General features: G+C 61.7%; 59 protein-coding genes and 2 riboswitches (2 of these 61 running past the window's edge). Of the genes, 31 read left to right on the forward strand and 28 right to left on the reverse strand.

Features of this window, described 5'->3' with window-relative positions:
- A protein-coding gene (locus EV286_RS16870; RefSeq protein ID WP_132958305.1) for a hypothetical protein crosses the window boundary here: on the forward strand, positions 1-103 show its end. It extends 236 nt beyond the left edge of the window; the window shows 103 of its 339 coding nt (coding positions 237-339); its start codon lies off the left edge, out of view; the stop codon is at positions 101-103.
- 144 nt (positions 104-247) lie between these two features.
- Positions 248-484 (forward strand): WGR domain-containing protein, encoded by a 237-nt coding sequence (locus EV286_RS16875; RefSeq protein ID WP_132958306.1) that lies wholly within the window; start codon positions 248-250, stop codon positions 482-484.
- A gap of 55 nt (positions 485-539) precedes the next feature.
- Here EV286_RS16875 and minE read toward each other — a convergent pair whose 3' ends face one another.
- The 4 genes from minE to EV286_RS16895 all read right to left on the reverse strand — a co-directional run bounded on the left by minE (position 540) and on the right by EV286_RS16895 (position 3,565).
- The gene (minE, locus tag EV286_RS16880; RefSeq protein ID WP_132958307.1) at positions 540-800 is read right to left on the reverse strand and encodes a cell division topological specificity factor MinE; all 261 of its coding nucleotides are present in this window, start codon (positions 798-800) and stop codon (positions 540-542) included.
- Complete coding sequence (gene minD / locus EV286_RS16885) at positions 797-1,612, reverse strand: septum site-determining protein MinD (protein WP_132958308.1); 816 nt, start codon at positions 1,610-1,612, stop codon at positions 797-799. The genes minE and minD overlap by 4 nt, the downstream gene beginning before the upstream one ends.
- A gap of 34 nt (positions 1,613-1,646) precedes the next feature.
- Positions 1,647-2,375, reverse strand: coding sequence for a septum site-determining protein MinC (gene minC / locus EV286_RS16890; protein ID WP_132958309.1), 729 nt, complete (start codon positions 2,373-2,375; stop codon positions 1,647-1,649).
- A gap of 224 nt (positions 2,376-2,599) precedes the next feature.
- A complete protein-coding gene (locus EV286_RS16895; protein ID WP_132958310.1) occupies positions 2,600-3,565 on the reverse strand; it encodes a trypsin-like peptidase domain-containing protein in 966 nt (321 codons plus the stop codon).
- A gap of 330 nt (positions 3,566-3,895) precedes the next feature.
- On the opposite strand from EV286_RS16895, the gene EV286_RS16900 reads away from it, so the two are divergent.
- The gene (locus EV286_RS16900; protein ID WP_132958521.1) at positions 3,896-4,918 is read left to right on the forward strand and encodes an LLM class flavin-dependent oxidoreductase; all 1,023 of its coding nucleotides are present in this window, start codon (positions 3,896-3,898) and stop codon (positions 4,916-4,918) included.
- Between the two features lie 60 nt (positions 4,919-4,978).
- Here the strand turns inward: EV286_RS16900 and EV286_RS16905 are convergent, their stop codons facing one another.
- Positions 4,979-5,845, reverse strand: a complete 867-nt coding sequence (locus EV286_RS16905) for an MBL fold metallo-hydrolase (RefSeq protein ID WP_132958311.1) — start codon at positions 5,843-5,845, stop codon at positions 4,979-4,981.
- A 502-nt stretch (positions 5,846-6,347) separates the two neighbouring features.
- Here EV286_RS16905 and EV286_RS32505 point away from each other — a divergent pair.
- The 5 genes from EV286_RS32505 to EV286_RS16930 all read left to right on the forward strand — a co-directional run bounded on the left by EV286_RS32505 (position 6,348) and on the right by EV286_RS16930 (position 9,566).
- The gene (locus EV286_RS32505; protein ID WP_132958312.1) at positions 6,348-6,587 is read left to right on the forward strand and encodes a hypothetical protein; all 240 of its coding nucleotides are present in this window, start codon (positions 6,348-6,350) and stop codon (positions 6,585-6,587) included.
- A gap of 35 nt (positions 6,588-6,622) precedes the next feature.
- Positions 6,623-7,381 carry an AraC family transcriptional regulator gene (locus EV286_RS16915; protein ID WP_245500733.1) on the forward strand — a complete coding sequence of 253 codons (759 nt, stop codon included), beginning with the start codon at positions 6,623-6,625 and terminating at the stop codon, positions 7,379-7,381.
- A 124-nt stretch (positions 7,382-7,505) separates the two neighbouring features.
- A complete protein-coding gene (locus tag EV286_RS16920) occupies positions 7,506-8,468 on the forward strand; it encodes an alpha/beta hydrolase (protein ID WP_132958313.1) in 963 nt (320 codons plus the stop codon).
- A 28-nt stretch (positions 8,469-8,496) separates the two neighbouring features.
- On the forward strand, positions 8,497-9,024 hold the full coding sequence (locus EV286_RS16925; RefSeq protein ID WP_245500734.1) for a nuclear transport factor 2 family protein: 528 nt from the start codon (positions 8,497-8,499) through the stop codon (positions 9,022-9,024).
- A 41-nt stretch (positions 9,025-9,065) separates the two neighbouring features.
- Positions 9,066-9,566, forward strand: coding sequence for a nuclear transport factor 2 family protein (locus EV286_RS16930; protein ID WP_165932866.1), 501 nt, complete (start codon positions 9,066-9,068; stop codon positions 9,564-9,566).
- Positions 9,567-9,770: 204 nt separating this feature from the next.
- Here EV286_RS16930 and atzF read toward each other — a convergent pair whose 3' ends face one another.
- From atzF to EV286_RS16970, 8 genes are all read right to left on the reverse strand, one after another.
- Positions 9,771-11,579, reverse strand: a complete 1,809-nt coding sequence (gene atzF, locus EV286_RS16935) for an allophanate hydrolase (protein WP_132958314.1) — start codon at positions 11,577-11,579, stop codon at positions 9,771-9,773.
- Positions 11,579-15,115, reverse strand: coding sequence for an urea carboxylase (uca, locus tag EV286_RS16940; RefSeq protein WP_132958315.1), 3,537 nt, complete (start codon positions 15,113-15,115; stop codon positions 11,579-11,581). The genes atzF and uca overlap by 1 nt, the downstream gene beginning before the upstream one ends.
- Before the next feature lie 3 nt (positions 15,116-15,118).
- Positions 15,119-15,769 (reverse strand): urea amidolyase associated protein UAAP2, encoded by a 651-nt coding sequence (locus tag EV286_RS16945; protein ID WP_132958316.1) that lies wholly within the window; start codon positions 15,767-15,769, stop codon positions 15,119-15,121.
- Between the two features lie 10 nt (positions 15,770-15,779).
- On the reverse strand, positions 15,780-16,607 hold the full coding sequence (locus EV286_RS16950) for an urea amidolyase associated protein UAAP1 (RefSeq protein WP_132958317.1): 828 nt from the start codon (positions 16,605-16,607) through the stop codon (positions 15,780-15,782).
- Between the two features lie 38 nt (positions 16,608-16,645).
- Positions 16,646-17,431: an ABC transporter ATP-binding protein gene (locus tag EV286_RS16955; protein ID WP_132958318.1), complete on the reverse strand. Its 786-nt coding sequence runs from the start codon at positions 17,429-17,431 to the stop codon at positions 16,646-16,648.
- Positions 17,428-18,246 (reverse strand): ABC transporter permease, encoded by an 819-nt coding sequence (locus EV286_RS16960; RefSeq protein WP_132958319.1) that lies wholly within the window; start codon positions 18,244-18,246, stop codon positions 17,428-17,430. Before EV286_RS16960 ends, EV286_RS16955 begins: the two co-directional genes overlap by 4 nt.
- Before the next feature lie 70 nt (positions 18,247-18,316).
- Positions 18,317-19,390 carry a putative urea ABC transporter substrate-binding protein gene (locus tag EV286_RS16965; protein WP_132958320.1) on the reverse strand — a complete coding sequence of 358 codons (1,074 nt, stop codon included), beginning with the start codon at positions 19,388-19,390 and terminating at the stop codon, positions 18,317-18,319.
- Positions 19,391-19,461: 71 nt separating this feature from the next.
- Positions 19,462-19,569: riboswitch (guanidine-I (ykkC/yxkD leader) on the reverse strand.
- A gap of 428 nt (positions 19,570-19,997) precedes the next feature.
- A complete protein-coding gene (locus EV286_RS16970; protein WP_132958321.1) occupies positions 19,998-20,939 on the reverse strand; it encodes a sugar-binding transcriptional regulator in 942 nt (313 codons plus the stop codon).
- 192 nt (positions 20,940-21,131) lie between these two features.
- Here EV286_RS16970 and EV286_RS16975 point away from each other — a divergent pair, with 192 nt between their 5' ends.
- The 8 genes from EV286_RS16975 to EV286_RS17010 all read left to right on the forward strand — a co-directional run bounded on the left by EV286_RS16975 (position 21,132) and on the right by EV286_RS17010 (position 29,273).
- Positions 21,132-21,851, forward strand: coding sequence for an HAD family hydrolase (locus tag EV286_RS16975; protein ID WP_132958322.1), 720 nt, complete (start codon positions 21,132-21,134; stop codon positions 21,849-21,851).
- Positions 21,852-21,987: 136 nt separating this feature from the next.
- Positions 21,988-23,622 (forward strand): ABC transporter substrate-binding protein, encoded by a 1,635-nt coding sequence (locus tag EV286_RS16980; RefSeq protein ID WP_132958323.1) that lies wholly within the window; start codon positions 21,988-21,990, stop codon positions 23,620-23,622.
- Between the two features lie 109 nt (positions 23,623-23,731).
- A complete protein-coding gene (locus EV286_RS16985; RefSeq protein WP_132958324.1) occupies positions 23,732-24,730 on the forward strand; it encodes an ABC transporter ATP-binding protein in 999 nt (332 codons plus the stop codon).
- 2 nt (positions 24,731-24,732) lie between these two features.
- Positions 24,733-25,716, forward strand: a complete 984-nt coding sequence (locus tag EV286_RS16990; protein WP_132958525.1) for an ABC transporter ATP-binding protein — start codon at positions 24,733-24,735, stop codon at positions 25,714-25,716.
- 10 nt (positions 25,717-25,726) lie between these two features.
- The gene (locus EV286_RS16995; protein WP_132958325.1) at positions 25,727-26,641 is read left to right on the forward strand and encodes an ABC transporter permease; all 915 of its coding nucleotides are present in this window, start codon (positions 25,727-25,729) and stop codon (positions 26,639-26,641) included.
- 23 nt (positions 26,642-26,664) lie between these two features.
- Positions 26,665-27,546, forward strand: a complete 882-nt coding sequence (locus EV286_RS17000; RefSeq protein WP_132958326.1) for an ABC transporter permease — start codon at positions 26,665-26,667, stop codon at positions 27,544-27,546.
- Positions 27,547-27,576: 30 nt separating this feature from the next.
- Positions 27,577-28,326, forward strand: a complete 750-nt coding sequence (locus EV286_RS17005) for a glycerophosphodiester phosphodiesterase family protein (protein ID WP_132958327.1) — start codon at positions 27,577-27,579, stop codon at positions 28,324-28,326.
- A gap of 29 nt (positions 28,327-28,355) precedes the next feature.
- Complete coding sequence (locus EV286_RS17010) at positions 28,356-29,273, forward strand: TIM barrel protein (protein WP_132958328.1); 918 nt, start codon at positions 28,356-28,358, stop codon at positions 29,271-29,273.
- Positions 29,274-29,798: 525 nt separating this feature from the next.
- Here the strand turns inward: EV286_RS17010 and EV286_RS17015 are convergent.
- Entirely contained in the window at positions 29,799-30,302 is a 504-nt protein-coding gene (locus tag EV286_RS17015) for a hypothetical protein (RefSeq protein WP_132958329.1), read from the reverse strand.
- A 232-nt stretch (positions 30,303-30,534) separates the two neighbouring features.
- Between EV286_RS17015 and EV286_RS17020 the strand changes: the two genes are divergently transcribed.
- On the forward strand, positions 30,535-30,744 hold the full coding sequence (locus EV286_RS17020) for a DUF2945 domain-containing protein (RefSeq protein ID WP_132958330.1): 210 nt from the start codon (positions 30,535-30,537) through the stop codon (positions 30,742-30,744).
- Positions 30,745-30,746: 2 nt separating this feature from the next.
- Positions 30,747-31,310 (forward strand): DUF488 domain-containing protein, encoded by a 564-nt coding sequence (locus EV286_RS17025; protein ID WP_348633552.1) that lies wholly within the window; start codon positions 30,747-30,749, stop codon positions 31,308-31,310.
- Between the two features lie 83 nt (positions 31,311-31,393).
- On the opposite strand, the gene EV286_RS17030 is transcribed toward EV286_RS17025, so the two are convergent.
- Together EV286_RS17030 and EV286_RS17035 are read right to left on the reverse strand one after the other, a co-directional pair.
- Positions 31,394-32,314 (reverse strand): NAD(P)H-binding protein, encoded by a 921-nt coding sequence (locus EV286_RS17030; RefSeq protein ID WP_132958332.1) that lies wholly within the window; start codon positions 32,312-32,314, stop codon positions 31,394-31,396.
- 103 nt (positions 32,315-32,417) lie between these two features.
- Entirely contained in the window at positions 32,418-32,879 is a 462-nt protein-coding gene (locus EV286_RS17035; RefSeq protein ID WP_245500735.1) for a MarR family transcriptional regulator, read from the reverse strand.
- A gap of 333 nt (positions 32,880-33,212) precedes the next feature.
- Between EV286_RS17035 and EV286_RS17040 the strand changes: the two genes are divergently transcribed.
- Positions 33,213-33,647, forward strand: coding sequence for a DUF6130 family protein (locus EV286_RS17040; RefSeq protein ID WP_132958334.1), 435 nt, complete (start codon positions 33,213-33,215; stop codon positions 33,645-33,647).
- Positions 33,648-33,868: 221 nt separating this feature from the next.
- Here EV286_RS17040 and EV286_RS17045 read toward each other — a convergent pair whose 3' ends face one another.
- Together EV286_RS17045 and EV286_RS17050 are read right to left on the reverse strand one after the other, a co-directional pair.
- Positions 33,869-34,270 (reverse strand): cupin domain-containing protein, encoded by a 402-nt coding sequence (locus EV286_RS17045; RefSeq protein WP_132958335.1) that lies wholly within the window; start codon positions 34,268-34,270, stop codon positions 33,869-33,871.
- A 336-nt stretch (positions 34,271-34,606) separates the two neighbouring features.
- Complete coding sequence (locus tag EV286_RS17050) at positions 34,607-35,230, reverse strand: TetR/AcrR family transcriptional regulator (RefSeq protein WP_132958336.1); 624 nt, start codon at positions 35,228-35,230, stop codon at positions 34,607-34,609.
- A gap of 538 nt (positions 35,231-35,768) precedes the next feature.
- Between EV286_RS17050 and EV286_RS17055 the strand changes: the two genes are divergently transcribed.
- From EV286_RS17055 to EV286_RS17080, 6 genes are all read left to right on the forward strand, one after another.
- The gene (locus EV286_RS17055) at positions 35,769-36,299 is read left to right on the forward strand and encodes a DUF417 family protein (protein WP_132958337.1); all 531 of its coding nucleotides are present in this window, start codon (positions 35,769-35,771) and stop codon (positions 36,297-36,299) included.
- Positions 36,300-36,645: 346 nt separating this feature from the next.
- Positions 36,646-37,119 (forward strand): VOC family protein, encoded by a 474-nt coding sequence (locus EV286_RS17060; protein ID WP_132958338.1) that lies wholly within the window; start codon positions 36,646-36,648, stop codon positions 37,117-37,119.
- Positions 37,120-37,324: 205 nt separating this feature from the next.
- Positions 37,325-38,173, forward strand: coding sequence for a YeeE/YedE thiosulfate transporter family protein (locus tag EV286_RS17065; RefSeq protein ID WP_245500747.1), 849 nt, complete (start codon positions 37,325-37,327; stop codon positions 38,171-38,173).
- Positions 38,174-38,474: 301 nt separating this feature from the next.
- On the forward strand, positions 38,475-38,891 hold the full coding sequence (locus EV286_RS17070; protein WP_132958340.1) for a VOC family protein: 417 nt from the start codon (positions 38,475-38,477) through the stop codon (positions 38,889-38,891).
- Positions 38,892-39,158: 267 nt separating this feature from the next.
- Positions 39,159-39,626: a nuclear transport factor 2 family protein gene (locus tag EV286_RS17075; protein ID WP_132958341.1), complete on the forward strand. Its 468-nt coding sequence runs from the start codon at positions 39,159-39,161 to the stop codon at positions 39,624-39,626.
- 235 nt (positions 39,627-39,861) lie between these two features.
- A complete protein-coding gene (locus tag EV286_RS17080; RefSeq protein WP_132958342.1) occupies positions 39,862-40,983 on the forward strand; it encodes a branched-chain amino acid ABC transporter substrate-binding protein in 1,122 nt (373 codons plus the stop codon).
- 185 nt (positions 40,984-41,168) lie between these two features.
- Here the strand turns inward: EV286_RS17080 and EV286_RS17085 are convergent, their stop codons facing one another.
- From EV286_RS17085 to EV286_RS17115, 7 genes are all read right to left on the reverse strand, one after another.
- The gene (locus EV286_RS17085) at positions 41,169-41,933 is read right to left on the reverse strand and encodes an SDR family oxidoreductase (protein ID WP_132958343.1); all 765 of its coding nucleotides are present in this window, start codon (positions 41,931-41,933) and stop codon (positions 41,169-41,171) included.
- Between the two features lie 19 nt (positions 41,934-41,952).
- On the reverse strand, positions 41,953-43,482 hold the full coding sequence (locus EV286_RS17090) for a sugar ABC transporter ATP-binding protein (RefSeq protein ID WP_132958344.1): 1,530 nt from the start codon (positions 43,480-43,482) through the stop codon (positions 41,953-41,955).
- Between the two features lie 62 nt (positions 43,483-43,544).
- Positions 43,545-44,423, reverse strand: coding sequence for a substrate-binding domain-containing protein (locus EV286_RS17095; RefSeq protein ID WP_245500748.1), 879 nt, complete (start codon positions 44,421-44,423; stop codon positions 43,545-43,547).
- Positions 44,424-44,549: 126 nt separating this feature from the next.
- Positions 44,550-45,530, reverse strand: a complete 981-nt coding sequence (locus EV286_RS17100; RefSeq protein ID WP_132958346.1) for an ABC transporter permease — start codon at positions 45,528-45,530, stop codon at positions 44,550-44,552.
- A 48-nt stretch (positions 45,531-45,578) separates the two neighbouring features.
- Entirely contained in the window at positions 45,579-47,096 is a 1,518-nt protein-coding gene (locus EV286_RS17105) for an FGGY family carbohydrate kinase (RefSeq protein ID WP_132958347.1), read from the reverse strand.
- 3 nt (positions 47,097-47,099) lie between these two features.
- Positions 47,100-48,056 carry a transketolase C-terminal domain-containing protein gene (locus EV286_RS17110; RefSeq protein WP_132958348.1) on the reverse strand — a complete coding sequence of 319 codons (957 nt, stop codon included), beginning with the start codon at positions 48,054-48,056 and terminating at the stop codon, positions 47,100-47,102.
- Entirely contained in the window at positions 48,056-48,928 is an 873-nt protein-coding gene (locus EV286_RS17115) for a transketolase (RefSeq protein WP_132958349.1), read from the reverse strand. Before EV286_RS17115 ends, EV286_RS17110 begins: the two co-directional genes overlap by 1 nt.
- A gap of 276 nt (positions 48,929-49,204) precedes the next feature.
- Here EV286_RS17115 and EV286_RS17120 point away from each other — a divergent pair, with 276 nt between their 5' ends.
- The 3 genes from EV286_RS17120 (at position 49,205) to ribB (ending at position 52,020) form a co-directional block, all read left to right on the forward strand.
- A complete protein-coding gene (locus tag EV286_RS17120) occupies positions 49,205-50,161 on the forward strand; it encodes a sugar-binding transcriptional regulator (protein WP_132958350.1) in 957 nt (318 codons plus the stop codon).
- Between the two features lie 36 nt (positions 50,162-50,197).
- On the forward strand, positions 50,198-50,980 hold the full coding sequence (locus EV286_RS17125) for a glucose 1-dehydrogenase (protein WP_132958351.1): 783 nt from the start codon (positions 50,198-50,200) through the stop codon (positions 50,978-50,980).
- A gap of 108 nt (positions 50,981-51,088) precedes the next feature.
- Positions 51,089-51,234, forward strand: a riboswitch (FMN riboswitch).
- 123 nt (positions 51,235-51,357) lie between these two features.
- A complete protein-coding gene (gene ribB / locus EV286_RS17130; protein WP_132958352.1) occupies positions 51,358-52,020 on the forward strand; it encodes a 3,4-dihydroxy-2-butanone-4-phosphate synthase in 663 nt (220 codons plus the stop codon).
- A 99-nt stretch (positions 52,021-52,119) separates the two neighbouring features.
- Here the strand turns inward: ribB and EV286_RS17135 are convergent, their stop codons facing one another.
- Entirely contained in the window at positions 52,120-52,875 is a 756-nt protein-coding gene (locus tag EV286_RS17135; RefSeq protein WP_132958353.1) for an SDR family oxidoreductase, read from the reverse strand.
- A 134-nt stretch (positions 52,876-53,009) separates the two neighbouring features.
- Between EV286_RS17135 and EV286_RS17140 the strand changes: the two genes are divergently transcribed.
- From EV286_RS17140 to EV286_RS17150, 3 genes are all read left to right on the forward strand, one after another.
- Positions 53,010-53,903 (forward strand): AraC family transcriptional regulator, encoded by an 894-nt coding sequence (locus EV286_RS17140; RefSeq protein WP_132958354.1) that lies wholly within the window; start codon positions 53,010-53,012, stop codon positions 53,901-53,903.
- Positions 53,904-54,098: 195 nt separating this feature from the next.
- On the forward strand, positions 54,099-54,611 hold the full coding sequence (locus EV286_RS17145; protein WP_132958355.1) for a cytochrome P460 family protein: 513 nt from the start codon (positions 54,099-54,101) through the stop codon (positions 54,609-54,611).
- A 370-nt stretch (positions 54,612-54,981) separates the two neighbouring features.
- Positions 54,982-55,713 carry a phosphatase PAP2 family protein gene (locus EV286_RS17150; protein ID WP_132958356.1) on the forward strand — a complete coding sequence of 244 codons (732 nt, stop codon included), beginning with the start codon at positions 54,982-54,984 and terminating at the stop codon, positions 55,711-55,713.
- Between the two features lie 28 nt (positions 55,714-55,741).
- Here EV286_RS17150 and EV286_RS31990 read toward each other — a convergent pair whose 3' ends face one another.
- Complete coding sequence (locus EV286_RS31990; protein ID WP_165932867.1) at positions 55,742-55,912, reverse strand: hypothetical protein; 171 nt, start codon at positions 55,910-55,912, stop codon at positions 55,742-55,744.
- A 193-nt stretch (positions 55,913-56,105) separates the two neighbouring features.
- Positions 56,106-56,231: the end of a c-type cytochrome gene (locus tag EV286_RS17155; protein WP_132958357.1), read on the reverse strand. Its footprint extends 414 nt past the window's final position; the window shows 126 of its 540 coding nt (coding positions 415-540); its start codon lies off the right edge, out of view; it ends in the stop codon at positions 56,106-56,108.

The raw sequence follows: 56,231 nt of genomic DNA on the forward strand, positions 1-56,231 counted from the left end.
GCTGAGCGCGGAAGAAACCGCGGCGATCGACGCACTGAAGGCGATGCTGGAGCAGATCGCCGAAATCAAGGAGCGTCACGCGCGCCCCGCGCTTCGCCCGTAGCAGAGCGGAGATGCGCCCTGTCTTGCCTTTGTTGCAGGGTATCCCGCTACCGCTCCGCCAATCATCAGCAACATGAATCGATGCAGCTTGATCGATTCCGATTAGTCGTTGGACGTGCCGCGCGCTCAGTGGGACTCTCTTCCCATGACAACCGGCTCCAACGACTTGCTCCTCACGCGCATCGATCCCGCATGCAACATGGCGCGTTTCTATTACCTTTCGGTCGAACCGTCCTTGTTCGGCGGCTGCTCGCTCGTGCGCTCATGGGGAAGGATCGGCACGCGCGGCCGCATCCGCGTGGAGCTCTATCAACGGCTTGCGGAGGCGAAACACCGGTTCGGCGAGCTCGCCGCGGCAAAGCGGCGGCGAGGCTACTGCTAGGATTTGATCGCCGGCTCAAACATTTCGAGACGGCGATCTGTCCTTTGCGGGAGGTCTAAGCGGCGCGCGTGGCCGAGCTCAGGGGGATCTCGACATCGATCTCGAGCGTCGAGACATGTTCGCCACGATCCATTCTCACCTGCACCCGGTCGCCGTCCACCTGGACGTGCTTCGCAATGACGGCCAGGATTTCGTCCCGAAGGAGCGAGGCGAGGTCCGCCCCGAACGTGGACCTTTCATGGGCGAGCAGCACCTGGAGACGCTCGCGCGCCATGGGTGCCGATTTTTTCTTGTTGAAGAAACGGAACACGTTCATGCAGCCCTCCGCCCGAAGATCTTGCCGAACAATCCACGCTTCTCGCCCGGAATGGTAACCGGCAGCGTCTCGCCGGCGAGCCGGCGGGCAGCGTCGAAATAAGCCATCGCAGGCGCGCTGCGGCTATCGGCAAGCGTTACCGGCGCCCCGATATTGGAAGCGCGAAGCACATCCATGCTTTCCGGGATGATGCCCAGGAGCGGAATGGACAGGATCTCCAGCACGTCGTCCACCTTGAGCATGTCGCCACGCTCGGCGCGGGTCGCATCGTAGCGGGTCAGGAGCAGGTGCTTCTCGATGCGCTCGCCGCGTTCGGCCTTTTCCGTTTTCGAGTCGAGGAGGCCGATGATGCGATCGGAGTCGCGCACGGACGAGACTTCGGGGTTTGTGACGACGACGGCCATATCGGCGTGGCGCATGGCAAGAGTGGCGCCGCGTTCGATTCCCGCCGGGCTGTCGCAGATGATCCAGTCGAAATGCCTTCTCAGGTCGTTGACGACCCGCTCGACACCCTCTGTCGTCAATGCATCCTTATCGCGTGTCTGCGATGCGGGAAGGAGAAACAGCGTCTCCAATCGCTTGTCGCGGATCAATGCCTGGGGAAGCTTGGCATCGCCCTGGACGACGTTGATCAGGTCGTAGACGACTCTGCGCTCCGCGCCCATGACAAGATCGAGGTTCCGCAGCCCGACGTCGAAATCGACGACGACAGTCTTTTCATTCCGCTGCGCCAGGGCCGCCCCGAGCGCAGCCGTCGAGGTCGTTTTGCCGACGCCACCCTTCCCCGAAGTTACGACAATTACCTTGCCCATTCTTTCCCTCTCCTGTGTGATGCCGGCGTTCGGCTCAGATAATTTTCTCTGCCATGATCGCGTCGTCCTCGAGCCAAAGCTGCACCGCCTGCCCACGCAGGTCGGTCGCGAGGTCATCCGCGGTCTTGTAAATTCCGTCTATGGCCAGAAGCTCGGCCTCGAGCTTGCGGCAGAAGATTCGTGCGGACGCATTGCCCACGGAGCCAGCGAGAACCCGCCCGCGCAGCGATCCGTAAACATGGACGGATCCGCCCGCTATGATCTCGGCGCCCGAGGCGACCGATCCGATGACGGTCACGTCGCCATCGGGAAAGATGACGGATTGGCCGGAGCGGACGGGCTCGCGGATGACGATCGAGGCAGACGACGGACGTTGCACCTGAATCTGCACCTCGGGACTAGCCTTCGGCGTCTCCGCCGGCGCGTCAGCGTTCACGTCGAAATCGGAGACGGGGCGCCCGCCTTTCATCGCGGGCGGCATGCCTGCCTCCAGCTGCGAAGGGCGCGCGCCCTCGATGCCCATGATTCGGACATTCCGGCTCGAAAGGTCCGCAATCAACTGCCGAAGCTGCGATCTGTCGATCGAAAGATCCGATATGTCCAGAACGACCGGGCGGCCGAGGAAGAACCCTGCGGAGCGTGCCGCAAGATCGTCCAGCCGGGTCAGCCAGTCGTCGAAGGGAAGGTCCGGGGAAAGGACGACCGCCAGGAATGAACGGCCTTTGATACGAATCGAGCGGGCGGCTGTTAACACTTTGGTCATCTACGTTAATTTTCCGTTGCGACGGTCTATTCCGTGCATGGTTAACGAATAGTTAACGTCGGACCCTGCCCGAAGCTTGCCTGGAGCTAGTGTCCGGGAAGCCACATAGGCGGCGGGCAGCTTCGCCCGCCGGTCTCGGCATAGGTTTTTGCCGCTTGAGCGGCGCTACAGTGGGGGCAAATGATGAGAGGCTGCGGTGGGCAAGCCCATCGCAGCGCCTGCCGTCAGTTGGATGCGGGTCGGGTGGCCGGGCGCACCAAACGCCGTTCGATGCGTCCCGCGACGGAGAAGATGAGGAACTCGCTGTCCTTGCCGATCTTCTCGCCATCCATGAGCCTGACCACGTCATCGATTCCGGAAACCGACTGACCGTCGATGGCGAGCAGATAGTCGCCCTCCTCCAGGCCGGCCTGCTTTGCAGGACCGTCCGGCTCGACTCGGCGGAGACGCACGGCCGTCGATTGGGAAACGCCCGCCTCAAGCGCGATGCGGCGCTGCAGATCGACCGTGTCGGCAGCAATGCCGATATAGGCGCGGCGAACCTGTCCGAAACGGAGCAGTTCGGAAACCACATGCTTTGCCGTATTGGAGGCGACCGAGAAGGCAATGCTTTGAGCACCCTGGATGACAGCGGTGTTGACGCCGATGATCTCGCCGGCGGACGACACGAGCGGGCCACCGGAGTTGCCGGGGTTGAGCGCAGCGTCAGTCTGGATGATGTCGTCCATCAGACGCCCGCTCGCCGCGCGCATGGAGCGCCCGAGCGCCGATACGATGCCGGCCGTCACGGTCCATTCGAAGCCAAGAGGATTGCCGATGGCAATGGCGATATGGCCACGCTTCAGGGTTTTCGAATCGCCAAGCTTTGCCCAGGCGCCCGACCAATCGTTGGCGCGGATGAGCGCAAGGTCCGTGTCCGGATCCCGGCCGAGAACCCTGCCCTCGACGACCGTTCCTTCGGGGGTCGTGATCCTGACGTTCCTGGCGTCGTCCACCACGTGGTTGTTCGTAACGACAAGGCCGTCGGGCGAGATTGCAAAGCCGGAACCATGGCCCGCGCGGCCACCGATCCTTTCGATCCGGCTGACTGCGGGGCCGACGAGATCGACCGCCGCGGATACAGAATGAGAATAGGCATCGAGCAGCCCGGCATCGGAAGACGGCTGGATGTCACGATCAATGAAGCCCATTGAAAACTCCTCGGACGCTTGTGGCGTCGCAGTGAGGAACGGCAGCGGCTGCGGAAAAGCGAGAAGCTGTCAGTTCGACAGGTTAAAGTTAACACTGAGGTGATGTGGCCGAGGCCAATATTCAAGACTCGCGCCGGCGGCGCTCGTTGCGAGGCGAGCCGGCGGCGGACGCCAATCGATCTCCCGGCAAGATCTTGCACGACTCTCGCCCGCGCCTCGTCCATGCTGCGCATCGCGATTCCGACGGTCAGCACATTGCCGGCTATATCCAGAGCCCGAACTGTGCCATGAACGGGAATTGTTTCGGCCCTCCTGTTGACGTAGGTGATGATGAAAAAGATCGGTTTTCTCTCGTTCGGACACTGGACGCCCTCGCCCCAATCGCAAACGCGCTCGGCGTCGGACACGCTGCTGCAGTCCATCGACCTTGCCGTCGCGGCCGAGGAACTGGGCGCGGACGGAGCCTATTTCCGGGTGCATCACTTCGCCCGCCAACTTGCTTCGCCGTTTCCGTTGCTCGCGGCCGTCGGCGCCAGGACGAGCCGCATCGAGATCGGCACCGCCGTCATCGACATGCGCTACGAGAACCCGCTTTACATGGCCGAGGATGCCAGCGCCGCGGACCTTATCGCCGGCGGGCGCCTGCAGCTTGGCATAAGCCGCGGTTCGCCCGAGCAGGTGATCGATGGCTGGCGTTATTTCGGCTATGCTCCGGAGGAGGGCCAGACCGACGCAGACATGGGCCGCCGCCACGCGGAGGTGTTCCTCGATGTGCTCAAGGGCGAGGGTTTCGCCCAGCCGAATCCGCGGCCGATGTTCCCCAATCCACCCGGCCTGCTGCGCCTCGAACCCCATTCCGAGGGGCTTCGCGAGCGAATCTGGTGGGGTGCCGGCTCCAATGCCACCGCGGTCTGGGCAGCCAAGTTAGGCATGTACCTGCAGAGCTCCACCTTGAAGGATGACGAGACTGGCGAGGCCTTCCACATCCAGCAAGCCAAGCAGATCCGTGCCTATCGAGAGGCCTGGAAGGAAGCGGGCCATGCCCGCGAACCGCGTGTCTCGGTCAGCCGCAGCGTCTTCGCCCTGGTGAACGATCGCGACCGGGCCTATTTCGGCCATGGCAACAAGGAACAGGATTCGATCGGCTTCATTGACGAGAACACCCGGGCGATCTTCGGCCGTTCCTATGCCGCCGAGCCGGATGCACTCATCGAGGAACTGCGAAAGGACGAGGCGATCGCGGAGGCCGATACCCTGCTTCTGACCGTCCCTAACCAGCTCGGCGTCGAATACAACGCGCATGTCATCGAGGCGATTCTCAAGCATGTGGCCCCGGCCCTCGGCTGGCGCTGAGGCACAACCTCAAAGCCGCACCGCAGAGCCGCTGCCCGCGGCTCTACCCCGGGCGCGACATCAACGGACTTTCTTGGCCGCGTTCGCTCCGCTCCACAGCGAACCCGGGTTGGCGCGATTCGGATGAAGTTCGAGCATGGCGTCGTAGAGTTCGCGCGGTGTTTTCGTTGTTTCATCAAGACGGTTGAAATCTCGAAGATATTGCCGCGTTTCGGCAATGTTGCGCGGGTCGTCGTCATTCTCAGGTATCTTGTGGCCGGCCACCACCGCCTTGGGCTCGAGTGCTTCGAGTTTGTCCAGCGCGGCAATCCACTCCAGCCGGCTTTGCTTGGTGGTCTCTGCGAGATAGGGATGAATTCCGTTGTAGACGACGTCACCGGCGACGATCAGCCCGATCGAGGGGACATGCAGGCTCGTGGAAAAGGCCGTGTCGGTCTGGCCGGTATCGACGACGACGAGCTTGTGCCCTTCCAGTTCCAGCATGTTGCCGTCGAGCGGCTCTGCGGCCCGCAGCCGTTCGGGTATCTGGCCCGGCACGCGCTTGCGCCAGAAGCCGTCGATCGTTTCCGGCGTCAGTTGCGCCTTCATTGCCTCAACAATCACCGGCGCCGCAACAGCCCTCGCGTGCGGAAAGCGCTCGAGGAGCGTGGCAATACCGAAGAAGTGGTCGCCATGGGCATGGGTTATGTAGATGGCCGTGAGGTTCTTGCCGCTTGCAGCCACCCAGTCTGCCAGCCTTTGTGACTGATCGGTCGTCAGAAACGTGTCGACCAGGACCGCATCACGCTCACCGTGGATGAGGGTCGACGAATTAGCGACCCAGGCCCATTCTTCCTGGCCGGGCGGCACGTCAGGCGTCAGCCCAGGACGTCGTATTGTAAACACTTGCCAGCCAAGAGCGGTGTCGCTTGCTGAATACACTGCCATCTCCGTGGTTATCGATTGGACGTTCAAGGTCGAACCATGTGGATCCGCAGGTCTTCGCGCGAGTTTAAATGTGCGAAGAATTGATAATGCGAAGACGGCGCCTCGGTTCCTTTGGCTTGGGATCGACAGATATGGACCGGCTTGCGCGAGTGAGCATCCCGCACAAAAAGACCCCCAGTCACGAAGGCTGGGGGCATCGCAGGCAATAGCTTAGGGGGACCGTCGGCCTGCAAAGCCCAAACCACCTTGTCGGGGGACCCGTGGCTTGGGATCTATAAATTCTCCAATACCTTGCGGCGCTGGTTGCTGTACTGTCCTCACCAATACAATAGCACCGAAGGTGTTCACGAACTCGTCACACCTAAGCGAGCGACATGTGAGCGTCCGGCAGTCCCTTGACTCCCGAAAAAATTAGAACATAATAGGAACACTGCCGTCCACCGTGCGGCCATCAACAGAAATCGTCAAAACTGGAGGCCGCGCATCCGCGCGGAGTTGTCGCGTGCGCAAGCTGGTGTGGCAGGAAAGACATGACGAGGATCTGAAGTGGGAGGTGGAAGCCGTACTCGCCTGGCACGACGAAGACGCGCGGGCAGCGATCGCCACGCTACTGCTCGACTGCCAGCATCTGCGTTTGCAACTCGCCTTGGCGGAGGACACAAACCGACAGCAACACACGGCTGATGGCGTTGGACCAAGGCCGTTTGAATTTCCGCGGAGCCGGCATAGATTGGAGCCATGAGCGGATTGGGCGCGCGATCAGCGCGGAACCGAATATTGGCTGACAGTCTGGACGTGCCTGCCGGCGGCGGTGCGTTTTCATTGCCTCGCGTTGCAATCGGTATTTTCCTGGTGGACCAGGCCCGGCACCGCATAGCGCTCGGATCGGACAGGAAGAGGCAGATACCGCTCTCGGCAGGTGAAGGCTGGATCCTGCCGGCTCACGCCTCTGGCACGTGCGAATACGACGAGGCTCTCTCCTATCTCAAGCTGGAATTGCCCGACACGCTGCTCGATGAGGTCGGTTTCGAGAATGCGCGCGGCTTTGAACCGCTTGTGGGTCGGCTCGACCCCCTTCTTGCGCAGTTCGCCCATCAGATGGTGATGAATGAGCAGGCGCCACGATCGCTCTATCGAGAGACAATGGAACTCGCCATCGCGGCCCATCTGGCGCATCTGCTGGCGCCCTCCTACCCGATCCCCGCTCGCGCGGGAGACCGGCGCCTGCGGCGGGCAATCGCCTACATCCACGACAACATCTCGGCCGATCTGTCGCTCGACGAGATGGCCGCGGAGGCGGCAATCAGCAGGTTTCATTTCATCCGCGCCTTCACCAAGGCGTTCGGAAAGTCACCGTTGCAATACGTCATCCATGAGCGAATGAAACTCGCCCGCGTCTTGCTCACGACGACGGACGCGCCAGTTGCGGTGGTGGCAGCCAGAGTCGGCTACGAGGACCCTTCGCGTTTCGGCCGGCATTTCAGGCGGCACACCGGCCTGACGCCCGCGGCGTTCCGGCAGAGCCAGCGCAGCTGAAGACGGTATCACAACAGCAATAAACGCCTCGCGATCGGCACGAAACGCTCCTGCGCGTTCCCGCCGGTCCTGCGATGCTCCTCCCATGATCGCCCGGTGGGCGTGGTGACGGGAGATGCCTTCAATGAGACTAGTGGCGCTATCTGCAATCGGTGCGGCGATGATGAATGCTGGCGCCTTCGCAGCCGATATCCAAACCCGGGAGGTCTCGTTTCGGAATGAAGGAGCGACGCTGGCTGGCACGCTCTATCTTCCGCCTGACTACAAGCCAGGCGAAAGACTGCCCGGCGTCGTGGTCACAGGCGCCTGGACCTCGGTCAAGGAGCAGATGGCCGGCCTCTATGCCCGGGAGATGGCGGAGCGCGGTTTTGCAGCACTTGCCTTCGATTTCCGCGGCTGGGGCCAATCGGGTGGCGAGATCCGCTACAAGGAGGACCCGGCGGCCAAGACAGCCGATATCATCGCTGCCGCCGACTACATGGCGACGCGGCCGGAAATCGATCGAGCGAGCATCACCGGGCTCGGAATCTGCGCATCGGCCGGGTACATGGCTGCCGCGGCCGCAGATAACGACACGTTCAAGGCCGTGTCGCTGGTCGCGCCTTGGCTGCATAACACCGAGATCGTCGAGCAGGTCTATGGCGGCGGTGATGGCGTCGCCAAACTCATTGCCACGTCGAGGAGCGCGGAGGAAGCCGAGCGCGGCGGCCAACCGCAGATCATCACGGCCGCCAGCATGACGGACCGGGCATCGCTGATGCATCAGATCCCCTATTACACGGAGAGCGGCCGCGGCCTAATTCCGGAATACGACAACAAGTTCAATCTTGCCTCGTGGGAGCCTTGGCTGACCTACGATTCCGTGTCGATCGGCAGCCGCCTCGACAAGCCCATCCTCATCGTCCACTCAGAGGCGGCGGCCGTCCCGCAGGGAGCCCATGCCTTCTTCTCGCGCCTTCGCGGCAATGCAACTGAAGTCTGGCTCGATGATGTCACCCAGTTCGACTTCTACGACAGGCCGGAGGACGTAACGCGCGCTGCCGATGCCACTGCGGACCATTTTACGCGAATCCTCAAAGGCCACTGAGCTACGCTATCTCTCGGAGGAAATTATCATGAATGGCCTTGCCCTCATGAGCGCAATTGGCGCGCTGTCCGCCTGCCCCGCGTTGGCGTACGCTGAGAAGATCAGCCTTCACGACCGGATGGCAATCATCGACACCATCACCGACATCGCTGCCGGCGCCGATCGCCATCAGTGGGAGCGCGTGCGCGGTGCCTTCGCCGACAAGGTGACGCTCGACTACACCAGCCTCTGGGGCGGCGAGCCGGTCACACAGCCGGCCGAAGAGGTCGTCACGCAGTGGTCGGGCTTCCTGCCGGGGTTCGACGAAACCCTGCATCTGCTCTCCAATTGCACGATCGTGGATAGCGGTGACGGGGCCGCCGTGGCGGAAGCCGATTTCCAGGCCTTGCATCGCATCGACCAGGACAGGTGGAGCCTGATGGGTCACTACCGCTACGAGCTCACAAGGATCGACGGGGCATGGAAGGTAACCCATCTCGTCATGCGCCACAGCTTCGAGAGCGGTGACCGTGGGCTGGTGGGCCGTGCCGCGGCGCGGGCCGGTCGGATCCGGTGACCTGAGACAGTTGCCCTATAACACCAACCATGGAGATCAACATGCGCACTGCCCGTGCTGTTCAAACCCTGCTCATTTCCGCCGCAGTCACCTTGGGAGAAAATGCCGTGGCCGCCAGCCCCGAGGAAAACCGACAGGTGATCGCCGACTACTACGCGACCTATGCCACCGGCGACATGGAACGGGTTGCGAACTTCTTTGCAGACGACATCGAATGGCATATTCCCGGACATCATCCGCTGGCCGGGACGAAACGCGGCAAGGCGGAAGTAGCCGCGTTCTTCAGGGAGCTCGGGAAGGCCGGCTTCAAGGCCGAGCTCATGGCCCTCATGGCCGACGAGAACTGGGTGATCGACATGCATCGTGGATGGTCGAACCGCGAGGGAGCTTCCAACGTTGATACGACCTGGGTGCTCGCCTTCCGGATAGAGGACGGCAAGATCCGCGAGGCACGCAACTTCGCCTACGATCAGGCCGCCGCCGACAGCTTCTTCTGGCATGCCTATCCGCTGAAGCCGCTTCCGAGCCGGCTGTTAGACTGAACGCGCCGCGACATGTGCCCTTCGTCGACGCGCAATGAAGCCTTGTTCGAGCCTTCTGTCATGTCTCCGCAGGCGACCGACCCTCACGCGTCCCATGCGGCGGCGCTGTCGTATCATGTCTCAGAGAGGCTCTCGCATAGAGGCCGTCACGCAAGAGCATTCCGGTCCACATGATGAGCTTCCTGATGGACCGGAGCATCTGTCTCACCTTCCAGAGAGAGTTTTGATGTAGGCGCGCCATCCGCCGAGTTCGGTGATCTCCTGTGCACCGGCGACGGCATGCGCTTCGCACAGGAAACCGGAAACCTGGGAACCATCCGCCAGGGTGACCTTGCCGATGCCGAGAGGCGCCGGGATTTTCTGCACGAACTGGCCGAAGACCGCCGGGCTCACCTTCCAGACCTCGACCTCCACTCCCCTACCATCGAAGCCTGGATCACGAACGAGGCCCGGCTTGGGCGGCATCGTATCCGGCAGTACGAAGAGGCGATAGTCGCCGGCCGTCCGGCAGGTTCTTGCGAGCTTGCCATCGTTTGCGCTGAGCTCGTGGTTGAGCGGCATGCCCGTCAGGTGCGCGCCAACGACCATGACCGTGACCAGCCCATCATCCAGCTCGGCAACGCGGCTTGCCTCGGGGAGCAGGGCCGTGCGGTCCTTGCCCATGCCGACGCCAAGCGCGCGATGCAATGCATCGGCGAAGGGCGCCAGCGCGTCGTCGCTGAAGGCGGGGCCGAACAGGGTGACGCCTCCGGGCAGGTGGCCATCGGCGTCGAAACCGGCGGGGATGGCGATCGCCGCATAGCCGAAGAGGTTGGCGAAGTTCGTGTACCGGCCGAAGTGGCCGTTCTTCACGATGGGATCGGCAAGCATCGCCTCGACCGTGTAGGTCGTCGGCGAGGTCGGCAGCATCAGCACATCGACCTTTTCCCATTCGACCAGCGTCTTCTGGCGCAGGGCCTCCAGCCTGTAGCGGCCCTCGAAGGCGGCAACGGCGTCATAGCCGCTCGCCCCCTCGATGATCGTCCGCACGGTCGGATCGAAGTCGGCGGCATTGGTGGCGATGAAGTCCTTCACTGCCGCCAGTCGCTCGGCGACCCATGGGCCGTTATAGAGCAACTCGGCCGCCTGGCGGAACGGCGTGTAGTCGAAGGACACGATCGTCGCGCCGAGCGCTTTCGCCCGCTCGATCGCGGCATCATACAGAGCTTCATAGGCCTTGTTGCCGAAGAACTCTCGCTCCTTGTCGCCGAGAATACCGACCCTGAGGCCTGATGCCGGCAGGCTTGCGGGTTCTGCCGGCCGTGAGAAGGGATCGGCGGCATCATAGCCGTCCACCACCTGCCGGATTGCAACGCCATCGCCGACCGTCGCGGCAAAGACGGTGACCACATCGACGCTGCGGCAGGCCGGCACCACGCCGACATTCGGAACAAGCCCCGGAGTCGGCTTGATGCCGACGAGATTATTGAAGGCTGCCGGCACGCGGCCGGACCCTGCCGTATCCGTGCCCAGCGAGAAGCTGGCGAGGCCGGAGGCGACCGCGACCGCCGAACCCGAGCTTGACCCCCCGGAGACATAGGCCTTGTCGAACACCGAACGCGGCGCGCCATGCGGCGAGCGCGTGCCGTTGAGGCCCGTGGCAAACTGGTCGAGATTGGTCTTGCCGATGACGAGTGCGCCTGCTGCCTTCAGCCGAGCGATGACCGTAGCGTCTTTCTCCGGGTGATAGGCGTAGGCTGGGCAGGCCGCGGTCGTCGGCAATTCGGCGACATCGATATTGTCCTTCACGGCAAACGGGATACCCCACAGCGGTAGGCTGTTCGGTTTCGGCGCGCGCGCAATCAGGTCCCTCGCCGCCGCCCGAAGGTCGTTCTCCGGCGTTTCCGTGATGAAGATCGCGGGATCGTCGGAGGCCTTGCGGCGGGCGATAACCTCTTCCACGAGGTCGAGCGGCGAAAGTCCGTTTGCGTAAGCGGCCTTGACCGAAGCGAGATCGAGAATGGCAGGGAGCATCAGATTTCCTCTAGCACGACCAGCACATCGCCGGCCTTGATATTGCGGCCCGGACCGACGCGGAGATCGCGAACGGTTCCTGCGGCATGGGCGGTGACATTGATTTCCATCTTCATGGATTCGATGATAGCGAGCGTGTCGCCTGCGGAAACAGGCTGGCCTTCCTCTACCAGAACTTTCCAGACATTTCCGGGCACGGCGCTCTCCACCCCAAAGCAACCCTGGGGAATGTCGCCGTCGAGACCGTTGCCGGTTCCTTCGTCTGTGACGAAGCTGTCGAGGCCTTGCTCCTTCCAGCGCCGGCGTTCTGCCTCGAACGCAGCCTGCTGCATCGATTTGAAAGCGGAGATGCCGGGCGCGCCGGCGGCGAGTTCCGCCTCGTAGGCCGCGTATGAAAATTCGCCTTCCTCGATGCGTACGGGATAGCCGCCGTGCGGAAAAGCAGCGCGCGCCTCCGTCAGTTCCTCATGGCTGACGGGGAAGAACCGGATCTGGTCGAAGAAGTCGAGAAGCCACGGCTTGCCCTTGGTAAAAAGCGGCGTCTGACGCCAGCTATTCCAGACCTGGATCGTCCGACCGAACAGTTGGTAGCCGCCGGGGCCTTCCATTCCATAGATGCACATATAGGCGCCGCCGATGCCGACGGCGTTTTCGGGCGTCCAAGTACGCGCCGGGTTGTACTTGGTCGTGACCAGACGGTGGCGCGGATCGAGCGGCGTTGCGACCGGAGCACCCAGATAGACGTCGCCCAGCCCCATCACCATATAGCTTGCCCCGAGGATCGTATCCTTGACCGCCTGCTCATCCTTCAACCCGTTGATGCGGCGAATGAATTCGATGTTGGAAGGGCACCAGGGCGCATTCGGTCGCACGAGCTCCTGGTATTTCCGCATGGCGAGCTGCGCGTCAGGATCATTCCAGGAGAGCGGCAGGTGGATCGTGCGGCTCGGGACCTTGACGTCCTGCACCGCCGGCAGGCTTGCCTCTATCTCGCCCAGCAGCCCGAGCAGCCGCCTGCGTGTCAGTGCCGTCCCGTCATAGTGGACCTGCAGCGAACGGATGCCCGGCGTCAGGTCGATGAGGCCGTCGAGCCTGGCTTCCCCAACCGCCTGCATCAGAAGATGCGTCCGAAGCCTGAGCGCGATGTCGAGCTGCATTGGGCCGTATTCGACGAGCAGGTTGTCGTCCCCCTGCCGGCGATAGACCACCGGCACCGGTCCGTCCTCGCTCTTGCCGATGATGGCGGAGCCGGCCTCTTCGCCGATGCGCCTTACCGCGGGACCGGCGATGGGGTCGTCGGGTCGCGTGACGGCGTGGAACCGGATCGTGTCGCCCGGCTTGAACTGCCCCATCTTCCATTGCTCGTCGCGGGCGACCACCGCCGGGCAGACGAAGCCGCCAAGGCTCGGGCCGTCAGGGCCGAGAATGATCGGCATGTCGCCGGTGAAATCGATGGCGCCGACCGCATAGGCATTGTCGTGCAGGTTGGAGGGGTGAAGTCCCGCCTCGCCGCCGTCGGCACGCGCCCATTTCGGAGCGGGGCCGATGAGGCGCACGCCGGTGCGCGCGCTGTTGAAGTGCACCTCGTACTCGGTAGCGAAAAGTGTCCCGATATCCTCCTCGAGAAAGAAATCCGGCGCACCGTGCGGCCCATAGACCACGCCAACCGACCATTCCCGCGTCAGCTGGGCGGGATCGTCGGCGCGTTTTGGTGCCGCCTGTTCGGCGCGTGCAAGCCTCAGCACATGGCCCGCACGCAGGGTGCCCGTGGCATTGCCGCCGAACTGGCCGAGCCCGAATGTGGCGCGCGATCCAAGCACGACGGGAGCCGCAAACCCGCCCGCCACGGCGAGATAGGCCCGCTGGCCAGGACCCTGGATCGTTCCGACCGAGAGCGTCTGGCCGGCATTTACCGGAACTGCGACGTCATGCGAAATCGGCAAGCCATCGAGCGTCATCGGCATATGCGCTCCCGCCAGCGCGATCACCGCATCCGAGAAGAAGCGCAGGACGGGACCCGAGACCGTCAGCTCAAGCGCCGCCGTCTCATCGCTATTGCCAACCAGGCGATTGGCGTGACGGAAGGAGCGTTCGTCCATCGGACCGCTCGGCGGCACGCCGACATGCCAGAGGCCGAGGCGTCCCGGCAGCTCCTGCAGGCTCGAATGCGCGCCGGGTGCGATCACCTCGACGACATCGGGAACGAAGGCGAAGTCCTTCAACGCCGTCGTCGCGACATCCCCGCTTACGAAAAGGTCGGAAGCGGCGATAGCTCGCAGATAGTCCAGATTGGTCTCGATGCCGGAGAGCGCTGTCTTTTCAAGCGCGTCCGACAGCGCCGCAATGGCTGATGGCCTGTCGCACGCCGAAACGATCACTTTGGCAAGCATCGGATCGTAGAATGCAGTCACCTCCGTACCGGTCTCGACCCAGCCGTCGACGCGGACGCCATCCGGGAAGACGACCTCGGTCAGCAGGCCCGCGCTCGGACGAAAGCCGGCATGGGGCATTTCTGCATAGACACGCGCCTCGATGGCCGCACCTCTCGCCACGAGCGCCTCCCTGCCAGTCAGCACATCCTCGCCGGCTGCCTGGCGGATCATCCACTCGACCAGATCGATGTCGAAGACTGCCTCCGTTACCGGATGCTCGACCTGCAGCCGGGTATTGACCTCTAGGAAGTAGAATTCCTCCCGTGCCGGATCATAGATGAACTCGACCGTGCCGGCGGACTCGTAGTTGACTGATTTGCCCAGAGCGACCGCCGCAGCATGCAGGCTGGCGCGCACAGCATCCGGAAGGTTGGGTGCCGGTGTCTCCTCGATAACCTTCTGGTTGCGGCGTTGCAGCGAGCAGTCGCGCTCGCCCAGCGCAATCACGCGACCCTTGCCGTCGCCGAAGATCTGGACCTCGACATGGCGGGCCCTGGCTACGAAGCATTCGAGATAGACGCGTGCATCGCCGAAGCTCGCTCGCGCCGTGCGCTGCACGGTCGCGAAGACCGCCTCGAGTGCTTCCGGGCCGTCGCACAGCTGCATGCCGATGCCGCCGCCGCCGGCCGTCGACTTCAGCATTACCGGATAGCCGATCTGCCGGGCCGCAGCCAGGGCGGCCTCGGCCGTGTCGAGCAGGCCGCTGCCGGGGAGAAGTGGTACGCCGCTTTCGTGCGCCAATTCGCGTGCGGTATGCTTCAATCCGAAGGCCAGGATATTGTCCGGCCGAGGCCCGATGAAGGCGATCCCTTCATCCTTCAACCGCTCGGCGAAACCGATGTTTTCCGACAGGAAACCGTAGCCGGGATGCACGGCCTCGGCACCTGTGGCCCTGCAGGCGGCAATCACTGCATCGACGTCGAGGTAGCTTTCGGACGCGGGCGAAGGGCCGATACGCACGGCCTCGTCGGCCATCAGGACGGCCTTGGAAAACCGGTCTGCGTCGGAATAGACGGCGACGGATGCAATGCCGAGCGTCCTCAAGGTTCTGATGATCCGGACGGCTATCTCGCCCCGGTTGGCGATGAGTACCTTTGTGAACATGGCTCAGGCCTCAGCATCCCAGACGAGCACGCGGATCGGCGTCGGATCGAAGCCGTTGCATGGATTGTTGATCTGCGGGCAATTGGAGATCACCAGCAGCACATCCATGTCCGCCGTAAGCTCGACATAGTCGCCGGGCGAGGAAATGCCGTCGACGATCGTCATTTCGCCGGTCGGCGCGATCGGCACGTTCATGAAGAAATTGATGTTCGGCACGACGTCGCGCTTGCCCATCCCGTATTTCGAGACCTCGAGCACGAAATTGTCGCGGCAGGCATGAAGGTATTTCGTGGCGTGACCGAAGCGCACCGTGTTGCTCTCGCACGAGCAGGCACCGGCCGATGTATCGTGACGGCCGCAGCTATCGGCCGTCATCGTCATCATCACCCGGCCTTCGTTGGAGATGATCTTCGTGCCCGTCGAGACATAGGCGGCACCCTGCTCGCGCATCGTGTCCTGGTTGGAATAGCGCTCCGAGTAGTCCTCGGCATTGTAGAACAACGTGTCGATCGCCTGCTGACCGTAGGAGTCCTCGATGCGGACGGTCTGTCCCTTCTTTACGAGGGTCGAAAAAGGCGCTTCGGCGGGGATATAGTGGTCCTGCACGGTGTTCTCGAGCGAGCGAGCGGCGGAGGTTGCGGCAAACTTTGTCATCTCTGTTCCCTCACGCTTCGGCGAACGCATTGTTCTCGAAGCCTCGCACGGCCTCTGCGGTTGCGGTACGGCAAAGGTCGTCGGCCGTGGGCTCGCTCGCGGCGATGCGAGTGACTGTCACGGGATTGGGTGCGTAGACGGGACTGGGGTCGAGGGGATGCGGGCAATTCGAGAAACCGACGATCATGTCCATCTCGGCGCGCAGTTCGACATAGTCGCCGGCTTGAACCAGTTCCGGCTTCCAGAGGAACTTGCCCTCGGCATCGACCCGAACGGGCGCAAAGAGAGCCAGCACTGCCGGAATGTCACGTCGATCGAAGCCGAGCTTGGCGGCCATCTTGACCAGGTTGTCGCGCGTGTTGCGGATGTTCGCGCCATTGGCGCCCAGATATTTCGCGGCGTTGGAGGCAGCCGTTGAGCCACCCATCAGGCAGTCGTGCGCCCCACATGAATCCTCGACGATGGAGAACATGACCCTGCCCATATCGGAGAAGATCACACGGCCCTTGCCGAGACCCGTCGTCCACTGCACCTTGATCGTATCGGGCAAGTTCAACCGCTCCGATTTCTCCCGGGCGTTCCAGGCGACAAGAGTGACCGTGGAAAATCCCTCGTCCAGGCTGATGCGCAGGATCTCGTTCTTCTTGACGGATGTGGCCCAGTACCAGCCGCCCGGGATCACCTCGCGGTGGACGATGCCGCCGGCGGTGACTTCCGGCGCGGGCTTGGCGCTCTTGGCCGGCGGCGCCTTCGGGGCAAATTCGAGACCCCTCTTCTGATGTTCTTCATAACGCGCGCGGTTGGCGGCGATTTCCTCGGGTGAACGCCTGATGTGCACGGTTCGTCTCCTTGCAATTACTGGCCGGGTCGTCCCGGCTATCGACCGTTGAGTGCCGGGCCGTCCCGGTCCGGTCGGATAAGAGAAGACTGGCCGGCGCGGCGCGGCGGCCAGATCGGAATGTCACGGGTGATCGTCGCACCGTAGCGCAGCCTCTCCTCCGGCCGGTCTCGGCGACGCTCGAAGGCGACGACACGGGTGGCGAGCGCGAAGGCCTCGCGCATGTCGTGGGTAACCATCACCACGGTCATCGGGTTTTCATGCCAGAGCCGCTTCATCAACGAATGGATCTCGGCGCGGGTGCCGGGATCGAGTGCGCCGAAGGGCTCGTCGAGCAGGAGCACGCGCGGCTTCATGACGAGCGCCTGTGCAAGCGCCAGTCGCTGCTGCATGCCGCCGGAGAGCTGTGCGGGATACTTGTCCTCCGCTTGCGAGAGACCGACCTCGTTCAGCATCGCGCGAGCCTCGGCAATCGCCGCTTTCCGCGCATAGCCGAACAGCCGCCCGCAATAGCGCGAGGCGACAAGCTCCTTGCCGAGAAGGACATTGCCGAGCACCGTCAGATGCTGGAAGACGGAATAGCGCTGAAAGACGACGCCCCGGTCCGGCCCCGGCTCCGACGGTAACGCAACTCCATCGATGAGGATCTGGCCACGTGTCGGCCGTTCCTCGCCAAGCAGCATGCGCAGGAACGTGGTCTTGCCGCAGCCGGACGGACCGACCAGAGCGACGAAAGCGCGGGATTCGATGTCGATCGAGATCTTCTCCAGCACGATCTGGTCGCCATATTCCTTCCAGACGGCATCGACTGTGAGCGCGCTCATGCCTGCTTCTCCAGGTCGGACCACGGGAAAAGCGAAACGCGCAGCCGATCGAGCAGCCAGTCCATGGCGACGGCAAGCAGCGTGATCCACGCCACATAGGGAAAGATGACGTCCATCGCGAGATAGCGGCGTACGAGGAAGATGCGGTAGCCGAGGCCGGAGTCCGACGAAATCGCTTCGGCCGCAATCAGGAACAGCCAGGCCGGGCCGAGCTGTAGCCTCAGGCAGGTGATCAGGCGCGGCAGAATCTGTGGCAGGACGACCCGCAGGCCGATCTGCCACGAACTGCCGCCGAGCGTTTCGGCCTTGATGATCTGTTCGCGCGGCATCTCGATTGCCTTCAGCGCGAGGTCACGGATCATGATCGGGGTGACGCCGATGACGATCAGGGCGATCTTGGATGTTTCCCCGAGGCCTGCGACGATAAACAGGATCGGAAGGAGCGCCAGCGGCGGCACCATGGAAACCGCGGCGACAAACGGCGAAAGCAGTGCCCGGACATAGGGCAGCATGCCAATGAGCATGCCAAGCACGAGCGCAACCAGTGTCGCTATGCCGAGGCCGGAGAAGAGGCGCACGAGGCTTGCCAGCGTATCCGCCCAGAGCATGTATTCGCCGGTGCGCGCATCCGCCATGAAGGCCAGGCGATTGATCGCGCCGGCAAGGCCCGAAAGTCCCGGCAGCAGCTTGTCATTTGCGTTGTCCGCCAGCCGCGCCGCCGAACCCATCGCATAGGCGACGAGCACGAGCAGAAACGGCGTCAGCATCAGGGCAAGTCTCGCGCCATTGCTCGGACGCGTATTGATCCAGCGCATGGGAAGGCTCCGCTAAGAGAGGTTCGTGGCGTGGCCGGGCGGCTTGGCACCCGGCCACGCCCATCGTTTCCTAGAGGGTTCCCTTTACGGCCGCGTCCATATAGGCCGTGGTGAAACGGAGCTTCACGTTGGCCTTGTCGCCGAGGACGGTGCCATCAGGCATTTCGATGCCGATTACGTCTGCGGAAGGCGCGCCGTTGCCTAGCAATCCCTTGGAGAAGAGGAAGTTGCGCACGAGATCCATCGTCTTCGGCAGATCCTGTGACGCGGCAAAGGAAACCGCATCCGCCGGCTTGTCGAAGAGCTTCGTCGCGGCCATTTGCGCCTCGAAGCCGGCAAGGTCCGTACCCGATGCCTTGCCCATGGCCTCGCGTGCCGACTTGCCTTCGGCGGAATCCGCGGTCATCAGCTTCATCGTGTCATACCAGATGCCGACAAGCGCCTTGCCGAAATCCGGATTGTCCTTGAGTACGGCGCTGTTGGCGACCATGAGGTCGATGATCTCGCCGGGGATCTGCGAGCTGTCGAAGACCTTCTTAGCAGAGGGTTCCTCCAGAATGGTCGAGACGAGCGGATTCCAGGTGACGACGGCGTCGACGTCGGCCGAGTTGTAGGCGGCGACCATGTCTGCGTCGGACGTGTTGACGACCTTCACGTCGCGTTCGCTCGAACCGATGCCTTCCAGCGCCCGGGCAAGCAGATAGTGCGAGACGGAAAACTCGACGAGATTGACGTTCTGGCCCTTGATATCCTCGAGCTTGGCCTTGTCCTTCAGGATGACGGCGTCGTTGCCGTTGGAAAAGTCGCCGACGATGACGGCGGTCGTGTCAACGCCGCCCGCTGCGGGAATGGAGAGGCCATCCATGTTGGTCAGCGTCACGGCATCGAAGGCGCCCGCGGTATACTGGTTCATCGACTCGACGTAGTCGTTGAACTGGGTGACGTCGATCTTGATGCCGTATTTGTCGGCCCATTTCTGCACGATGCCATGATCGGCGGCATAGCCCCACGGCATCCAGCCGACATAGATCGACCAGGCGACCTTGAACTCCTTCTTTGCCTCGGCATGAGCGCTGCCGAACGCGGCAAGGGCAACGGAGGCTGAAAGGGCAGCGATGGAGAGGATTTTCTTGAAAGTCTGCATTGGTATTCCCCTTTTGTATCCTTCAAAAGGGACCGGCAAAGACCAACGCCGCCAATCCCTTGGCTAACGAGGTCTCCCGGGCTTTTATCCCGCCGTGCACCCGACGGGATTTCTCCCCGTCGGTGACCGCTCTCGGACCAGTCACGTCAAATGACGCCGGAACCCTAGCGACCAACTCATGAACTTCTAATGCAAGGCACGTGCCATATGCACAATCGCGCGGATTTCCGGCCCTTTCACCGGGCATCCCGTGCGACGATTAAAAAAGCTGCACTTTCTTTGGTCGCCGGCGCTCAAAACTGAGGCGCAGGCACGGAACCTTGAATCGAAGGTATTCCGACATTCCAGGCAGGATATGGCCGAAATGGCTGTGCGCGTCGCGATCCAATTGGTCATTTCTTCGCCATACCGTACCGGACTGGCCGAAAGTGACCTCGCGCACCTGCGTATAATCTGATGTAACGGTCCTGCTTTCCACCTCTCGGAAAGTATTTCCCGGACTTCCCCGCCGATTACGGCGGGTTTTTTTTATCCTGCTTCCAGATATACGTTGGCACACGACGCCAAACCGGTTGCCATTGCGCACCTGGCTCTTCGTCGCGCTTGCCTATCCGCCCACCTTGAGCAGCATGCGCGCGCTCTCGGCATCGGTGACCAGCCCTGTTGCCAGCCCGGCCCGCATGGTTGCCAGGAGAATGGCATGCTTGTGAGGGCCACCGGAGGCGATGATACGGTCAGGAATACCGCGATAGGCCTCGATGTCCGGCGAGATGACCTGCCGGTTCAGCGGATGGTCGACCGGCTGGCCCGAGGCGTCGAGATAACGCCCGAGCAAATCCCCCACGGCGCCCGCAGCCACCAGCCTCCCGATGTCGACTTGCGGCGGCAAGCCATAGCGAATCTGCAAGGAACGACCCGTGACATCGCCGACGCTTAAAAAGGACAGCTCGACGTTCGAGCCTTCGCGCAGGAACTCCTGGAAGACGGGTTGGCTCATGATCAGGTCGTGGGCCTCTTCGCTGCCGGCATAGATCGGTGCCGCAAAATAGTGGCACTTCGCGTTCAGCACCTTGGCGAAGCTTCTGACAATCTCGAAAGTGTTGATCTCCGACCCGCGGGTCAATCCGCCCATCAGGGAGCGGATGCGCATTTCCGGCTCGTTCGCACCCGTCATCTGCAGCACGGTCTCATGAAGCGTTGCGCCCCAGCCAACGCCAATGGAGCGCGGTTTGCGGGCCTGAATGAAGCGATCGAGGAAGGCCGCAGCAGCGCGGCCCATAACGGCATGCATCTGATCCAGATCGGCCGGCGTCGGCGCGACGACGGCATCCTTCAAGCCGAAACGCCTGCACAGTCGTGCCTCCAACTCGGCATTTTCGGCAAGCGGCGAGTTGAAACTGACGCGTACGACGCCCTTTTCGAGTGCCGCGGCAAGCAGCTCGTTGATCCGGCGACGTGTCAGGTTCATCCGCTCGCCAATCTGCGCCTGGGTCAACCCTTCGACATGGTAGAGCCATGACGCACGCACCATCAGTTCCTGACTATCCAAGTTCCACTCCCGAGCAAATGTCACATCGGCGTAACATATGTAACATAGAGACTCGATTTAGACGACCACGAGCCCGAAGCCAATTGTTTCGGAAAGCCTTTTGGTCAGCAACTGCGTTGTCGATGGATGGCAGGCCAAAGTTTGAAGGTCACCACTCCTGAGACGACGGCCAAGCACACAGGCAGCAGAATTGTGACCATCGAACTCGTTATCTTTGATTGCGACGGCGTGCTGATCGACAGCGAACCAGTCTCGAGCCGCGTGCTGTGGCAGTCCTTGCAGCGCGCCGGCGTGGAGATATCGCATGCCGAGGTTCACAGGCGTTTCACCGGTCATTCGGAGAGTGACGCAAGGCAGATCTGCGTCGAGGAACTGGGCCTGACGGAGACCACCAGGGTCTTCGCCGAGTCTCGAGCCAATCTCTATGAGGAGTTCGCCCGCTCGCTCACTCCCATGCCCGGCATCGAGGCGCTGGTGCGCGCGCTTCCACATAAGAAGTGCGTTGCTTCGAACAGCAGCATGGAGCGGCTAACGAGAAGCCTCGGCCTCCTCAGCCTCTGGAATGAATTCGCCCCGAATGTCTTCAGCGCCGAGATGGTAGAACGCCCGAAACCCGCGCCCGATCTTTTTCTGATGTGCGCGACGAGACTTGGCGTCGAGCCAGATCGCTGCGTAGTCATCGACGACAGTCCCCACGGGATTGCCGGTGCGGCCGCTGCCGGGATGAAGTCGATAGGCTTCGTCGATCCGGCGGACCCGCGGGAGGGGCAGCGCTCCTTGCTTGCCGATGCCGGGGCCACGCTGGTTGTCAGAGGCATCGCCGAACTCGGGCAGGCCCTCGACACTCTGCTTTCCTCCGAGCCCAGCCCGTGCTCCGGCCGGGAGACCTCGTTCGTTACCACACCCGCTTGATCGCCGTGCGTCGCGGCCACCGCGGCGACCCATGTCATCCAAAATTCACAGGGCCATTAACAAACCGACACCGACAACGCGCAAAGACACTGCACCCGCGTTTCGAGCTGTTCCCTTTTTGACAAGGAGTATTTCAATGCTTCCCATCACCCGTCGTGGCACCCTTGGCCTTATGGCCGCAACCGCCGGCAGCCTGATCCTGCCTCGCACGGTGTTCAGCCAGGGCAAGCGCCCCTCGGTCACGATCGCCGTGCAGAAGATCACCAACAACAACACGCTCGACATCTGGAACGAGCAGTCGAACGTTGGCGAGCGCGTCTTCTTCCCGAACCTCTGGGAAGGCCTGATCCTGCGCGACTGGATGGGCAATCAGGGACCGGTTCCGGGCCTTGCCACCGAATGGAAGCGCATCGACGACCGCACGCTCGAACTGAAGCTGCGCCAGGGCGTCAAATTCCACAATGGCGACGAGCTGACCGCCGATGACGTCGTATTCAGTTTTTCCGCTCAGCGCGTATTCGGCAACACGCAGCCGGCTGGCGGCAAGACGATTTTCGACGACGAGCATAAGCCCGCGACCGCCAAGGAACTGCCGGCCATCATTCCGGGCGTCGGCCGCCGCCTCTGGCCGGCCCTCGCCGGTGTCGAGGCCGTCGACAAGTATACGGTGCGCTTCCACAACGCCACGCCGGACGTGACGCTCGAAGGCCGCCTCTATTCGTTCGGCAGCCAGATCGCCAATCGTCGCGCATGGGACGAGGCTGCTTCCTATACCGATTGGGCTCGCAAGCCGATCACGACCGGCCCTTATATGGTTGGTGAATACAAGCCGGACGTATCGCTGACGCTCGTCGCCTTCGACGAGTATTGGGGCGGTCGCGCGCCGCTCGAGGAAATCCGCTTCGTCGAGGTGCCGGAGGTTTCCTCCCGCGTCAACGGCCTGCTCTCCGGCGAATACGACTTCGCCTGCGACCTGCCGCCGGACCAGATCGCCACCGTCTCCGCCGCTCCCGGCCTCGAAGTTCAGAGCTCGACCATCTGGAACCACCGCATTTCGGTCTTCAACGTCCAGAATCCCATTCTCGCCAACCCGCTCGTCCGCCGCGCCATGACCCATTCGATCGACCGCCAGGCGATCGTTGAGGCGCTCTGGGGCGGTCAGACCGTCGTCCCGGCCGGTCTGCAGTTCGAGTCGTTCAAGTCGTCCGATATGTTCATCGATGGCTGGACACCGCCGGAATTCAACCCGGAACTGGCAAAGGACCTGCTGAAACAGGCCGGCTACAAGGGCGATGCGATCCCCTACCGCCTGCTCAACAACTACTACACCAACCAGACCGCCAATGCGCAGATCATGGTCGAGATGTGGAAGCAGGTCGGCCTCAACGTCGAGATCGAGATGAAGGAGAACTGGGCACAGATCCACGATCCCCAGGGTATCAAGGGCGTACGCGACTGGTCGGCCTCGAACTCCGTCAACGACCCGATCACTCCGCTCGTCGTGCAGTTCGGCCCGAACGGCGAAGTCCAGCAGAAGAAGGACTGGTCGAACGCGGAGGTCAACCAGCTCTCCGTCATCATGGAAACCTCGACCGACATGGCGCAGCGCAAGAAGGCCTTCGCCCGCATGCTCGAGATCTGCGAGCGCGAAGACCCGGCCTATCAGGTCCTGCACCAGAACGCCGTCTTCACCGGCATGAAGTCCTCGCTGAAGTGGAAGGCCGCACCCGCTTTCGCAATGGATTTCCGCAGCAACAACTGGACCATGTAATTGTTGCCGGGCCCGGCAGCTCTCCCCATTGCCGGGCCTATCCCTTCCCGCAACCGCATCGGCGGGCCTAAGGGCCGGCCGCATCCAGGCATTGAAGAAGGTGGCCGCAATGAGCTCCAATCTCGTGGAACTGCGAAACCTGAAAGTCGCCTTCGACGGCGTTGAGGTGCTGCATGGCATCGATCTCGAAGTGAAACCGGGAGAAGCGCTGGGCCTGGTCGGCGAATCCGGCTGCGGCAAGTCGGTCACCTGGCTCGCGGCGCTCGGCCTGCTGCCGGCAAAGGCGACGATCAGCGGTTCAGTCCGCCTGGATGATCGCGAGATCCGCGGCGGCTCGCGCAGCGTTCTGGAAAATGTCCGTGGCGGACGCATTGCCATGATCTTCCAGGATCCCTCCAGCTCGCTCAATCCCGTACTGAAGGTCGGCCGGCAGATCAGCGAAGCCGTTGCTCTCCACCGCGGCATGGCTGCTGGCGCGGCGAAGTCGGAAGCGCTGAGGCTGATGGATCTGGTCGGCATTCCCGACGCACGCCGTCGGTTCGACCTCTATCCTCATGAATTTTCAGGCGGCCAGTGTCAGCGGCTGATGATCGCCATGGCGCTCGCCGGCCAACCCGACCTGCTGATCGCCGACGAGCCAACCACGGCGCTCGATGCCACCATCCAGGCGCAGATCCTCGAGCTGCTCATCCGGCTGCGTGCCGAAACCGGCATGGCGACCGTCTTCATCAGCCACGACCTGGGTGCGGTATCGCAGATCTGCGAACGGGTCTGCGTCATGTATGCCGGCCGCATTGTCGAGCAAGGCAGCATCGAGCAATTGTTCTCCGAGCCGCGCCACCCCTATGCGCGTGGGCTGTTTGACGCGATTCCGCGGATCGACGGTCCGCGCAATCGGCTGATCCCTATTCCCGGTACCGTACCGAACCCGAAGCACCTGCCTGCGGGCTGTTCTTTTGCGCCGCGTTGCATGCGCGCCGAAGAAGGCTGCAGCCACGAGCGGCCGGCCCTGGAGGCGATCGCCGACGGCCGCGCGCTCGCCTGCTTCAACCCGGTACCGGCCAGCCAGGCCATGCCCGTCAAGGCAAAGATTTTGGAAGGCGTGTAGTGATTGCTCCCCTCATCAAGGCCGAAGGGCTTGAGCGCGTCTACAAGCTGCGCCGAGGCCCATTTGGCAAGGCCGTTCCGGTCCGCGCTGTGGACGGCGTTTCCCTCGCCGTCATGCCCGGCGAAACGCTCGGCATCGTCGGCGAATCCGGCTCCGGCAAGTCGACCTTGGGACGCATGCTGCTCGGCATCGACCCGGCTCAATCCGGGGCGGTGACCTTCGAGGGCAGCCGCATGCCCGCCCTTGGTACCGCGGAGTGGCGAGCGCTGCGGGCCAGGATGCAACTCGTCTACCAGGATCCGCTGGCCGCCCTCGACCGCAGGCTCACGATCGCCGCCCAGATTCGCGAGCCCCTTGATATCCATGGCCTGTTGCCCAGGGACGCGCGTTCGGCTCGTGTCCAGGATTTGATGATTGGCGTCGGATTGCGCCGGGACCAGGCGGGCAGCTATCCGCATGAGCTCTCCGGCGGCCAGCGCCAGCGTGCGGTGATCGCAAGAGCGCTGGCAACAAGCCCGAAGCTTCTCGTCTGCGACGAACCGGTTTCGGCGCTCGACGTCTCGATCCAGGCGCAGGTGGTCAACATGCTGCGCGACCTGCAGGAAAAGAACCATATCGCCATGATCTTCATCAGCCACGATCTGAAGGTCGTACGAAACATCGCAGACCGGGTCGCGGTGATGTATCTCGGACGGATCGTCGAGGAGGCCTCCTCGGACGTGATCTTCCAGGCGCCGAAGCATCCTTACACCAAAGCGCTGGTCTCGAGCGTTCCCGTGCCGGGCAAGCCGCTTACGGGACGCATGATCTTGCAGGGCGAGCCGCCCAACCCCGCCAACCGCCCCTCGGGCTGCGCGTTCCACCCTCGTTGCCCGCTTGCGGGCGACATCTGCCGCACCGCCTCGCCGGCCTTGCGCGAAATCGGCGAGGGACGCATGGCGGCTTGTCACATGGTTGAAGGCGCAGACGCGCCGATGGCCGCTTGAGGATGCCGCGATGATCAGTTTCGTTCTCACGCGCCTGCTTCGCGCTGCCATTACCATCCTCGCCGTTGTCACATTCGCCTTCGTCGTCCTGCGCATGTCCGGCGATCCGGCCCAGGTCATGCTCGGCCCGGACGTCCCGCAGGAAGCCATCGATGCCTTTCGCCGGGCCTGGGGCCTCGACCAGCCGCTCTGGATCCAGTACCTCGCCTATCTCAAGTCCATCTTCAGCGGCGACTTCGGCGTCTCCATGCGTGACAAGGCATCGGCCATGCATCTCGTGCTGGAGCGGATACCGGCGACCCTGCAGCTGACGATCCCCGCGCTCTTGCTGAAGCTGGTGATCGGTATTCCCGCAGGCGTCTACGCTGCGCTGCACCGCCAGAGTTCGATCGATCGCGGGGTGATCCTCCTCGCCATCCTCGGCTTTACGATCCCGTCCTTCGTCATGGGACTGCTGCTTGTCCTGGTCTTCTCGGTGATCCTCGGCGTGCTTCCCTCCGGCGGGCAGGACACATGGATGCACGGCATACTGCCGACCATTACCATGAGTATCGGCGGGATCGGCATTCTCGCGCGCTTCTCGCGCAGCGCCATGATCGAGGTGATGGGCCAACACTATATCCGCACCGCCTCCGCCAAGGGGCTGAAATGGCACGACGTGGTCTGGCGCCATGCCCTACCGAATGCCGCCGTTCCGATCATCACCATCGTCGGTTTCATGGTCGGCACGCTGATTGCCGGTGCGGTGGTGGTCGAATCGATCTTCTCCTGGCCCGGCATCGGCCGCCTCCTGGTCGTTTCCGTGACCAACCGCGACCTCGCCGTCGTGCAGTGCATCCTGCTGATGATCGCGGCGACCATGGTGGTCTCCAACCTCGTCGTGGACCTGCTTTACGGCTGGCTCGATCCCCGGCTTCGCGCCTAGGCTGCATATTGAGGAGAGAGACGATGGTCTCCGTAGATACGATAAAGGCGCATACGGCGCCGAGCTTTCCCCAACGTCTGGTCTCGCTGCTGCGCCGACACGTGCCGATCTCCGTCGGGCTAGGCATCCTGTGGCTCGCGGCCATGGTGTTCATCGCCTGCTTTGCAGATCAGCTGCGCCCCTATGGCATTACAGCGATGGACCTTACCAACCGGCTGGCCGCGCCCGGCAATGCAAAGCACTGGCTCGGAACCGACGAGCTGGGTCGCGACGTGCTCGCGCGCCTGCTACAGTCCATCCGCGTATCGCTGGTGATCGCCTTCGGCGCGACGATCCTGTCGGCGGTCTTCGGCACAGCGCTCGGCTTTGCGGCCGCCAAATTCCGGGGCGCTGTCGAACACCTCGTCCTCGTGCTCGCCGATTTCCAGGCGGCCTTGCCCTTTCTCATCATGTCGCTCGCGGTCCTCGCCTTCTTCGGCTCCTCGATGCTGCTGCTGGTCTGCCTGATGGGCTTCTACGGGTGGGAACGCTATGCGCGCATCGCCCGCGGCCTGGCGATTTCCGCAAGCGCGCAGGGTTATGCCGCAGCCGTCGTGCAGCTCGGCGCGACACCTGCGAGGGTCTACTTCCATCATATCCTGCCGAACGTCGCCTCCACGCTCATCGTCTCGATGACGCTGACCTTCCCGGAAATCATCCTCATGGAGAGCAGCCTGTCCTTTCTCGGTCTCGGCGTGCAGCCTCCGGAGACCAGCCTCGGCAACATGGTCGGCTTCGGTCGTGAATACCTCACCCGCGCTCCGTGGATCATGCTTGCCCCCTCCCTGGTGATCATGCTGACCACCCTTTCTATTTCGCTCGTTGGCGACTGGCTGCGCGACAAGCTCGATCCGACGGTTCGCTAAGTTCCAATTGACTACTCACAGGATACGCCCATGACATTGATCACCGGCCACCGCGGCGCCCGGAACCTCTGGCCCGAAAACTCTCTTACCGGCTTTCGCAACGTCCTCGCGCTGGGCGTCGACGCCGTCGAATTCGACGTCCATCTGACGGATGCCGGCGAACTCGTCGTCATTCATGACGCAACGCTTGACCGCACGACGGACGACGAAGGCCCGGTGCGGGCGCTCACGCCCGAAGCTCGGCAACGCGTCAGGCTCAAGGGCAGCGACGAGACAATCCCGACCCTGGCCGAGGTGCTTGCGGCTCTCGTGCCGGCAAAGGACCTGCCCTTGCACGTAGAGATCAAGAGCGACGAGACTACGACGCCCTATTCGGGAATCGTCGAGAAGGTGGCCGCAGAACTCAGCCAATTTGGCCTTGCCGAACGGAGCTACCTCACCTCCTTCGATACCTCGGTACTCGACGACTGCCGCCGCCATGCGCCCGATATCGCCCGCCTCGTCTCCGTCAACGCAGCCTGGGCGGAGACGCAGGGCGGGTTGAAGCAGTTCCTCACGCAGGTCGACGGTCTCGTCGAGGTCGTTGCGATCCACCACGAGCTGATGGAGGCCGAGTGGGACCTGATCACCGACCGCCTGCCGCTCGATCGGCTCTGCGTCTGGACGCTGAACGACGAGGCACTGATACGCCGTTGGCTTGAGCGAGGCATCGGTCATCTCACCTCTGATAGCCCCGACCTCGCGCTCAGGCTGCGAGCCGAAGCCGCCGGCAGCGCCTGAGCCTTAGATAAACAGTGCTGGAGATCAACATGAGCAACATCATCGCAACCGGCTTCAACTCGGGCTCGGACGACGGCGAGCTGGAAAGCCTCGAAGTGGACCTGCGCCGGCTCGCCGATATCGGCGTCGACACGGTCGAACTCGGCCTTACCACCATCGACCTCATCGCGGGCGGCCGCGTGATCAAGGAACGCGCCGAGCGGCTCGTTGCCCTGACGCGGCAGTTCGACTTCCGCTACACAGTGCACGGCCTCGTTTCTTCGAACTTCATGGACCCGGCTACCTGCCGCTACCAGCTCGACGCAGCCAAGGCGCTCATCGAGGTCTGCGACCGGATCGATGCCCGCATCATCGTTCAGCACGGCGGTTGCCTTCGCGCCGACCAGATCTCCGAGCGTGCAGGCGCCGACCAGCGCGAGCGCGAAGCGCTGTTCGAACTCGCGGAATTCGCCAGGCCGTACGACGTACGCATCGCGCTCGAAAACATCTTCACCACGGAGCCCGGTCAATACCGCCAGACGCCCGCGGAAGTCGCCGAGACCGTCAAGGCTCTCGATCATCCGAACGTCGTGGCGCTGATCGACTTCAGCCATGCCTATATCGAATCGACCTATCGCGGCCTCAACTTCCGCGAACAGATCCGTGCCATGGCGCCGGTCACCGGCCACCTGCACGTCCATGATTCCTTCGGTCGCCCGCAGGGCTCCTACGAAGCCTTCTATCCGCAGGAAAATACCGCGATGGGCATCGGGGACCTGCACATGCCGCTCGGCTGGGGCGATATAGACTGGGAGGATATTTTCAGCGAGCTGGAATTCCTTCCGGGCACGGTCCTGATGATGGAAATTGGCTTGCGCTACCGCAACGAGCAATCGGAGAGCCTGGATCGCGCCAGGAAGCTGATGGCCCTCAACGGGCGCGATGCACCGGTCGGGTCACGGCGATAGCCGCGCCTCACAGCGTGCGTTGACGGACTCGACTTTTCCGGAAGGCTAAAAGCTGACCAAACAGTCAGTTTTTAGCCTTTTTCTATCGTCGAAAATCGGCCGAAGGCAGCAGTAGGATAGACAGGTCCCTGGTGACCGAGGTCAGTTATGCGGTGCCTACGAGTGCGGAAAATTGTTCCAACCGGACGCGCGCGCAGTCGCGACCGCTATCTTCAATTCACGCCCAAGATAAAGGACGGCGAAGATCGCAACGATACTGATTATGTCCCACATGCTGATGCCCCTCATAAGAATACTTTCTTGGAGACTTCGCATTGATGTGAAGCGGAAGTGTGTCCGGCGCGCGATGGCCGAAGCAGAACGCAAAATCAGCCGTCGTTGAACGCCACTTGCGACACCTTCCTGACACACAATATTCAGCTCGGACTTTTGTCCGGCTCGGCAGAGCCTCGGGCGCCGGCCCCGATGATGCCCGGATTGTCCTGCCAAGAGAGCGGATAGCCGGCCCCTTGGGCCGGAAGTCACTCAGGTACGTCGCAGATTGATCTGGCTGGTAATCACATCGCGTCCCGAAGCCGGATCGTTGTCTGTCGTCGTCAACGTCATTCCGTCGTTGCCGATCTTCTGCAGCCGCAGACTGGCGGTGCGGTCTCCATTGATGACCCTCGGCCAGTGGATGGTTAGGCTGATGACGTTGCCGCGGCGACCGCCGGCCAAGCCGGCGACGTCACCGTCCGGTCCCACGTAGGTGCCACTGTACTGCGCGCCGTTGTGTTTCAGATCGGCGGCGATCGTGCGGGAAATGAGGATAAGGCCGCGGCAGGTGCCGTTGAGCAGCAAGGCGGCGCTGTCTGTGCGCGTACTGAATTTGCAATTGACATTAACAGGCAATGCTTTGAGGCGAACCTTCACCAACCCGCTGCCCGTCCAACTGCCTTCCAGCGAGTCGAGAAACGACGCGTCGTCCGCCCGAGCCGCTCCCGCGGCGAAAAACGCGACGACGATAACCACATACCAGAAGATTTTCATGGGAATGCCTCCGGATGAGTAGGCACGCGAGATCAAGGTGATATGCGAGGTGAGCTCGCGTCATCCTACCATGGTTCCTACGCGCTCGGTATCATTTAGGGCACAATGCTCCGATGCCCACCGGCGCGGTCGGCTAGCGGGCCGGCGCTCGCAGACCTTTCTGCTCTACTATTGAAGCGACCGCCGGGCCCCTTATTTCGGGAAGCGAAGTCCAAGTGAAAGGAGGAGAACCATGTCCAAGTATCACATTGGAGATCACGTCGCCTGGAACTCTGAAGCGGGATATGTCAGCGGCCATATCGTGGCGATTCACGAGCAGGATTTCACTTTCAGGGGCTACACCCACCACGCCTCCAGCCAGGAGCCGCAGTATGAAATCAAGAGCGACAAGACCGATCATATAGCGGCCCACAAGGAGAGTGCGCTCTCCCGAAAGGCGTGATCGTGCCGTTCTATTCAATCGGCCATTCCGACCGCCCGTTTGATGAGTTTCTGGAGATTCTCGAGGATGCCTCCATAAACCTGATCGTCGACGTCAGGGCGTTTCCGCGGTCAAGCAGCAATCCGGAATACAACATAGACATTCTTCCGATCGGCCTGAGCGCGCACGGCATTGCCTACGAGCATTGGTCCAGTCTCGGCGGACGTCGGCACCGCCAACATGCCATACCGGATGAATGCAATGCGCTCTGGCACAATCGCAGCTTTCACAATTACGCTGACTATGCCTTGTCAGACGCCTTCCAGGCTTCCCTTGACGCTTTGATTGCGCGCGGAAACTCAAGCCGATTGGCGATGATGTGCTCGGAAGCGGTCTGGTGGCGCTGTCATCGGCGCATAATCACCGACTATCTGATTTTACGGGGCCATGCCGTTTACCACCTCATGGGCGCTGGACGGATCGATCTGGCGACGCCGACCCCAGGCGCAGTTATTACACCGCAAGGGACGGTCGTTTATCCGCCGGCACCGGAAAAGCTGGCCAACGAGTCGCCGGAGGCCAGATGACCATTCCGTCTGAGACCTTGGCGACGGCGCCTGCCACAGCCGCCCGATCAGCCCCAGAGGAGCTGCGACTTGGCTCCTCGGTATCAATTGTTTGGTGTGAATTCCGCGGCGTGCTGCTTCACAAAATCGATTACAGTGGTCGGCTCGTTGCCAGTAATCCTGAGCACCTCGCCTGTCATGCGGTCGTAACGCCCCTCCTGATGGAGCTTCGCCATAACGGCAAGATGGCTGATCAGATGAAGTGGAACGCCGAGTTCCCGCAGCTTGTTTGTCCAGGCTGACAGCGGCACGTCGACATAGCGGATTTGACGTCCGAGGGCTTCCGAGAAGGCACGCGCGTAGTGGTCAAGATCGGCCGACTCCGCTCCCGTCAAGTTGTAGATGTTGCCGATATGAGGCTTCGGCTCGTCCAGGACGGCCGCGACTACTCGCGCGACGTCGACTGCCGAAATCGGCGACGTCCTGGCGCTTCCGAGCGGCAATGCCAGTTCATTGCGTTCCCGCACGCCCGCAGCCGCCAGGCGCAGGAAGAAGCTCTCCAGAAATACCGTTGGTCGCACCGTGACGACCGGAAGGCCCGACCAGGCCAGCGCTTGTTCGGAAAGCCAGTGCAGCTTATGCTGCGGACTGTCGGTCGTCTCGGCAATGCTCATCTGCGTTACCGTCATCTGGGACATGTTGACGAAGGCCTCTACCCCATGATGCCGCGCGACCGCGGACGTATTCACGGTGGCTTCGAGGTAGCTTGGTGAAACCGACATCCCGAAATAGACGCGATCACTCCCTTCGATCGCGCGATGCATTGAGGCGAGGTCGGTGAGGTCGCCGAAAACGACGTCGGCGCCCAGCTTCCGAAGCGCCGCGGCACGGTCATCCTCCCGACGAACTAGGGCACGCACCTTGTTGCCCTTCTCGATAAGCATTGCCGTGACGTTGCGCCCGATGGCGCCGATATCACCGGCCGCTCCCGTCACCAGGATCGGTCTGTCGGACCCAGCGTTCATGTTCATTTCCATTGCCTTTCCTACTTCGATTGGTGGACTTGCGGGACCTCCGCGGCCCTCTCGTCGTTTGCATTTGCTGCATATACAACATCAAAGACGCATCTCAGTCGTCCGGCTGTGAGAGCGGAAGGCGGTTGTCGGCGACATCGAATATCGCGTGTGCTCCCGCATCGCCAAGCACCTCCTTGGCTTTTGCCTGCGCGGCCCGCCACGAGGCAGCGGCTGAATCCAACAAATCTCGACCTGCCTTCGAGATGACGATCGGACGGCTCCGACCGCCAACCTCAGAGACCACCTCCTCTACCCAGCCTTCCGTGAGCAGAAGCGCCAGATTGCGCGTCAACGTGGAGCGCTCCTGGTGATTGGCTCGCCCGATCTCCGCGCGGCTCGCACCTCCCATCTTCGCAATCAGCACCAACAAGGAGAACTGGGGCGCGTTGATGCCGTGCGGCCGTAGGGAATGATCGTAAATGCTCGTGATAACGCGAGCGATGCGTCGGGTGCGCGTCATCATGCACTCCCGAGTAACCTCGCCAACCACCTCGATACGTGTCTCATCATTCATCGCCATGTCTCCTAATAGTGTATATGCAACATATAAGGCAAGCCAATTCTGGTAGGATGGGATGTGCGTTGGGACATTGAGCTGGAGTCGGTACAGGCGGTCCGCGCTTGAGGGGCGGCCTGTCAGATACCCAGAAGCTCCAAGTTCGGACGACCGGTGCCGCGGAACGGAGGCAAGGACTACCATGCACCCACAACCGGGTACGGCCAATTCTGTATTGTCATGTATCTCCATGCCGCCTCGAAAAGAAACCTTACACAACCGAGGGAATTGGACACACTGGCGATACTTGGCCTCCATCCTCCTGTCCTTCATCGCAAAGAGGAGAAAATCATGCCATTCCTGTTCAAACATCTGGCCGTCACTGCTGCGGGCGCGCTGATTGGCGTCTCGGCCTGCGCGCAAACGCCAACCAACATCGCGCCGCCTGCCGCCGTCATTCCTCTTGCATCCGAACCGCCGCCAAAGCTCATTGCGTTCCCGCCGCTGGCCGAGCCTTTGGCGCGAGGGGTCGTGATCATTCAGTTCCGGACGGAGAACATGCGAGTAATGCCAGTCTTCGGCAAGGGTGCGTTGGAAGTATCACCGCATGTCGGCCATCTCCACGTGACCGTCGATGGCCAGCAGGGAACCTGGGCCCAGACAAGTGGCGATCCGATTATTCTAATGGGATTAAAGCCTGGTGCGCATAAGGTCCTGCTGGAACTTGCCGATCCGACCCACAGGATTCTTGCCAGTGAAACTGTCGCCGTGACGGTCCCGGGCTGAAGGCGGCCAAATCCCGAGCGCATGGGTGGCCTTGCTCAAAAAAAGCAGGCCACCAGAACTATGATGAGGCATCATTTCCAAAAAGCTGAACGCCAGGCTCCGTCGACAATTGGACGCGCAGCGTGGCGAGCATGGCGGACGGGTCGGAGCAGCAAGCCTCTCGTTGCTGGCTGGCCAGGTCTACCCCGCCCGACCTCCTCTCATCCGAGCGCCGAAAGCGGTCACTTGACCGGTACGACGAGCGTTTTTCCCGCTTCGACGATGTAGGTCGCTAGTTCGGAGGCCTTGGTGTCACCGACATTCCTGGCCACGTGCGCCACGCCAGAAGGAATGAACAGAGCCTCGCCCGCCTTCAAGGTAACTGGCTGCCGGCCCTCGAGCGTATACTCAAGTGTGCCTTCGAGGACATAGGCCACTTCTTCGCCGGGATGCGAATGCTTGATTGAGATGGCGCCTGGCTCGAAGTCAACACGAACCTGTACCGCTTCGCGGCCTTCGGCGCTGATAGGCTCCTGCAACAGATCGGTGCGCGAAACTCCATCCTGCTGCGCCATCGCGACATGCGCCGTGAAGGCGCCTCCTACCAAAAGCATCGCGGCAATAACCAGCGGAGTGCGTTTCATCTGCTTGTCCCTTTCCTCGTCGTTAGTTTAAGGCTCTGGACCGAGTGACCGGTAGAGGGTCGTCAACGAAACCAGCGACCATATTTGATCTAGGCGCTGTATTGGGAATGTGTCCGGCGACGTGGCCTTTTGTAATTTACTGTGTTGGAGCCGAGACGCGCGCGCGGATGGGGAGGCCGGATACTTCACGCCCGCCTCTACTTGCGATCGGTCGGTGATCAGCGGTGAATTCTCGCTGTCAGCGCCAGGATCCAACGCTTCCGGAGATCGCAAAAACAGTCGTAGCCAGGTTAGCCTTCCTGTCTGCGCAGCGGTGTATTCGCGAGACGAAACAGGTCAGGACACCTGTGCTGGCCGCGTTGCTTGATCTCTGCTGACCGACGGTCCCGACGACGGCAGATCTTCGGACGCGAGCAGGTGGGCCGCCATGCGTTTAGCCTGCCGCGCGGGCTCGGCTATGCGGGTCACCTGTGCAACGGCCATCGCTCCTTCGTGAAGGAGATTGATTTCGGCCGCGACGCGCTTGGGCTCGGCAAGCCGTGCCGCATGGGCTAGCTCCTCAAAATATGCGAGCACGAGCCGCTTATGCATGGCGGCAGCGCGGAACACTGGATTGACGGTGTCTTTGTGCTCACCTGCCGCGCTCATGAATAAGCAGCCGCGGAACTGCTTCTCGTCGAACCAGTCTTCGAGGAAATCGAACGTCACCAGAATGCGCTCGATCGGATCGCTTGCATGCTGCTCGACGTAGGCACGCATTGCAACACGGTCCTCGTCGTCACGCCGTTCGAGTGCTGCCAGGATCAAGTCCTCTTTTGTTTCGAAGTGCCGGTACAGCGTCGTCTTCGCCACCCCGCTCTCGGCAATGATGAGGTCGATTCCCGTCGCCTGATAGCCGCGCTGATTGAACAGACGCAGCGCCGTGTCGAGCAGGTGATCCCGGATTTCTGAACGGCGCATCTCATCCTCATGATACTGTTACAATTCAGTATCGTTACTTAATATTCGCTCGAGGCATTGGCAAGGCCCTGCTGGGCAGGACCGGCAACATTGAAAGAGGCACCTGAAAAATCCGTACCTGGGGTACGCCCGCCGGAAATGGTCGAGATTCTTCTACTCAGAAAAGATACCTATCCCGATCTTATGGAGGACATCAAGCCGCCCATCCGAGCCTCGTGCGCAGCACGATTAGAGCTAACTAATTTATTTTTAAGGTCATTTTGCAATTTCTGGTGCTGCCCGTTTCACCTTCGAATATGCGCCTCATCGATAGAATATATGTACTCATATCTACATGCCCTCCCCTTGCTACGCGCTGCCGGGTCAGCCCGGATGAAGCCAAAAAGGAAATATCCGAAGGGCGAAAGCCAAGAAAATTCGAAAATTCTTATTGTCAATCGATACAGATCTGTATATTTTGCCTTCATCGATACAGATCGGTATCGTTATTTCCGCGGCAGTCGGCTGATCGCCACCGCGAACAACCCAGGAGAAGACAATGCCACGTGTTTCTATCGACACCGTCGCGGCATACCCGAGCCAGGGTCGCGCCGCCTTCGCCCTCAATCTTGTCGACCGCTACGGCCGGAGCGTCTCTGCCGTCGGACTTTATGCGTCGCTGGTCGTGATCTATGCTTGGTTTGGCGGCATGAAGTTCACCGCCTATGAGGCGGAAGGCCTAGTCGGCCTGGTCAGCAACAATCCGCTGTTGAGCTGGACCTATTCGCTCTTCAGCGTGCGCGGCTTCTCAAGCCTCCTCGGCATCCTCGAACTCAGCATCGGCGCCCTTATCGCAGCGCGGCTAATCGGCCCAGTGTACTCCCTCATAGGAGGCGCACTCTCGGTCGGGCTATTCATGACCACGCTCAGCTTCATGGTGACGACTCCCGGCGTGCTCGTTCCGGAGCTCGGATTTCCGGCGATCTCGGTCGCTCCCGGCCAGTTCCTGCTGAAGGACATCGGCTTGCTCGCCCTCTCCTTCTGGATCGCCATCGACTCGCTCGCGGCGCTCCGCACAACCCGCACCTGATCGCCGACGAGGGCGGTGCTCCTCGCTCCGCCCTCCGTCCCCGTATCACGGTGGCGCGACCCCCATTTCCAGCCCCGCGTATCGATCGGCTCAACTAAATGAACGCCCAATTGTTTTCGGCAGTATCCAGTTGAAGATCGGCGTCCATACACTCGTCATTGCGACGAGAGCCCAGGGCCGCTAGCTTCGGCTTGCCTCGCAGAAGGCATTCAACTGACGCGGCGTCTCGACCAGCGGCGGCGCTTGGCTACTGGCCGTGTGAAATGACTCACAGGGGCTGGCGAAAGACGGCTTGCGTCTTATTTCAACGAGGGAACGGGAAGCAAAGAGCGCGAGGACGCGGGCAATGGCAAAGAACACGATCTGCATATGGTACGACAAGGACGCCGAGGCTGCTGCCCGGTTCTACGCCGAAACCTTTCCCGACAGCGCAGTGGGTGCCGTCATTCGTGCGCCTGGAAACTATCCGTCCGGCAAGCAGGGGGATGTGCTGGTCGTTGAATTCACCGTTGCAGGTATTCCCTGTATCGGCCTGAACGGCGGTCCAGCGTTCACTCACGACGAGGCCTTCTCATTTCAGATCGCAACTGACAATCAGGAAGAAACCGACCGCTACTGGAATGCCATTGTCGGCAACGGCGGCCAGGAAAGCGAATGCGGCTGGTGCAAGGACAAATGGGGTGTGTCCTGGCAGATCACGCCGCGCGTACTGACTGAAGCGCTTGCGGCAGGCGGTGATCAAGCCAAGCGTGCTTTTGATGCGATGATGACGATGAGGAAGATCGACGTCGGGGTGATTGAAGCCGCTCGGCGTGGCTGACGCGCCAACGCGTTGTACGATAATTTCTCTGGCAGAGCGTCCACGGTCTGGAGCTTTGGAGGCCGCTGGACGAGGGCGCAATCCCATTTGCTGAAGGGGCTAACTCCTCGTGAATGCACTAGGATCGGGCGCTGCCGCCGCAAGCGTAGAGATTTGGGCAAATATGGCCTTGATCGGCGTGCTGGCATTTGTTCTCGGCTTCGCCATGAACCACGGATCGATCTGCACCGTCATCGCGACGACGGAACTGGTTTCGGAGAAGAGGCCGGCTCGATTGGTCGCTGTGGTCGAATGCGCCGTTTGGGCAGCCCTCACCTACGCAATCCTCGAAACGTCACCGATGATGGAGGGTGGATGGTCGCCCCTCGGCTACCTGGTTCCTGCAGCCATCCTGTTCGGGCTCGGCGTCTATGTGAACGGCGCCTGTGTTTTCGGGTCTGTCGGGCATTTCGGAAATGGCGAAATAGACTTCGGCTTCACGTTTCTCGGCATGTTTGCGGTGTTCTACATCGAATCTCTGTTTGACTTACTGTCGGATCAGCCACCGATAAGTGCATCCCCACCGGTCGGGGCGGTATTGCTGGCATTTGCGCTATTGGGCTTCCTGGTGCTGAGGTTCGGTATATCGATCAGATCCGAGTCCAATTTCCAACGGCTGACGCTCTCAATGGCAGCGATCGGGATCGCCTCCGTGATCCTGTCGATCCTTGCGCCTCGTTTCTCGATTACGACATCGGTTGGATCGATTGTTTCGATACCCGTCGCGAGCGCGGTGATCTTGGTGTGCATGTTCGGCGGAAGTCTGGTATCCGCGAGATTTAGAAGACGTCGATTTGCCCTGAAATGGCCGACACTCAAGGAGGTATCGAAGAGAACCTTCGGGGGCACACTCATGGGATTGGGTGCGCTTTTCATTCCAGGCGGCAACGACACGTTGCTGCTTGTTGGACTTCCCATGGGGGCATGGCAAGCGGTGCTTGCCTACCTGCTTATCGTTGCAACGCTTGCCGCGCTCATCGCCAAATTCGGTTCGCTGGCAAGGTCATGGTCATGACCCCATGCTCGGGCCACACAGATTGCTGCGTTGAAATGTTCTTCGCCCGACCGCGGCAAACCCCAGTGGTAGAGATCCTCACGACGCCCGGCCGTGATCCGAGCGGCCAAATTGCTGCCAGAGGGACCAGTTCTCGACATCCCGATCGTATGAGAATGTATCTCGCCTGGATCAGCCCGACATTTGCTTACAATCCGCTGGGTGAGCAGAAACATCCCATACACAAGATGGGCGCTTTTGTCTGCGTGCGCCGAAAAGGCAGAAGGCCACGGCGCGATGGATCAGTCACGAAGGACGAAACATGACCGCAAGAACCGCACATCAGCTGTTGGGACACGCCGTTGTCGGTACCAACAACCTGGATAGCGCCGCAAACTTCTATGACAAATTGCTGGCCGTATTTGGCGTAGGCCGCATTCTCGAGCAGCCGGGCCGGGCTATATACTTCGGCCAGACAAAGCTCGAGTTTGGCGTGACCAACGCTTACAACGGTGAGCGCGCTACCGTAGGCAACGGCAACATGGTTGCCTTGAGCGCACGTTCGCGTGCCCATGTCGACGAGGTGCACGCCCTGGCATTGAAACTCGGCGGAACCGACGAGGGACAGCCAGGTCCCCGCGGACCAAACCAGGATGGTCCGTACTGCGCCTATTTCCGCGATCTCGACGGCAACAAGCTGTTGGTCTTCCGCGCTGGCGAAGACGAACCCCAGGCGTGACTTGCTGACCGCTCGATCCCTAGATCGAGCGGTCTATACCTCGACACGTGCCCTAGCCAAGCAGGGTAATTCCTGAGGATTCCGCCCATGGCGGTGCCAACAGGCCCTGTCCTGGTCAACGGGGAGTAGCAGGATCCGACAGGCATCGGGCGCTCGTTTGCGGTATGGTTCAAACAATTGGGCGATCCACACGCATCATACGGGCTCGATCGCCTTCTCCAATGCTTTTTCGATTTGTCCGATAGCTAGTTGAAAGGAGACTTTCCAATGGCAGAGCATCCATCCGAGATAACCGGAGCAGAGACCAAGGCCGGCGATGGAAGTGCACTCGACGCCCTCATCGAATTCTATCGGGCGTTCAACGCGGGCGATATCGCCGGCCTTGCCGCCATCTGGGAAGACGGCGATGCGCCGAGTATGGACAACCCGATCGGCGGGATTCGCCGGGGCTGGGATGCGATCCGGGAAGGCTACCTCAATCTGTTCGGAGGCTCTGCCAAGGTTCAAGTGACGTTCCACGATTTCACGAGCCAGGGCGGGTCCGATTGGTATTTGTTTGTCGGACGCGAGAGGGGCGTTTGCACGACACCTGATGCGAGCCTCGATCTGCGCTTCCGAACGACGCGATGGTTCATCCGGACCAATGGCCTGTGGCGTCAGCTCCACCATCACGGCTCGATAGAAGAGCCCGCACTGCTTGCCGACTATCAAAGAATGATATTTGGGGAGCGCTGATTGGATCTAGTCTTGTCAAGCAGCTCAGTGGGAGTGGATATCCGCCATCGATCGGACTGCAGCAGGGCGATGGCCAACTTGAGATCTCGATCGGGCACCGCGCCATGGCCCTTCTAATAAAGTACTTCCTTCAATAAAACCTGTTTCAAGTGAAACTACACTACAAGTATTTGGAAATAAAAGAACAATATTGCCCTTTCATAAAGCCTCCGTTTAGTAACTAGGAGGCTTTATCATGATAATAAAAAGTACAATTTCGACTGTTCTGGGCGTTTTTCTCTTTACTACAGGCATCGCCCGCGCCGACATCGTGGTCGGCGTCGCAGGGCCTTTGACTGGTCCGAATGCAGCCGTTGGCGAACAGTTCATGAAGGGAGCGGAAAAGGCGGCCGCAGCCATGAATGCGGCCGGCGGTATCAACGGCGAGAAGATCGTGCTGAGTTTTGGTGACGACGCATCCGATCCGAAGCAGGGGATTTCGGTGGCGAACAAATTCGTCGCCGACGGCGTCTCCTTCGTGATCGGTCACTACAATTCGGGGGTCTCCATCCCTGCGTCCAACGTCTATGCCGAAAACGGCATCCTTGAGATAACGCCCGGCTCGACCAATCCCGACTTCACGGAGCGGGGATTGTGGAACACATTTCGTGTCTGCGGCCGGGACGACCAGCAAGGTGCCGTGGCGGCCAACTACATCATTCAGAAGCTGAAGGGAAAGCCGCTCGCGATCATCGATGACAAGACGGCCTATGGCGTTGGAATCTCAAGCGAAGTCAAGAAGGCCGTCAACGCTGCCGGCATCAACGAAGTGATCAGGGAGGGGATTACGGTAGGGGACAAGGACTACGCGGTTCTCATCTCGAAGATGAAGGCCGCGGGCGTGCAGGTCATCTACTTCGGCGGCCTCTACACCGAAGGCGGCCTGATCGTTCGGCAGGCGGCCGACCAGGGCCTGAAAGCGGTATTGATCGCCGGCGACGGCATCACCTCAAGCGAATTCGGCCAGATTGCCGGCAAGGCGGCGGAAGGCACCCTGATGACCTTTGCTCCCGATCCACGGCTCAATCCGCGTGCCCGCGAGGTGGTCGATGCTTTCCGGAAGGACGGCTTTGAACCCGAGACCTACACGCTCTACGCCTATGCGGCGCTCGAGGTCCTCAAGGCCGGCATCGAGCACAGCGGCTCCGCCGATCCTCAGGAGGTTGCCGACACCCTTAAGAATACAAACGAGGGTATCGAGACCGTTCTCGGCAACCTTCGCTTCGATGAAAAGGGTGATCGCCGGGACCAGGACTATACCATGTACGAGTGGAAGACCGACGCAACCGGTGCGATGACCTATTATATGATCCACTAGCAGCGCTATGACGGCGGCCCGACATTGATCCGGCCCAGACTACCGTCATTGATCTTCTCCGGGCAGAGCGCTTTCATCATTGCGCTCTGCCTTCGCTGGTGCCTCGGCTGGGCAACGCCCGGGGTGTGGTCGGAAAACCTTGCCCACGTCGTCCGTGCCGGTCGCCCAGACCGGCACGAAGGCAATCACCAGGCCGTGAAGCCGCCATCGACAAGAAGATCGTGGCCTGTGACGAAAGATGCAGCCTTGCTGGAAAGGAAGACGGCCGGCCCCACCATCTCGTCGACGGTCGCGATGCGCGCCATCGGTGTCTCGGACTGGAAGATCTTGAGCTGCTCGGCGACCTCGGGACGCTTGTTCATCGGCGAAAGCGTATAGCCCGGGCTGATGGCGTTGACGCGCAGCCCATGTGCCACCCACTCCATCGCGAGGCTCTTGGAGAGATGGATGACGCCCGCCTTCGACGTGTTGTAGTGAGCCTGGCTCAGTCCGCGATTGACGATCGACCCGGACATCGAGGCAATATTGACGATCGAGCCCTTCTTTCGCGGGATCATGACACGTGCCTGCGCCTGGCAGGAAAGGAAGACGCCGGTCAGGTTGACGTCGAGCATGTGCTGCCAACGGTCGCGCGGCATTTCTTCGGCGGGCGCTGCATTGGCGATGCCCGCTGAATTCACCGCAACGGAAAGCGGGCCGAGCTCGCGCTCCGTCTTTGCTACTGCGCCCGCAAGGTCGCTTTCGCTGGTCACGCTGCCCCCGACGATAACACCCTTGCGGCCCTTGGCCTCTACCGCGGCAAGGGTCTCCGATAGTCCCGCACTGGAAGGAAGATCGAAGAGAGCGACATTCGCTCCGGCCTCCGCAAGACCGATTGCAATCGCCTGACCGATGCCGCTGCCGGCTCCGGTTACGAACGCGACTTCGCCATCGAGTGAGAAAAGTGACATGCGTGTCTCCTGAAAATGACTAGGCGGTCGCCCGCTCCATGACGGTGTGGCGGGTCGCTTCCTGCCCCTGAAGAATGCCCTGGTTCCGGCCACGCGCCATGACCAGGACCTTGTGTGACAGGCCGAGAACCTCATCGAGATCCGAGCTGACGACAACCACCGCCATACCCTGCCCGGCAAGCTCCGCGATCACGTCGTAGATCGCAGAGCGCGCGCCGACATCGATGCCGCGCGTCGGCTCGTCGAGGATGACGATCTTCGGGCCGACCGAAATTGCGCGCGCAATGACGATCTTCTGCTGGTTGCCACCAGAAAGCTCGCTCGCCTTCTGTTCCGGCCGTCCCTTGATCCCGAAGCGCTTGATGGCTTTTGAAGCAAAGCCCGTGATCGCTCCCGGCGTTACCCAACCGCTGTCGCTGATGCGAGGGTAATTGCCGAGTGCGATGTTGTTGGCAATCGTGTGGTCGAGCACCAGGCCTTGCAGCTTGCGGTCCTCAGGCACGAGGACGATGCCGGCAGCGATGGCGTCTGCCGGACCGTTCAGCGTGATTACGCTCCCGTCGACCGACACCGAACCGGATTTGATCGGATCGGCACCGGCGATCGCCCGGACGAGCTCCGTACGACCGGCACCGATGATGCCGGCGATGCCAAGGACCTCGCCCGTGGCAACACTGAAGCTAACATCGCTGAAATCGCCAACCGCGGAGGAAAGATTCCTGACCTCCAAGAGCGGCCTTGCGCCCGGTGCCGGCAGCGCCGGAAACATGCGGTCCAGCGTACGGCCGACCATCGCCTCCACCACCGCGCCAACCGGCACGTCCGCGCGATCGAAGCTCGTCACGAGTTCGCCGTCGCGAAGCACGATTACCCGGTCCGCGATACGCGCAATTTCCTCGAGGCGATGGGAAATATAGATGAAGGAAACGCCTTCGCGTTTCAGGCGCTCGATCTGCTCGAAGAGCCTGTCAGTCTCTTCGCCGCCAAGCGCAGCGGTCGGCTCGTCCAGGATCAGGAAACGCGCGTCGAGCGTCAGCGCCTTTGCAATTTCGACCTGCTGCTGGGCCGCGACACGCAGTTCCTTCACCTTGGTTGCCGGCGAGATGTTGAGCCCCAGGCGCTTGAGCTGCTCGCCGGCACGTCGGTAAATCTCGATGTTGTCGATCCGCCCGCCACGAACCGGAAGCCGGCCGACGAAGATGTTCTCCGCAATCGACAGTTCGGGCAGCAGACGCATCTCCTGGTGGATCAGTCCGATCCCAGCGGACAGCGCATCGGAGGGAGATGACGGGGCGTAGGGTTGCCCCTGCCACGTCATCTGCCCTTCGCTGGGAGGAACCAGGCCTGCAATGATGGAAGACAGCGTCGACTTGCCCGCGCCGTTCTCCCCGAGAAGGGCAACTACCTCGCCCTTGCGAATATCGAAACTGACGTTCTGGAGGACAGTGATCTTGCCGTAAGTCTTCGAGATATTGCGGACGGATAGAACGACCTCGCCGGAGCCAGAGTCCGGGACTTGGTGAGATTGCTGAACCGGGGTTGTCGCCATGTCGTTCCTCCTTCACGATATGAGCTGCCGCGCCCGGCCATGTGGCGGGCGCGGCACATTGATCAGGGATGTTCCTTGATGAAGCCGTCGACGTTGTCGGTGGTCGTGAGCGTCGCGGGCTGCAGCTGCTCGGGAGCGAGCTTCTTGCCGCCGACCAGGTCGAGGGCGGACTGGAGGGCGAGCCGGCCCATGCCCTGCGTCTGCTGGGTCATGGTGGCCTTGAGCGTGCCAGCCTTGACCGCTTCCAGGCCGGCGCGGTCACCGTCGAAGCCGACGATAACGGCATCCGTCAGACCGGCAACCTTGGCAGCCTGCGCAGCGCCGAGCGCAAGCGCGTCAGCACGCCCGAAGAAGATGCTGATGTTCGGATTACGCTGGAGCATATCCTGAGCGATCGCAAAGCCTTCGTCCTGCATCCAGGCATTGGACGCCTGGCGGCCGGCTTCCGAAATGCCCGGGCAACTTGTCATTGCCTCGGTAAAGCCCTTGTCGCGGTCCTGCTCCGGCGTCGTGCCGAGCTGTCCCTGGATGATCGCGAGCACGCCCTTGCCGCCCGAGACCTTGCAGACGTAGTCGCCAAGCTCCTTGGCTGCGGCAACGCTGTCGGTCGCGATGAAGGTATCGCCGGGCGCGCCGTCGGGATTGCGGTCTACGGTCACGACCGGAATGCCGGCTTCCTTGGCGGCCTTGACGGGAACGGTGGCTGCCGTTGCGCCGGCCGGGATATAGATCAGCGCCTTGATCTGACGCGTAATCAGGTCCTGGATCTGACTCACCTGCGTCGCGCTGTCGCCCTTGGCGTCCACAGTCACGACTTCCACGCCCTGATCCTTGGCGGCTTTCTCAACGGATTCCTTGATCTGGTTGAAGAAGTCCGCCTGCAGGTTCGCCACAGCGAGACCGATGGTGACCTTGTCCTGGGCGTGCGCGGCAAAGGCCATCACGCTGAAAGCAACCGTTGTTGCAAAAAGACGAATAGAATTTTTCATGCATTCCTCCACTTGTTAAGATTGTTGGCCTTGGGCCTGTGAGTTGACAGAGATCACGCACCCCCTCCCTGGTGCTGGTCACCTCCTCTTGCGTCCAAGCGTGTCGAAGGTTACAGCCGCGGCGATCACAATGCCGATGAGCACCTGCTGGACGAACGGCGACACGCCGAGGAGATTGAGGCCGTTCCGGAGAACGCCGATGATGAAGACGCCAATGACGGTGCCCGAGATGGAGCCGACGCCGCCCGAGAGCGATGCGCCGCCGATGACGACCGCAGCGATGGTGTCCAGTTCATAGCCGAGACCTGCGCTCGGCTGGGAACTGTCTAGACGCGCGGCAAAGGCGACGGCAGCGATCCCGGCCAGGGCGCCGCTGATTGCGTAGACGATGCATGTTGCGCGGTTGACCTTGATGCCGGCGAGACGGGCAACCTCGGGATTGCCGCCGATGGCGAAGAGGTTGCGCCCGGCAGGACGGTATTTGAGGATGAGCGCTGCGACGATCGCGATCACGATGAAGGTGGCGACAGTCATCGACAGAAAGCCGAACTGCCGAACGGTCGCCAGCGAGGTAAACCATTCCGGATAGCCGACGATCTGCTTGCCTTCGGTCAGGATATTCGCAAGCCCGCGCGTCGCCGACATCACGGCCAGCGTCGCTATGAAGGCCGGCAGCTTCGCGACGGTCACCAGCAGTCCGGAAACGAGACCGCAGAGCGCGCCGGTCAGCACGCCGACGACGATCGCAAGACCGAGCGGAAGGCCGAGCTGTCGCTCCATCACGCCCATCATCATCATCGAGAAGGCGAGTACCGAACCGACCGAGAGGTCGATGCCGCCGATGACGATCACCAGCGTCATTCCGATCGCCAGGATGCCCAGAACGGTGATCTGGTCGAGGACGTTCAGACCGTTGCGCGCCGACAGGAAGTATTCCGATGTCAGGGAGAAGAAGACGCAGAGGATGATCAGGCCCACCAGCGGCCCCGATATCTTCTTGACGAAGGAAATGTTAATGCCACCAGGCTTCGTCACTGCCTGTTCCGAGATTTCACTCATTGATACCTCCCTGCCGCTTATGCTCTTTCGAGCCGCTGCAACTTGAATTCAGTAGGTGGTCGCTACGCCTGCACTCCGAGCATCTCCACGCCCGTTTACGGAATGACCGCGCGATCGGGCCACCATTCGCCTCCATTCCATCCGCAGTCTCTGCCGACGGACGTCATCGGTCGCCGGCGTGAAGACCGTGCCATCGCGCGGCAGTGCCTTCAGATCCGCAAATGTCCAGATGCCTGCGCCGACGCCCGCAAGGTGGGCCGCGCCAAGCGCCGACAGCTCCGCCATCTCAGGACGCGCGACCGGCACGCCAGCCATGTCGGCCTCGAACTGCATCAGCAGATCGTTCTTCGTCGGTCCGCCATCGACATAGAGCCGTTCGACGGAAAGACCCGACGCGCGTACGCGGTCGAGAACGTCGACGATCTGATGGGCAATGGAATCGACCGCCGCGCGTGCTACCTGCGCACGCGATGTTCCAAGCACGATGCCGCCGACGAGCCCGACGGCATCCGCATCCCAGTAGGGCGAGCCCAAGCCGCCGAAGGCCGGCACGATAGCAACACCGCCGCTGTCGGGAACGTCCGATGCAAGCTTTGCAAGCGTGTCGGTGTCGATACCCAAGAGGTCGGCAAGCCAGATCAACGTCGAACCGACCGAGCGGATGTTGCCTTCGAAGGCGTAGGCGATGCTGTCCGTCTGCCAGGCGATGGTCCGGCACACGCCGAGATCGATCTTCTCCGACGGGGTCCTGCTGTCGTAGAGCCCCATCACGGAGGAGCCCGTTCCCTGCGTTGCCTTCACCTTGCCGGGCTCGAAGGCACCGTGGGCGAAGAGCGCGGCATGTGAATCGGCCAGCACCGCCGTGACGGGCGTGCCGTCGGCAATATTTGCGATGCCCTTTACGCGAACGAATTCGAAGCTGGAAGGAACGATCCGCGGCAGGGCCGCCGCCGGAATCTTGAACAGGTCCAGAAGTCCCTCGTCGAACCGGGCCTTGTCGAGATCGACGAGTTGCATGCGCGAGGCGTTGCCTAGTTCGACGACATGACCGCCGCCGAGCCGATAGATAAGGAAGGAATCGATCGTGCCGATGCAGATTTCTCCCGCCCTGGCCCTGGTCCGATCGGGATTGATGCGATCGAGCAGCCACTGAGCCTTGACCGCGGAGAACATCGGATCGAGCGGCAGCCCGGTTTTGGCGCGGATCATGCGTTGTTCCGCCTCCGGGATAGCCTGGCAAAGGGCAAGCGTTCGCTGGTCCTGCCAGGACAGAAGCGGGGTCAGCGCCCGGCCGGTCGACCGCTCCCAGATGACGCAGCTTTCGCGTTGCGTCGAAAGGCCGATGGCGACGACATTCGAGGAGAGCTCCGGAGTAACCGCGGCAGCAATTGCCTTCAGGACACTTTGCCAGATTTCTTCGGCATCCTGCTCCACCCAGCCCGCCTGCGGGGTCGCAAGGCCGAGCGGGCACTGTCCGCGGGCAACGACGCGACTTTCGCGATCCACCAAGAGAGCCTTGGTTGAGCCGGTGCCCTGATCGATGGCGAGGATGAGCGGACGAGACATCGGCTAGCCCACCAGTTGCCTTGCGGCGTCGGCAATGCCCTTTGCCGTCAGCCCGAAATGCTCAAGCAGGAACTCGTTCGAACCGGTTGGAGCAAAGCTCGTGACGCCCATAAGCTTTGCCCGTGCCGGATGGTGTTCGGCAAGAACCGTTGCAACCGCGGCGCCGAGACCACCCGCCAGCACGCCTTCCTCAGCGACTACAAGGCCGCGCGTCTCGCTGGCCGCCTTGACGATTGTCTCGACGTCAATCGGCTTGATCGTCGACACGTTCAGCACGCGGGCGGAGATGCCTTCCGACTTCAGCAGCGCGGCCGCATCGAGTGCGCGGGAGACCAGTGTCCCGGTTGCGACCAGCGCCACGTCCGTTCCCTGGCCATGCACATCGATCTTGCCGAAGGTGAATGGGGCGTCGCTGTCGGCCGGCGTCACGGAAGGAACCTTGAAACGGCCGACACGCATGTAGACCGGACGGCCGGACGCTGCCGCCCACTGCATCGCAGTCCGCGTCTGTGCCGGATCCGCCGGTACCAGCACATCGAGATTGTCGATGGCGCGCATCCAGCTCAGATCTTCGATCGAATGGTGGGTCGGGCCGAGTTCGCCATAAGCCATGCCGGGGCTCATGGCGCAGAGAACCACACCGTAGTTGGAATAAGCGATATCCGCCTTGACCTGCTCGGTGGCGCGTCCGGACAGGAAGGGGCCGGCCGCGCAAACGAAGGGAATGAACCCGCCGTTGGCGAGGCCTGCGGCGACACCCACCATATTCTGTTCCGCAATGCCGACATTGATCAGACGGTCGGGAAAGCGGTCGCGGAACGCGTTGAGATTGCTCGACCCGACGGAGTCGTTGCAGACCGCCACGATGCGTTCATCCGCTTCAGCCATGGCGATAAGCGTTTCTGCAAATGTGACGCGGCAGTCGAAAGTTTCCGGTTTGATTGCGCTGGAAGCGTTCATTAGGCGAGTTCCGTGAGTGCGAGTTCGACCTGTTCCTTCGAAGGGACCTTGTGGTGCCATTCGACACGGTCCTCGATGAAGGAAACTCCCTTGCCCTTTATCGTATTTGCAATGACCGCGAGCGGCTTGCCGTCCCGCGGCTGGGTGAACGTCTTGAGCAAGGCGGAGGTATCGTTGCCGTCTATCTGCGCGACGCTCCAGCCGAAGGAAGCCCATTTCTCCGCCAGCGGTTCCAGCGAGGCCGTATCTTCGGTGCGCGCACCCTGCTGGAGGCGATTGCGGTCGACGATCGCCACGAGATTGTCGAGCTTGCGGTGCCCTGCCGTCATCGCCGCCTCCCAGTTGGAGCCTTCCTGCAGCTCTCCGTCGCCGAGAACCACAAAGACCTGCCAATTCTTCCGCGAAAGCTTGGAGGCGACGGCAGACCCGACACCGATCGGCAGACCATGACCGAGCGGACCCGTGTTTGCCTCAACGCCTCTCACCTTGCGGCGATTCGGATGACCATTGAGCGCCGAAAGCGGCTGCATGAAGCTCTTGAGATCGTCGACCGGGAAATAACCGCGCAGTGCCAGCGTTGAGTAAAGTGCGGCGGCGCAGTGCCCCTTCGACAGGATGAGACGGTCGCGACCGGGTGCATCAGCATGCTCCGGATCGGCGTTCAGGACGCCGAAGACGGCGGTTACGAGAATATCCGTGACGGACAGGTCGCCACCGATATGGCCGGCCCCAGCCGCATCGATCATCTTTACGATGTTTCGGCGAACAAGCTTCGCGATCGCTGCAAGCTTCTGCGCCTTCTCGGCATCCGCAAGGCTGCGAATGCGAGCAACATCGATGGCGCTGTTCGAGGGCCACACAGAGACCGTCATGGCATCTCCTCCGTCATTCAGTGTGAATATTTATTCAGTCTTGATTTAATATTCATGATAAGCCATGATCGAACCATGTCAAGCGTGGATCGAAAAAAACGAGAGGGAGCCGTTGCGCGGCCTTGGAGGGCCAGCGGATGCGACGGGTGTACGCAGCGTGCCCCGGATGCAAGCCGCAAGTTCCAATCCGCCGTTTTATTCCATAAGGGTAGGAGTTCGACCGAGCGCCGACATTCAACGGGGCGGCGCCCACACATTGCAGGGGTCTATCCTTTTATGAGCCGCACCAACGAACTTCGCCTGATGACGCGGGTCGCCCAGATGTACCATCTGGAAGGACTCAAGCAGAACGAGATCTCGGAGATCCTGAGGATATCGCAGGCCTCCGTATCGCGCCTCCTTCGCCGCGCCGAGGCGGAGGGAATCATTCGCGTCTCGGTGGTCGCCCCGAGCGGCACCTATCCCGACCTCGAATCCGCCATTCGAACGAAATACGGCATTGCCGAAGTGATCGTCGCCGACTGTCGCGAAGACAACGATGACGCGGTGTTTGCCGCAATCGGCGTCGCCGCAGCCCATCTTCTGGAGCAGACGCTCGAGGATGGCGACGTCATCGGCGTATCGAGCTGGAGCGCCACGCTCCAGCAGATGCTCGACAACATCCACCCGATCAAAAGGGTAAGCTCCGAGCGGGTCATACAGCTCCTGGGCGGCATCGGCGTTCCGAGCGCGCAGATCCACGCAACACAGCTCACAACGCGGCTCGCACATCTGACCAACGGAGTGCCGCAGCTTCTCCCCGCGCCTTGCGTCACCGGCTGTCCGGAATCGAAGAAGATCCTCCTCTCCGACCCCCACGTCAGGTCAACAATGGAGCAGTTCAAGCGGGTGACGACGGCCTTTGTCGGCATCGGCGCCATGGCGCCTTCGCAGAACCTGATCTACTCGGGCAACACGTTCACCGAGACCGAACTCGAAGAGCTTTCGAGCCGCGGCGCCGTCGGTGACATCTGCCTACGCTTCTATACGGCCGAGGGCGAACCGCTCGCCGGCGAAATCTACGAACGCGTCGTCGGGATGACACTTGAAGAATTGCGCGCGGTGCCCCGCGTCATCGGGACCGCAGGCGGCAAGCGCAAGACCCAGGCGATCGCCGGAGCGCTGCGGGGCAAGCTCGTCGACGTTCTGGTGACCGACCGCTTTACGGCCGAGCGCCTCACCCAACTCACATAGCTTCACCAACCGAACCAAAGCATCAAGGGAGGTTCAATGTCTCGCTTTCAAAACAAGACAGTCGTCATCACCGGAGGCAGCCGCGGCATCGGTGCCGCGATCGCCAAACGTTTTGCGCGAGAGGGCGCCAACCTTGTCGTTTCTGCAAACGAGGAAGCGGTCCATGCCGTTGCCGAAGAGATCAAGCGCGAAGGCGGCAAGGCGATCTCCTTCGTCGGCGATGTCACGGACAAGGCAAGTGTCGTTGCGCTCTACGACGCTGCCGAAAAGGCATTCGGGTCCGTCGACGTGTCCATCCAGAACGCCGGCGTCATCACCATCGCCCGCATCGAGGACATGACCGAGAACGAATGGGACAAGGTGATGGCCGTCAATACCAAGGGCGTCTTCCTCTGCGCACAGGAAGCGATCCTGCGTATGCGCAAGCACAAGCGTGGCGGGCGCATCATCAACACCGCCTCCGGCCAGGCCCGCGACGGCTTCATCTATACCCCCCACTATGCAGCATCGAAGATGGGCGTCGTCGGCATCACTCAGAGCCTCGCAAAGGAAGTCGCTGTCGAGAACATCACCGTAAACGCCTTTTGCCCTGGGATCATCGAAACCGACATGTGGGCCTATAACGACCAGGCATGGGGCAAGCTGCTCGGCAATTACGGTCCCGGCGAACTGATGAAGGAATGGGTCAAGGGCATTCCGATGAAGCGCGCGGGCACGGGCGAAGATGTTGCGGGCCTCGTGACCTTCCTTGCCAGCGACGATGCGGCCTACATCACCGGCCAGACGATCAACGTCGACGGCGGCCTCATCATGTCGTAATCCGGCGATCGCCCCCGGTGAACGATGTGTTCACTGTGGGCAGGCCTGATATGCGCATCAGGGAAAGCAGGGCCCCTTGCTTTCCCACCCATCTCGAACCTATGTTCAGGCTGTTCTCAGGGCGGGGCGAAATTCCCCACCGGCGGTATCGGGAGAAATCCCGGAGCCCGCGAGCGCTTCCGCAGCCGCGGAAGGTCAGCAGATCCGGTGAGAGGCCGGAGCCGACGGTATAGTCCGGATGGAAGAGGACAACGCAGGAGGAGCCTTCTCTCCGAAGGCTCATCGATGCTTGTTCGCCCAAGGGAAATTTGGCGTCCACGAGTTTTGGGGCGCAGAAAATGCCGGCTCCCCGGCATAACCCTTGAAAGGCAAAGTGCATGACGATTTCGAAAATTGAGGATGCGATTGCGGCGATTGCCCGCGGCGAAATGGTTGTCGTTGTCGACGACCAGGACCGCGAGAACGAGGGCGACATCGTCGTCGCGTCCGATTCCGTGACGCCCGAGGCAATCGCGTTCATGATGAGCCGCGCGCGCGGCCTTATCTGCGTGGCGATGGAGGGCGAGCGGCTCGACGCGCTCGACATCCCGCTGATGGTTCCCCGCAACACTGAATCGCACAAGACCGCGTTCACGGTCTCAGTCGACTACATACCGGGAACCAGCACCGGCATTTCCGCGGCGGACCGAGCCGCCACCGTGTGTGCCTTGGTCGATGAGCGGACGCGCGGCGCCGATTTCGCGCGGCCGGGGCATATATTTCCGCTTCGCGCGCATCCGGACGGCGTTCTCGCCCGCCCCGGCCATACCGAAGCGGCTGTGGAGCTTGCGCGCCTCGCCGGCAAGACGCCCTCGGGAGTCATCTGTGAGGTCGCCAACGACGACGGCACGATGGCCCGCCTTCCCGATCTCGAGGTTTTCGCCAAGCGGCACAATCTCCTCCTGGTGACGATCGAGGATTTGATTGATTATCTGAGGTCGGGACAATCACAGCACGACCTGGAAGGTATCCAAGTATCCGAGATGAGGTCGGTGGCCTGAGCGGCCCAATCGTAGCTCCCTGACACTTTAAGTGAGAGTGCGTTCGTGCCGACACCGGCGAGCTTTGTCTCGCCGGTGTCGAGAAGTTTCGGGAACCGGCTAGATGCCTTGGCCGCCGGAGACTTCGATACGCTGCGCGTTCACCCAGCGGTTTTCCTCAGACAGCAGTCCCGCGATCATCGGGCCGATGTCATCAGGCAGGCCGGCGCGGCCGAGCGCGGTGATGTCGGCAAAGAACCTGTTGAAGTCCGGCGTATCCCGGACTGCACCACCAAAGAAATCGGTTTCCACCGCCCCCGGCGCCACCGTGTTGACCGCGATGCCGCGGCCGCCGAGTTCCTTGGCCATGTAGACGCTCAGCACCTCGACCGCACCCTTGACGGCCGAATAGGCGGACCAGCCGGGTGCGGAGACGCGCGTCAGGCCCGAGGAAAGGTTCACGATTCGGCCACCGTCGGCGAGCATCGGCAGCAGCTTCTGGGTGAGAAAGAACACGCCCTTGAAGTGGACGTCGACCAGTTTGTCGAACTGCTCCTCCGTCGTGTCGCTGATGAGCGCGTAGTCGCCATGGCCGGCATTGTTGACGAGGTGATCGAAGGTGTCCCGCTGCCAGTTTTCACGTAGCACCGCCTTCAGGCGATCGGCGAAGGCGGAGAAGGTGGCGACATTGCCGGTGTCGAGCTGAAGTGCAGCGGCCTTACGGCCCATCGCTTCGATCTCGGCGACGACGGCGCGCGCTTCGTCGCTGCGGCTATGATAGGTGATGACGACGTCCCCGCCCCTGTTGGCGATGTTGAGTGCGGTATTGCGGCCGAGCCCGCGGCTCGCACCGGTGACGATTGCGATCTTGGTCATCCTGGACCTCCGTTGTTGTGACCAACGCAATATCGGGTATGGGAACGTATCGCTGTTGCCGGATACTCGGCGTTCTTTGCCTAATCCTCCAAGGCGAGTTTACGCGACGGCCCGCCATCGGTTAACGTGGAGCCATGACAGACACCCTCCTCGACGCAGTTCGCCGGTATGCCGAGGCCTATTCGGATCCAGGCGGCGTTGCGCGCACGCCCATTGCAGGACTGACGGCCATTCGTGCCACGTCGCCCAGTGGCCTCGACTACGCGATACCCAAGCCACTCGTGTGTCTGGTCGTGCAGGGAACGAAACATGTCACCATGGGAAACCGGTCCTTCACCTTCAGCGCCGGCGACTCGCTGCTGATCGCCGCCGACGTGCCCACCGTAAGCCAGATCACCCGTGCGAGCAGGGCCGTGCCCTATTTTTCGCTCGTCCTGGATCTGGACCCGGCGGTGATCGCAGATCTGACGGCTGAGATGACGGCAGTACCGCCCGGCCGCGGCGAGCAGATACGGGTCGATCCCACCGATCAGGAAGTGTCAGATGCAGCGCTGCGACTGATGCGACTGCTCGAGCGCCCTGCATCGGTGCCCGTGCTGCAAGCCCAGCTCGTGCGCGAGATGCATTATTGGCTTCTGGCAGGTCGCCATGGCGCGGCGATCCGGCATCTTGGCTGGCCGGATGGTCAAAGGCAGCGCGTCGCACGAGCAGTGGCCGTGCTTCGCGCGGAGTTCGCGCATCCCCTGCCTGTCGAGCGGCTGGCCGCCGTGGCCGGAATGAGCGCGTCCTCGTTCCATCAGCATTTCCGGTCCGTGACGACTCTTTCGCCGTTGCAGTTCCAGAAGCAGTTGCGCCTGATCGAAGCAAGGCGGTTGATGCTGTCGGAGGGCGTGAGCTCCAGTAGTGCCGCGTTTGCGGTCGGCTACGAGAGCGTGTCGCAGTTTACGCGAGAGTATGGCCGGATGTTCGGCCTGCCACCCGTTCGGGAAACGGAGACTGCCAGGAATGGAGCAGCAGCAGCGGTCTAGGCACTTCTCAGGAACTACAGTTGGATCAGCAGACGCGCGTCATCGATGCTTGCTCAAGAGTTGCCGAATCCCTCTTCTTCGGCGCGACTTTTCTACAATTCGCAGTGGAATGAAACCACTACCCTCGCGATCCTGTGCTGCTTCGGCGCCCGCGCCGGCGCGTGAGTTGAAGCAGGAATGCTAGAGGAGACCGCGATGAAGCGTGCCTGTCTTGGGCTAATGGCGATGGCCGTAGTTGCCACGAATGTTCTTCCATCCGTGTCGAAAGCCGCGGAAAGCCAGCCCAACAAGGAGGCGTCCCCGATCTACGGGGTTACGATTCCCGACGGCTACCGCAAATGGCAGTTCATCGCGCCCGCGGAAGAGGCCGCCCCACTGGACGAATTACGGGCGGTTGTCGGAAACGACATCGCTGTCCGGGCCTATGAAAATAAGACCCTCCCCTTTCCGGATGGCTCAATCCTTGTGAAGCTCGCGTGGAAGCGCGTTCAATCGTCGGAGTTCGAACCGGCGAGCGTCCCTGGGGTGCCCACCACTGTCCAGGTGATGGTAAAGGATTCAAAGAAGTATCCCGATAGCCACGGCTGGGGGTTTGGCCGCTTCATCGATGGCAAACCTGTCGATGAGGCGCAGCACCAGACCTGTCTCCCCTGTCACGAGGCACGGGTACAGAATCATGACTATGTCTTCACGCGCTACGCACCGTAGACAGAACTACGGCCCTGCGGCCATCGCCGTCAGTCCTTGACCGCGCCCGTCAAAGTCGACGAAGAAGGAATAGTGCCATCTGGCTGCCGACGCGGCTACCGATGCGGATTTCGCCTGCGGAAATGTACTCGAACCTGCCAAGATCGAGCCTTCGTTCAGGCCGCTATCGTGATCCACTGGTTGGTCCAGTTGGTGATCCACAAGACGAAAATTCTCTGACCGTACAGATCCCAGAGTGCCGCGTAAGCGCCGAGCCATCGACCGGGGCTGCGCTCGTAATGCGATGGCGCCGTGGCTTTCAGGCAGGTGTCAGGCGAGCGAGCAATAACGCCGGAGCACAGGCTTTCCTACGCTCCCATTGAGACGAAATATGACATTCTACGCAATTTCGCGACAGCGCCGAGCGAACACGACACCGCTCTTCGCCCTAGTCGCACTCTGGTTTTTGATCCTGTCGATTTTTCATGTCCTGCCGGCAATCGATATCGACATATCGGCGTTTTTCTTCAGTGGACCGGTCTGCCAGCCCGGAAACCCGCAGATCCCGTGCGGTCATTTCCCGTTGGCGACAGAGGCATCGGTGCAGACGGCCCGGTGGGTTCTATATCGCCTGCCCTACCTTGCCGCCGGAATCGTCGTGATCGCCATAATAGTCGGCAATCTGTCCTCGGCATTGCACGAGCGCATGCCGTTCCGCCGGCTCTGGATAGCCCTCGTCAGCGTCGGTCTCGGGACGGGCCTGATCGTGAACGGCCTGCTGAAAGAGCACTCAGGCCGACCTCGGCCGATCGAGACCAATCTCTTCGGCGGCCAGATGGACTTCATGCCCGCCGGCTCCTTCCTTGGGGCCTGCAATCGAAATTGCTCTTTCGTTTCGGGCGAAGCATCGGGCGCCGGCTGGTTGATCTGCCTTCTGTTTCTGCTGCCGCCGCGCTACCGCCGGTGGATAGCGCCGCCGGTTGTCGCCGCGTCGCTGGCGACTGCCTTTCTCCGGGTTGCCGTCGGCGCCCACTACGCCTCCGATGCCCTGCTCGGCTGGCTGCTGTCGATTGTCGTTTTCGTTGGGCTGCTTACGCTCGAAGCGCGACTTTCCGAGAGCTGAAGAAGCGGCTGGCGCCGGCTGGAAAGGATCAGTGCAGGTCCAGCGGCAGCTGCACGGGCCGAGGCAGCGGGGGAAGAGGGCGACTAAGCTCCACCCGCTTCTGCCACTCGACGCGCTGCTCCTTTGCCCGCTCACGCGCAGCCTGCGATGCTGCGACGAAAGCCATTGCACGGGCGATCACTTCCTCGGTCCGGGTCATGTGAACCTCCATCTGTTCACTTTATGTTCTCATAACCTGAAGAAAAGTCAAGACCGCACCCTGCGCTGGTCGCAACGCCGCGCGCCCGAATAATCCAACTGCGAAGACTTCGGCCGGCCCGGGTCCCGGGTCGGCGCCGATGGCGCGGCCCCTTCGACCTTGCGTGCCGGCCGATTTGGCATGTCCGTCGCAATCATTTTCCGTCGGCAGGCATGGCGATCTTGAAGACTGGAAGGGTTGCCTCTTCATTGGGACCGAACGGTCCGGGCACCTTGTGCTTCAGAGGAGGCAGGGTCTTGAGATAGTCGGCAATTGCGTA

Origin of the sequence: Rhizobium sp. BK251 (genome assembly GCF_004345245.1) — a bacterium.
In the GTDB taxonomy this organism is placed as follows: domain Bacteria; phylum Pseudomonadota; class Alphaproteobacteria; order Rhizobiales; family Rhizobiaceae; genus Rhizobium.

Coding starts and splice junctions, on each gene's coding strand:
- EV286_RS16875 (WP_132958306.1), top strand. CDS start 248: ATGACAACCGGCTCCAACGACTTGCTCCTCACGCGCATCGATCCCGCA.
- minE (WP_132958307.1), bottom strand. CDS start 800: ATGAACGTGTTCCGTTTCTTCAACAAGAAAAAATCGGCACCCATGGCG.
- minD (WP_132958308.1), bottom strand. CDS start 1,612: ATGGGCAAGGTAATTGTCGTAACTTCGGGGAAGGGTGGCGTCGGCAAA.
- minC (WP_132958309.1), bottom strand. CDS start 2,375: ATGACCAAAGTGTTAACAGCCGCCCGCTCGATTCGTATCAAAGGCCGT.
- EV286_RS16895 (WP_132958310.1), bottom strand. CDS start 3,565: ATGGGCTTCATTGATCGTGACATCCAGCCGTCTTCCGATGCCGGGCTG.
- EV286_RS16900 (WP_132958521.1), top strand. CDS start 3,896: ATGAAAAAGATCGGTTTTCTCTCGTTCGGACACTGGACGCCCTCGCCC.
- EV286_RS16905 (WP_132958311.1), bottom strand. CDS start 5,845: ATGGCAGTGTATTCAGCAAGCGACACCGCTCTTGGCTGGCAAGTGTTT.
- EV286_RS16920 (WP_132958313.1), top strand. CDS start 7,506: ATGAGACTAGTGGCGCTATCTGCAATCGGTGCGGCGATGATGAATGCT.
- EV286_RS16925 (WP_245500734.1), top strand. CDS start 8,497: ATGAATGGCCTTGCCCTCATGAGCGCAATTGGCGCGCTGTCCGCCTGC.
- EV286_RS16930 (WP_165932866.1), top strand. CDS start 9,066: ATGCGCACTGCCCGTGCTGTTCAAACCCTGCTCATTTCCGCCGCAGTC.
- atzF (WP_132958314.1), bottom strand. CDS start 11,579: ATGCTCCCTGCCATTCTCGATCTCGCTTCGGTCAAGGCCGCTTACGCA.
- uca (WP_132958315.1), bottom strand. CDS start 15,115: ATGTTCACAAAGGTACTCATCGCCAACCGGGGCGAGATAGCCGTCCGG.
- EV286_RS16945 (WP_132958316.1), bottom strand. CDS start 15,769: ATGACAAAGTTTGCCGCAACCTCCGCCGCTCGCTCGCTCGAGAACACC.
- EV286_RS16955 (WP_132958318.1), bottom strand. CDS start 17,431: ATGAGCGCGCTCACAGTCGATGCCGTCTGGAAGGAATATGGCGACCAG.
- EV286_RS16960 (WP_132958319.1), bottom strand. CDS start 18,246: ATGCGCTGGATCAATACGCGTCCGAGCAATGGCGCGAGACTTGCCCTG.
- EV286_RS16965 (WP_132958320.1), bottom strand. CDS start 19,390: ATGCAGACTTTCAAGAAAATCCTCTCCATCGCTGCCCTTTCAGCCTCC.
- EV286_RS16980 (WP_132958323.1), top strand. CDS start 21,988: ATGCTTCCCATCACCCGTCGTGGCACCCTTGGCCTTATGGCCGCAACC.
- EV286_RS16985 (WP_132958324.1), top strand. CDS start 23,732: ATGAGCTCCAATCTCGTGGAACTGCGAAACCTGAAAGTCGCCTTCGAC.
- EV286_RS16995 (WP_132958325.1), top strand. CDS start 25,727: ATGATCAGTTTCGTTCTCACGCGCCTGCTTCGCGCTGCCATTACCATC.
- EV286_RS17000 (WP_132958326.1), top strand. CDS start 26,665: ATGGTCTCCGTAGATACGATAAAGGCGCATACGGCGCCGAGCTTTCCC.
- EV286_RS17005 (WP_132958327.1), top strand. CDS start 27,577: ATGACATTGATCACCGGCCACCGCGGCGCCCGGAACCTCTGGCCCGAA.
- EV286_RS17010 (WP_132958328.1), top strand. CDS start 28,356: ATGAGCAACATCATCGCAACCGGCTTCAACTCGGGCTCGGACGACGGC.
- EV286_RS17015 (WP_132958329.1), bottom strand. CDS start 30,302: ATGAAAATCTTCTGGTATGTGGTTATCGTCGTCGCGTTTTTCGCCGCG.
- EV286_RS17020 (WP_132958330.1), top strand. CDS start 30,535: ATGTCCAAGTATCACATTGGAGATCACGTCGCCTGGAACTCTGAAGCG.
- EV286_RS17030 (WP_132958332.1), bottom strand. CDS start 32,314: ATGAACGCTGGGTCCGACAGACCGATCCTGGTGACGGGAGCGGCCGGT.
- EV286_RS17035 (WP_245500735.1), bottom strand. CDS start 32,879: ATGAATGATGAGACACGTATCGAGGTGGTTGGCGAGGTTACTCGGGAG.
- EV286_RS17040 (WP_132958334.1), top strand. CDS start 33,213: ATGCCATTCCTGTTCAAACATCTGGCCGTCACTGCTGCGGGCGCGCTG.
- EV286_RS17045 (WP_132958335.1), bottom strand. CDS start 34,270: ATGAAACGCACTCCGCTGGTTATTGCCGCGATGCTTTTGGTAGGAGGC.
- EV286_RS17050 (WP_132958336.1), bottom strand. CDS start 35,230: ATGCGCCGTTCAGAAATCCGGGATCACCTGCTCGACACGGCGCTGCGT.
- EV286_RS17055 (WP_132958337.1), top strand. CDS start 35,769: ATGCCACGTGTTTCTATCGACACCGTCGCGGCATACCCGAGCCAGGGT.
- EV286_RS17060 (WP_132958338.1), top strand. CDS start 36,646: ATGGCAAAGAACACGATCTGCATATGGTACGACAAGGACGCCGAGGCT.
- EV286_RS17065 (WP_245500747.1), top strand. CDS start 37,325: ATGAACCACGGATCGATCTGCACCGTCATCGCGACGACGGAACTGGTT.
- EV286_RS17070 (WP_132958340.1), top strand. CDS start 38,475: ATGACCGCAAGAACCGCACATCAGCTGTTGGGACACGCCGTTGTCGGT.
- EV286_RS17075 (WP_132958341.1), top strand. CDS start 39,159: ATGGCAGAGCATCCATCCGAGATAACCGGAGCAGAGACCAAGGCCGGC.
- EV286_RS17080 (WP_132958342.1), top strand. CDS start 39,862: ATGATAATAAAAAGTACAATTTCGACTGTTCTGGGCGTTTTTCTCTTT.
- EV286_RS17085 (WP_132958343.1), bottom strand. CDS start 41,933: ATGTCACTTTTCTCACTCGATGGCGAAGTCGCGTTCGTAACCGGAGCC.
- EV286_RS17090 (WP_132958344.1), bottom strand. CDS start 43,482: ATGGCGACAACCCCGGTTCAGCAATCTCACCAAGTCCCGGACTCTGGC.
- EV286_RS17095 (WP_245500748.1), bottom strand. CDS start 44,423: ATGGCCTTTGCCGCGCACGCCCAGGACAAGGTCACCATCGGTCTCGCT.
- EV286_RS17100 (WP_132958346.1), bottom strand. CDS start 45,530: ATGAGTGAAATCTCGGAACAGGCAGTGACGAAGCCTGGTGGCATTAAC.
- EV286_RS17105 (WP_132958347.1), bottom strand. CDS start 47,096: ATGTCTCGTCCGCTCATCCTCGCCATCGATCAGGGCACCGGCTCAACC.
- EV286_RS17110 (WP_132958348.1), bottom strand. CDS start 48,056: ATGAACGCTTCCAGCGCAATCAAACCGGAAACTTTCGACTGCCGCGTC.
- EV286_RS17115 (WP_132958349.1), bottom strand. CDS start 48,928: ATGACGGTCTCTGTGTGGCCCTCGAACAGCGCCATCGATGTTGCTCGC.
- EV286_RS17120 (WP_132958350.1), top strand. CDS start 49,205: ATGAGCCGCACCAACGAACTTCGCCTGATGACGCGGGTCGCCCAGATG.
- EV286_RS17125 (WP_132958351.1), top strand. CDS start 50,198: ATGTCTCGCTTTCAAAACAAGACAGTCGTCATCACCGGAGGCAGCCGC.
- ribB (WP_132958352.1), top strand. CDS start 51,358: ATGACGATTTCGAAAATTGAGGATGCGATTGCGGCGATTGCCCGCGGC.
- EV286_RS17135 (WP_132958353.1), bottom strand. CDS start 52,875: ATGACCAAGATCGCAATCGTCACCGGTGCGAGCCGCGGGCTCGGCCGC.
- EV286_RS17140 (WP_132958354.1), top strand. CDS start 53,010: ATGACAGACACCCTCCTCGACGCAGTTCGCCGGTATGCCGAGGCCTAT.
- EV286_RS17145 (WP_132958355.1), top strand. CDS start 54,099: ATGAAGCGTGCCTGTCTTGGGCTAATGGCGATGGCCGTAGTTGCCACG.
- EV286_RS17150 (WP_132958356.1), top strand. CDS start 54,982: ATGACATTCTACGCAATTTCGCGACAGCGCCGAGCGAACACGACACCG.
- EV286_RS31990 (WP_165932867.1), bottom strand. CDS start 55,912: ATGACCCGGACCGAGGAAGTGATCGCCCGTGCAATGGCTTTCGTCGCA.